Raw genomic sequence first — 47,500 nt, forward strand, 5'->3', positions numbered from 1 at the left:
GCGAACGGGGATTAGCCCTTAAGCATCTTGGAAGTTAGTGGAACGGTCCTGGAAAGGCCGGCGATACAGGGTGATAGCCCCGTACACGAAAACAACCTTGATGTGAAATCGAGTAGGGCGGGACACGTGACATCCTGTCTGAATATGGGGGGACCATCCTCCAAGGCTAAATACTCCTGACTGACCGATAGTGAACCAGTACCGTGAGGGAAAGGCGAAAAGAACCCCTGTGAGGGGAGTGAAATAGAACCTGAAACCGTGTACGTACAAGCAGTGGGAGCCCTTCGGGGTGACTGCGTACCTTTTGTATAATGGGTCAGCGACTTACATTTTGTAGCGAGGTTAACCGTATAGGGGAGCCGTAGGGAAACCGAGTCTTAACTGGGCGTCTAGTTGCAAGGTGTAGACCCGAAACCGGGTGATCTAGCCATGGGCAGGTTGAAGGTTGAGTAACATCAACTGGAGGACCGAACCCACTAACGTTGCAAAGTTAGGGGATGACCTGTGGCTGGGGGTGAAAGGCCAATCAAACTCGGAGATAGCTGGTTCTCCCCGAAAGCTATTTAGGTAGCGCCTCGGACGAATACTACTGGGGGTAGAGCACTGTTTGGGCTAGGGGGTCATCCCGACTTACCAACCCCATGCAAACTCCGAATACCAGTAAGTAATATCCGGGAGACACACGGCGGGTGCTAACGTCCGTCGTGAAGAGGGAAACAACCCAGACCGCCGGCTAAGGTCCCAAAGTTCTGGTTAAGTGGGAAACGATGTGGGAAGGCTCAGACAGCTAGGATGTTGGCTTAGAAGCAGCCATCATTTAAAGAAAGCGTAATAGCTCACTAGTCGAGTCGGCCTGCGCGGAAGATGTAACGGGGCTCAAACCAGGCACCGAAGCCGCGGATTCACGCTAAGCGTGAGTGGTAGGGGAGCGTTCTGTAAGTCTGCGAAGGTGTGTCGAGAGGCATGCTGGAGATATCAGAAGTGCGAATGCTGACGTAAGTAACGATAAAGGGGGTGAAAAGCCTCCTCGCCGGAAGACCAAGGGTTCCTGTCCAACGTTAATCGGGGCAGGGTGAGTCGACCCCTAAGGCGAGGCCGAAAGGCGTAGTCGATGGGAAGCAGGTTAATATTCCTGCACGACTTGTAATTGCGATGGGGGGACGGAGAAGGCTAGGTGGGCCAGGCGACGGTTGTCCTGGTGAAAGTGCGTAGGTGGTGTTTCTAGGCAAATCCGGAGACACAACACTGAGACACGAGACGAACGCACTACGGTGCGGAAGCCATTGATGCCCTGCTTCCAGGAAAAGCCTCTAAGCTTCAGATTACAAGTCATCGTACCCCAAACCGACACAGGTGGTCGGGTAGAGAATACCAAGGCGCTTGAGAGAACTCGGGTGAAGGAACTAGGCAAAATAGAACCGTAACTTCGGGAGAAGGTTCGCTCTTGACAGTGAAGTCCCTTGCGGATGGAGCAGTTGGGAGTCGCAGTGACCAGATGGCTGGGACTGTTTATCAAAAACACAGCACTCTGCAAACACGAAAGTGGACGTATAGGGTGTGACACCTGCCCGGTGCCGGAAGGTTAATTGATGGGGTTAGCGCAAGCGAAGCTCTTGATCGAAGCCCCGGTAAACGGCGGCCGTAACTATAACGGTCCTAAGGTAGCGAAATTCCTTGTCGGGTAAGTTCCGACCTGCACGAATGGTGTAACCATGGCCATGCTGTCTCCACCCGAGACTCAGTGAAATCGAATTCGCCGTGAAGATGCGGTGTACCCGCGGCTAGACGGAAAGACCCCGTGAACCTTTACTACAGCTTGGCACTGAACATTGAACCTACATGTGTAGGATAGGTGGGAGGCTTTGAAGGCGTGACGCCAGTTGCGCTGGAGCCGTCCTTGAAATACCACCCTTGTATGTTTGATGTTCTAACGCAGGCCCGTGAATCCGGGTCGCGGACAGTGCCTGGTGGGTAGTTTGACTGGGGCGGTCTCCTCCCAAAGAGTAACGGAGGAGCACGAAGGTTGGCTAATCCTGGTCGGACATCAGGAGGTTAGTGCAATGGCATAAGCCAGCTTAACTGCGAGACGGACAGGTCGAGCAGGTACGAAAGTAGGTCATAGTGATCCGGTGGTTCTGAATGGAAGGGCCATCGCTCAACGGATAAAAGGTACTCCGGGGATAACAGGCTGATACCGCCCAAGAGTTCATATCGACGGCGGTGTTTGGCACCTCGATGTCGGCTCATCACATCCTGGGGCTGAAGTCGGTCCCAAGGGTATGGCTGTTCGCCATTTAAAGTGGTACGCGAGCTGGGTTCAGAACGTCGTGAGACAGTTCGGTCCCTATCTGCCGTGGGCGTTGGATGATTGAAGGGAGTTGCTCCTAGTACGAGAGGACCGGAGTGAACGAACCTCTGGTGTTCGGGTTGTCACGCCAGTGGCACTGCCCGGTAGCTAAGTTCGGAATCGATAACCGCTGAAAGCATCTAAGCGGGAAGCGAGCCCTGAGATGAGTCATCCCTGACCCCTTGAGGGTCCTAAAGGGCCGTTGGAGACCACAACGTTGATAGGTGGGGTGTGTAAGCGCGGCGACGTGTTGAGCTAACCCATACTAATTACCCGTGAGGCTTAACCATACAACACCCAAGAAGTGTTCTAAGGCTTGTAGCAAATACCAAGCGAACTACTAATTCAGTGATAATGACTAAGTCGTTATTCACATCAGCTTTCTAGATTAAGAATTTGCCTGGCGGCCATAGCGCCGTGGAACCACCTGAACCCATGCCGAACTCAGAAGTGAAACGCGGTAGCGCCGATGGTAGTGTGGCATTCGCCATGCGAGAGTAGGACACTGCCAGGCACCCAACACGAGAAACCCCGCTCATCTGAGCGGGGTTTTTTATTATCTAAAATCCGCGACTTATGGTCATAAACTGCGGATTTCTCTGCTTTATGCCTGTCCTTGACTGGCGCAGGGCAGCTCCATGTTGACTACCCCATCTTCCAGCTGGATATCAATCTTGAAACCAAGCCGTTTGGCTAGGTTGATCATGCCGCGGTTGCTAGGCATGGTCATGCCAGACAGCTGGCCAATGCCGCGCTCTCTGGCATAGCGCACTATCTTCTCCATCATCAGCTTGCCAAGCCCCAGCCCTTTCAGGTCGGAGCGCACCAGGATGGCAAACTCTGCATCAGACAGGTCCGGGTTGGAAATGGCTCGTACTACCCCCAGGATCTGCTGGTCGAACGGACCATCCTGCCCCACGGCGACAAACGCCATCTCCCGGTCGTAATCGATCTGGGTCATGCGGGCCAGCTCTTCATGTCCCAGCTCCCCCACGTCGGCGAAGAAGCGCTTGTACCTGTCTTCGTCCGATACCTTGAGTACAAACTGCTTGTGAGCCGGTTCATCCTCTGGCCGAATCGGGCGCAACAGCACATGGTTCTGATCCTTGAGCCAGGCCCCCTCTTCCAGTTCGGTGGGATAGGGGCGGATAGCCAGTCTGCAACGGCCTTCTTCAGCAGGTTGCAGAGTCAGGCTGGCATCCAGTACCACCATTTCGGCGCCGCAGGCCTGCAGTGGGTGCAGATCCAGCTGCTGGATCTCGGGGAAAGCGAGCAGGAGCTCCGACAATTGGCACAGCACCTGGCCGAGGGCATCGATATCGAGTCGCTCCGGACTGGCCTGCTCGCGGATCTTGCGGCTCTTGAGCGCCCCAATGATCTGGTAGCGTGCCAGCGCCTGGTTCAGCGGCGGCAAGGCTGCCATCATCTCCTGCGGCTCAGCCCCTGACTCGCCGAGCAGGATGACAGGGCCGAATACGGGATCTTGTTGCAGCCGGATCCGCAGCTCCAATCCGCCGCTGCGCCGCGCCATGCGCTGCACCAGCAGGCCTTCGATGCGGGCACCGGGATCGTGCTGCCTGACTCGATCCAGAATGGCATCCGCAGCCTGGGCGACTTCGGCCGAGGTACGCAGGTTGAGCATGACACCGTGTACCGCCGACTTGTGGAGGATGTCCGGCGAGCGCAGCTTGACTGCCACCGGATAGCCGATCTGCTCTGCGGTGAGGGTGGCTTCGATGGCATCGGAGACGATCCAGGTCGGCAGGGTGGAGAGCCCAGCGGCCTGCAGAATGGGGTGTGCCAGATGGGTGTCGAGGGTGAGTTGTTTGCGTTCCAGCGCTTGTCTGATCAACTGCTGGCACAGCTCGAGGTTGAGCTTGTCACCCTGCAGGGAGGCGGGGGTCTCCATCAGCTGCTTCTGGTTGCGCCGGTATTCCACCATGTGCATGAAGGCGGCGACCGCGCTCTCAGGGGTGCGGTAGGTGGGGAAGCCTGCCTCGCTGAACAGACGACGCCCCTCCTGGGCCGAATATTCCCCCGCCCAGTTGGTCAGGATATTGAAGCGTCTGGCCCTGGGGTGCTGCTTGACGTAGTCGATCAGATTGCGCGCCAGGGCGGCGCCACGGGCGGTGAGTGAAGGGGCATGGATGAGCAGGATGGCGTCAGCCTCATCCCCTTGCAGCAGGTTGTCGAGAGCCTGTTGATAGTCATTGATGTCGGCATCGCTGCCGATATCGCGGGGCGGCATCGCCAGCTTGCCGCCCCGCTCCAGCAACTTGTCGATCGCCATGTTGGCCAAGCCACGGCCATTGGAGATGATGGCTAGCCGCTCCCCCTTGAGGGTCAAGGAGTGGCTCAGGGTCTCGACGGCGGCAAACAGTTCGTGGGTATCCCGCACCCGCAGCATACCGGCGCGGCGGATGGCGGCGTCATAGACGTTGTCGAGCCCGCTGTCCGGTTCATGGCGCCCACTCTTTAGCACCAGAATGGGTTTGTTGCGGGCAGCTGCGCGGGCGGCCGAGAGAAAATGGCGGGCGTCCTGCAGCTTGTCCATGTAGAGCAGAATGGCGCGGGTCACGCTGTCGCGGGAGAGCTGATCCAGCAACTGGCCGAAGTTGATGTCGCAGTGATCGCCAAGGGAGATGAAGGCCGAGAAGCCGAGTTCATGCTGTTTGGCCCAATCCAGGATGGTGGTGCTGACGGCGGCAGACTGGGAGAGAAAGGCAACCTGACCGGGTTTGGCGGCTATCGGTGAGAAGCTGGCATTGATGCCTTGACCCGGCAGCAGCATCCCCATGCTGTTGGGGCCGAGCAGGCGGATGCCGTATTGCTGGCTGAGCTGTTGCAGCTGTTCCCGCTCCGGCGCAGTGAAGTCTGCCGCCAGTATGATGGCAGCGCCCGTTCCCCGTTTGCCAAGCGCTTCGATGAGGGTCAATACCCGTTCCCGCCGGGTACAGACGATGGCGAGATCGGGGGCCAGTGGCAGGCTGTCGATATCGGCATAGGCCAGCACACCGGCGATGGCTTTGTTGTGCGGGCTGACCGGCAGGATGGGGCCTTTGAACTGGCCGGCGAGCAGGTGTCTTATCACCACGTGACCCGCTTTCTGCGGGTCGGTCGAGGCACCGATGACGGCGATTGACTGGGGTTTGAAGAGCCGATCCAGGCCGCTTGGTTTCATGGGCACTCCCGTGGGTGGCGGATGGTGCCAGTGTAATACGCTTTCAGCGCCGGTTCTGTGACCGGTTGCGGATCACTGCCTGGTCAGGGCGCTGGCTCGCAGGTAAAACTTCAGCTCACCCTGAATCTGGCGTACCGCTGCCAGGTGGCGCTCCTGCAGATAGATATCCTGCTCCTGATCAAGCTGTGTTTGTGCTACTCCCAGGCTCTGCAGATACTCATCGAACAGCAGCGAGCTGGTGATTTCGATCAGATGAGGCATCATGGCGCGGCTCCTTGTTCCATTCAGATTGAGCATCCAGTCTAGTCTGTGCGCTGCTTTTCAGGCTGACCATTGTCAGATTTGACACGAAGTGGCTCACACATCTGTGGCGCAATGAGTCAAGAGGGCCCGGCCTGAGGTTATAGTGAATGGATGGTGGGGGAGGTGCGCGATGAGCAGGATCTGGTTGTGTTGCGTCATGCTGTTTGCCGGCAGCGTGCCGGCGGCAGAGGTATCCATCAGGGCCTGGAACCTGCTGCTGGACCATCCCAATCCTGCTGTGGCCGGTCTGCTGCGACTCTCGCTCGATCTGACCGTGCCCGAATACGGCCCCTATCGGCTGATTACCAGCCCGCCGATGGAGCAGGGACGGGCGGTCAAGGAGCTGCAAAGCGGCGAGTTGGTGCAGGTCGGGGTGTTTGCTCCCGATGAGGAGCGCGAGCGTACCCTGCTGGCCATCCACGTTCCGCTGGCAAAAGGGTTGCTGGGCTGGCGGGTGTGCCTCATTCGGCAGGGGGACGAGGGGCGGTTCGCCAACATACGATCGCTGGCTGACTGGCAGCAGGCCGGGTTTCGCATCGGGCAGCACAGATCCTGGCCTGATACCCGTCTGCTCAAGGAGAACGGTCTCAACGTGGTGGTGGGCAGCCTCTACGATGCCCTCTTCAACATGTTGCGCAAGCAGCGCTTCGACTGCTTCCTGCGCTCGGTCATCGAGATTGAGGAGGAGCTCAAGCAGCACCCGGATCTGGCCATCGAGCCGCATCTGGTGTTTCGCTATCCGCTGGCGCTGCTGTTCTTCGTCTCCCCCAAATACCCGGACCTGGCCAAGCGCATCGAGCTCGGCCTGCAGCGAGCCCGTCAGTCCGGTGACTATGAACGGGTATTCGAGGCGGGCTTTGGCAGCACCATCCGGCGGCTGCAACTCGATCGGCGGGTGATGCTGGAGCTGAGCAATCCCGATCTGCCGGCCGGCAGCCGGGCCATGATGCAGGATCCTTCGCTCATTTATGCTCCGGCGCAGCCCGCCGTGTCAGCGCAGTGAACCCTGGCCCCGAGCCGTATCCCAGAAGGCGCGGATCAGCGGCTCTTCCAACCGCTTCTTGAGCACGGCGATGCCGACATCGAACGGCTTGAGCGCCGGTTTGGGCTCGACAATACGTACCTTTTCGCCCATGGGGCTGTGGTCGATCACCGCCGCCGGCACCAGCCCCACTCCGAAGCCGAGCGCCACCATGGCGACAATCCCCTCGTTGCCGGCCACCTCCGCATAGATGTTGGGGGCGATCCCCTTGTTGCGCAGCCACTGATCGCAGCGTTTGCGGGCCAGCCCCTGCTCGGAGAGGATCAGTGGCAGCCGCTCCCAGTCTGGCTCTCCCTGAGAAAACCACTGGCTCTGTTGCGGTGCGGTGCGGGGGGCGATGAACACCAGCGGCACCTGCTGCAGGCTGGCAAACTCCAGCTTGGAGGAGAGGGCATCCGGGCGGGCGGCGATGGCCAGATCGGCCTCGTCGGCCAGGATTTTGTCCACCGCCAGCGCCGGGTCGCCGGTCTCCAGCTTGATCTCCAGCTGGGGATAACGGCGGCGAAAGCGCTCCAGTACCTCGGGCAGCAGAAAGTAGCTGGCTGTGACCGAACAGAAGACCCGCAGCCGTCCCTGCAGCGGCTCGTCGCTGCGTTTGAGCTCCTGCTTGAGCTGGCGCCACTCCTGCAGCAGGGCGCCGCCGAATTCGCGCAGCTTCTCGCCCGCCGGGGTGAGCCGCACCGAGCGGTTGTCCCGCTCGAACAGCACACAGCCGGTCTCCTGCTCCAGCCGCTGGATGGCGCGGCTGAGGGTGGAGGGGCTGACCGCCATGGCATCGGCGCTCTTGCCGAAGTGGAGGGAGTCGGCGAGGTGGAGAAACAGCTCGAGATTGCGAAGGTCCATCTTTCAACTCCTGGTGCGGCATCTCTACTCGAGAGCCTGGGCATCTGCCATCTGGCGCTAGATCCTGCCAGCGATGATGAAGGGTTAACGTTTCAATTATTGCAACGTACTGTTTCGAATATATCAGTTCAGGCAATAAGTGTCCCGCGCTATAGTGGTTTCGACAACGCCGCCATCCGGCATGGAATCAATCGAACGGAGCAATCACCATGGCTAACTATTTCAACACCTTGAACCTGCGTCAGCAGTTGGCCCAGCTGGGCAAGTGTCGTTTCATGCAGCGCGAAGAGTTCGCGGACGGCTGCAACGTGCTGAAGGGCAAGAAGGTGGTGATTGTGGGCTGTGGTGCCCAGGGTCTGAACCAGGGCCTGAACATGCGCGACTCCGGGCTGGATATTTCCTACGCCCTGCGCAAGGCCGCCATCACCGAGAAGCGCGCCTCCTGGCAGAAGGCCACCGACAACCGCTTCGCGGTCGGCACCTATGAAGAGCTGATCCCGACCGCCGATCTGGTGCTGAACCTGACCCCGGACAAGCAGCACTCCGACGTCGTCAAAACCGTGATGCCGCTGATGAAGCAGGGCGCCGCGCTGGGCTACTCCCACGGCTTCAACGTGGTGGAAGAGGGTCAGCAGATCCGTTCCGACATCACCGTCGTGATGGTGGCGCCCAAGTGCCCGGGTACCGAAGTGCGTGAAGAGTACAAGCGTGGCTTTGGTGTGCCGACCCTGATTGCCGTTCACCCGGAGAACGATCCCAAGGGTGAAGGCATGGCCATCGCCAAGGCGTGGGCCTCTGCCACCGGCGGCGACCGTGCCGGGGTGCTGGAGTCCTCCTTCGTGGCGGAAGTGAAATCCGACCTGATGGGCGAGCAGACCATCCTCTGCGGCATGCTGCAGGCCGGTTCCCTGCTCTGCTACGACAAGCTGGTTGCCGAAGGGACCGACAAGGCCTATGCCGGCAAGCTGATCCAGTTCGGTTGGGAGACCATCACCGAAGCCCTGAAGCAGGGTGGCATCAGCCTGATGATGGATCGCCTCTCCAACCCGGCCAAGCTGCGCGCCTTCGAGCTCTCCGAGCAGCTCAAGACCCTGATGCGCCCGCTGTTCGAGAAGCACATGGACGACATCATCGCCGGTGAGTTCTCCCGCGGCATGATGGCCGACTGGGCCGAAGACGATGCCAAGCTGTTCGGCTGGCGCGAAGAGACTGGCAAGTCCGCCTTCGAAAACGCCCCGGCGTTCGCTGGCAAGATTGCCGAGCAGGAGTACTTCGACAATGGCGTGGTGATGGTGGCCATGGTCAAGGCGGGTGTCGAGCTGGCGTTCGAAACCATGGTGGCCTCCGGTATCTATGAAGAGTCTGCCTACTACGAATCCCTGCACGAGCTGCCGCTGATCGCCAACACCGTTGCCCGTAAGCGTCTGTACGAGATGAACGTGGTCATCTCCGATACCGCCGAGTACGGCAACTACCTGTTCGCCAACGCCGCCGTGCCCTTGCTGCGTGAGCATTTCATGCCGACCCTGAAAGCGGGCGATCTGGGTGCCAGCAAGGCGGAAGGGCAGAGCGTCGATAACCTGGCGCTGCTGGCAGCCAATGAGGCGACCCGCAACCACCCCATCGAAGCGATCGGTCAGGTACTGCGCGGTTACATGAAAGACATGAAACGCATCGCCGTTGGCGGTTAAGCCAGCATCGGGCTGGATGATGAAGGGGCGGGGGTGACGATCCCCGTCGCCGGTCGGGCTGGACACCCGACCGGCCCACCAGAAAACCCGGCCATAAAAAAGCCCCGCTCATCGAGCGGGGCTTTTGCATTCAGAAAGGCTGGATAAATCAGGCTTTCCACGCTTTCCAGGTGTTGATCAGACCGTTGGTGGAGCAGTCGTGGCTGGTGACAGCTTCGTTGTTGCCCAGCTCCGGCAGGATCTTGTTGGCCAGCTGTTTGCCCAGCTCCACGCCCCACTGGTCGAAGGAGAAGATGTTCCAGATTGCGCCCTGTACGAAGATCTTGTGCTCGTACATGGTGATCAGGGCACCCAGGGTTTTCGGGGTCAGGCTCTTGAACAGGATGGAGTTGGTTGGGCGGTTGCCTTCGAACACCTTGAACGGCACCAGATCCTTGACCTGCTCCAGGGTTTTGCCAGCAGCCAGGAACTCGGCTTCGACCTCTTCCTTGCTCTTGCCGAAGGCCAGTGCCTCGGTCTGGGCGAAGAAGTTGGCCAGCAGTTTCGGGTGGTGGTCACCGATCGGGTTGTGGCTGATGGCTGGCGCCAGGAAGTCACAGGGGATCAGCTTGGTGCCCTGGTGGATCAGCTGGTAGAAGGCGTGCTGGCCGTTGGTGCCCGGCTCACCCCAGATGATGGGGCCAGTCTGGTAGTCAACCGGCTTGCCGTTGCGATCCACGTACTTGCCGTTGGACTCCATGTTGCCTTGCTGGAAGTAGGCAGGGAAGCGGTGCATGTACTGATCGTACGGCAGGATGGCTTCGGACTCGGCACCGTAGAAGTTGTTGTACCACAGGCCGATCAGCGCCAGCAGCACAGGTACGTTCTGCTCATAGGAGGCAGTGGCGAAGTGCATGTCCATCTCGAAGGCGCCTTGCAGCAGGGCTTCGAAGTTTTCGAAACCGACTGACAGGGCGATGGGCATGCCGATGGCAGACCAGGAGGAGTAGCGACCGCCAACCCAGTCCCAGAACTCGAACATGTTGTTGGTGTCGATACCGAACTCGGCCACGGCCTTGCCATTGGTGGAGAGCGCAGCGAAGTGCTTGGCAACGTGGGCCTTGTCACCGGCGATCTTGATGAACCAGTCGCGGGCGGTCAGGGCGTTGGTCATGGTCTCCTGAGTGGTGAAGGTCTTGGAGGCTACCAGGAACAGGGTGGTTTCCGGATCGATCTTCTTCAGGGTCTCGGCGATGTGGGTGCCATCGACGTTGGAGACGAAGTGCATCTGCAGGTGGTTTTTGTAGGGACGCAGTGCCTCGGTGATCATCACCGGGCCGAGATCGGAGCCACCGATACCGATGTTGACCACGTGCTGGATCGCCTTGCCGGTGTAGCCTTTCCACTCGCCTGAGATGATCTTCTCGCAGAAGCCTTTCATCTTGGCCAGCACGGCGTTCACTTCCGGCATCACATCCTTGCCGTCGCTCTCGATGGGGCGGTCGGAGCGGTTGCGCAGGGCCACGTGCAGCACCGAGCGGCCTTCGGTCATGTTGATCTTGTCGCCGTTGAACATAGCGTCGATCGCACTGCGAAGATCGGTCTCTTTGGCCAGATCAACCAGCAACTTGAGGGTTTCTTCGGTGATCAGGTTCTTCGAGTAATCGACCAGAATGTCGCCGCCGAAGGTGAGTGAGAATTTGTCGAAACGCTGGGGATCCTGGGCAAACAGATCCTTGAGCCGGGTCTCTTTGTTCGCTGCAAAGTGGGCTTCCAGTGCCTGCCAGGCCTGGGTCTGGGTTGGATTGATGTTTTTCATAGGATTATCAGTCTTCCAAGTTGTGTATGAACCTTGCAGGCAAGGCTCCCGCCAAACCTTATTATTCGAGCATTATACCGGGCCAGTTGCGCCGCCCGTGTAACAGAGCTTTACCAATTGTCTGCCATCGACCGAGTTTACAACCAAAACGCTGCGATTATGAGTCACTGATGGCAGCCGGATCTTGCGTTTGCGCATACTTGGTCGGGCTTGCCGCCGCTGAAAGGGCTTTCAGGGCGAGGGCAGGCTGCGAGTGGGGTGGCAGTTTGGCCTGGCAGCCAAAAGAGTATTCGACAGACGCCTTTTTGCTCATTTCATGCGCAGGCGCAAGTTGTTGGTCCCGGAGGCTGGCTAGCATATGAGCGAATGGACGAGATCTCCCAGGGATGGCCACTGTCTGGAATGAGGAGATCGCTATGAAAGCTGTGTTGTCCCTGTTTGCTCTGAGCCTGATCGCCACCGGCCTCATCGGCCTGCTGACCATGGTACTGACCAGTGCGGCGCCTACCTTGCCGTTACGCGTGCTGGCAGTGATCGGTGCCGTGCTGGGAGGCTATGTGCTGGTGCAACCGCTGCTCAACCGGGTGGCTCGTCGGCTGGTGTGAGTCGACGCCCCCGGCATGCTGAAAACAAAGTCCGGCCCCGGGTGGCCGGATTTTTTATGCCCGTCAGGGGGCCGGAAACGACAATGCCAGCCCGGAAGCTGGCATTGTGACATTCAGGAGGGGACTCAGGCCTGCGGCTTTTGCATGTGCATGACCATCTGCGGGAAGGGGATCTCGATGCCTTCGGCATCAAAGGTGAGCTTCACCTTCTCGTGGAAGTCGAACCAGACACCCCAGTAGTCGCCGGTCTTGACCCAGGGGCGTACCACGATATTGACCGAGGAGTCGGCCAGCGCGGCGACGGCGATAGTGGCTGCCGGCTCCTTGAGGATGCGTGGCTCTTCATTCACCAGACGCTCGAGGATCTGCTTGGCCTTGCGCAGATCCGAGCCGTAGCCGATGCCGAAGGTCATGTCAACGCGGCGGGTATCCATGCGCGAGTAGTTGACGATGGTGCCGTTGAGGATGGCGGAGTTGGGCACTACCACCATCTTGTTGTCACCGGAGGTGAGGGTGGTGGTAAAGAGCTGAACGGATTGCACCACGCCATTGGTGCCTGCCACCTCGATGAATTCCCCTGCCTTGATGGGGCGGAAGATGATGAGCAGAAAGCCGGCGGCAAAGTTGGAGAGCGAACCTTGCAGCGCCAGACCGATGGCCAGACCGGCGGCACCGATAATGGCGACGAAGGAAGCGGTCTGCACCCCGACCCGGCCCAGCGCGGCGATCACCACGAACACCAGGATGGCGTACTTGAGGATACTGCCGACGAAGTGGGTGACAGTGGTGTCCAGCTTGCGGGACTGCATCACCTTGACCACGGCGCTGCTGATGAGGTTGGCGGCGATATAGCCGACCAGCAGGGTGATCAGGGCGGCCGCGATGTTGACGGCATACTCGATCAGCAGGCCCTGGTTGTTGACCAGCCAGGTCTGCGCTTCGGTGATGATTTCGGGTTCCATAGGGTGTCCTGTCAGGCGATAAAAGGTTTATGACGCATGAATCTAACACTGGAATGCGACAATCCGGGTCGCATCTGGTGCTCATCGCCTCTTTTGTGCCACAAAAAACAAGGGAGGCCAAGGCCTCCCTCTTTACTGCAACCCGTCTGGAGCGGCGTTGCCGCTACTGATTGCAAATTGAGCTTGTCAGCTCTGCAGCAGCTGGCTGCGGATAAACTGCCACTGATCTTCAAAGCCGGCAGTGGGCTTGATTTTGAACTCGGAGCGGACGAACTGACTGATGCGTCCCTCGGTATAGGCCAGCAGCAGGTTGGCCAGCATGGTCTCATCGAGCTGGAAGCCCTGGCCTTCACGCAGCCGCTTTTCCCGCAGCACCTGCTTGATCTGGGTCTCCAGCTTGTCGAACAGGACGCTGATACGATCTCGCAGCCGGTCGTGCTCGCCCAAGAGGGCATCGCCATTGAGGATGCGGGTGATGCCGGGATTGCGCTCGGCGAACACCAGCAGCAGCTGCAGTATGTGGTGGCAGCGGGCCATGGTGTCCTTCTCTTCGGCCATGATCAGGTTGACCCGTGACAGCAGGGAATCCTCGATAAAGTCGATCAGCCCCTCGAACATCCTCGCCTTGCTGGGAAAATGCCGGTAGAGAGCCGCCTCGGATACCCCCACCTCGGCCGCCAGACGGGCCGTAGTGATGCGCTGGCCAGGGCTGGTCTCCAGCATGTGGGCGAGCGCCTGCAGGATCTGATCGCGCCGACTCTGTTTCTGATTACTGCTTGCCATGGATTCCCCTAAAAAAACAATGGCCTGATTCTGTTATTAGGCACCGCCGCACGGGCTGGTGTGGTCTGTTATTGGCGACCAGAAGAACCAAAACCGCCTTCACCCCGTTCGCTCTGATTGAACTCATCGACCAGTTGGAAGCTGGCCTGAACTACCGGCATGATCACCAGCTGGGCGATGCGCTCGCCGGGCTGCATGGTGAAGCTGTCATTGCCACGGTTCCACACCGAGACCATCAGCTGGCCCTGGTAGTCGGAATCGATGAGGCCAACCAGGTTGCCCAGCACGATGCCGTGCTTATGGCCGAGACCGGAGCGGGGCAGGATGGTGGCGCACAGGCCCGGATCCTGAATGTGGATGGCCAGCCCGGTCGGCACTAGCGTGGTATCACCCGGGGCCAGGGTCAGCGGGGCATCCAGCAGGGCGCGCAGATCCATGCCGGCGGAACCCGGTGTGGCATAGGCGGGCAGCGGGTACTCGGTGCCGATGCGGGCATCCAGAATCTTCAGTTCAATTTGTGTTGTCATAAATCGTTTTTAATGGAGTGGAGGTGGTCGATTGACTGGCTCAGTGCCGGTAGTGGTCTGCAATCAGGGCGACGAGATGACGAGCCAGCGTCAGCTTATCGGCCAGGGGCAGGGGTGCTTGACCCCCTTGCCAGAACACGGTCAGGGCGTTGTCATCGGCGTTGAAGCCCTGGCCCGCACGAGATACGTCGTTGGCGGCGATCATGTCCAGCCGCTTACGCTGCAGTTTGTCGAGGGCGTATTGTTCCACATCCACGGTTTCTGCGGCAAATCCGACGGTGAAGGGCTTGTCTGACAAAGCCCCCACGGCGGCGATGATGTCGGGGTTCTTGACCAGGGTCAGCTGCATCTGGTCGTTGTCACCGGTCTTCTTGATCTTCTGGTTGGCCACCTGCGCGGGGCGGTAGTCGGCGACGGCGGCGCAGCCGATGAAGAGGTCGCACTCGCCGACCCGGCTCATCACCGCCTGATGCATCTGCTCGGCGCTCTCCACGTCGACACGGGTGACGCCCGCCGGGGTGACCAGTGCCACCGGGCCGCTCACCAGCGTCACCTCGGCGCCCGCTTCACGAGCTGCGCGGGCGATGGCGTAGCCCATCTTGCCGGAGCTGTGGTTGCTGATGTAGCGCACCGGATCCAGCGCCTCGCGGGTCGGCCCGGCGGTGAGCAGCAGCCTGACCCCGGCCAGCAGTGGCTCGGCGGCGAGTTGCTGGCAGCAGCGCTCAACCAGCTCGAGGGGATCCAGCATCCGGCCTGGGCCCACGTCACCGCACGCCTGGCTGCCGGAGTCCGGCCCCCACAGCAGGATGCCGCGGCTGGCCAAAGTCTTGAGGTTGGCCTGGGTGGCGGCGTTGAGGTACATCTGCTGGTTCATGGCGGGTGCCAGCGCCACCGGTGCCGGAGTGGCCAGGCAGAGGGTGGTCAGCAGCTCGTCGGCCATGCCGGCGGCCATGCGGGCCATCAGGTTGGCGCTGGCCGGGGCGATCAGTACCAGATCGGCCCATTTGGCCAGCTCGATGTGACCCATGCCCGCCTCGGCGGCCGGATCCAGCAGACTGTCGGCCACCGGGTGGCCGGAGACGGCCTGCAGCGTCAGCGGGGTGATGAACTCCTTGGCGGAACGGGTCATCACCACCCGTACCTCGGCCCCCTGATCTTTCAGGCGGCGTACCAGTTCGGCACTCTTGTAGGCGGCGATCCCGCCACTGACACCCAACAGGATGCGTTTATCGGCCAATCTCATCTGCTGCTTCTCTTCCGGCTCACTCTGACTGGTCGGCTAAGATACCACAGGCAGCGGACGACGACAGAGGCTGACATGGGGGACTTGTGGTCGGGCTCCCGCGATTTTTTGCTATGTTTTCTCTCAATAGGCATGAGGGAGAGACAAATGAGCATCAAGGAGTGGCCGGAAGATGAACGCCCGCGCGAGAAGCTGCTGCGTCACGGGCCTGGCGGCCTGTCCGACGCCGAGCTGCTGGCGATCTTCCTGCGTACTGGAGTCAGCGGCCTGAGTGCGGTCGATCTCTCCCGCCATCTGTTGCAGCAATTTGGTTCGTTGCGGGCGCTGCTTGCCGCCGAACAGCAGGCCTTTTGTGCGGCGCACGGCCTTGGGCCGGCCAAATATGCCCAGCTGAAGGCCGTGCTGGAGATGGGCAAACGCCATCTGGCCGAACAGTTGCAAAGAGGCGATCCGCTCACTTCGCCCCAGTTGACCCGGGACTATCTGCAGGCCCAGCTACGGGATCGACCCCGGGAGGTGTTTGCCCTGCTGCTGCTCGACAACCAGCATCGAGTGATTCAATTCGTTGAACTTTTTTACGGCACCCTCGACTCGGCGAGCGTCTGGCCCAGAGAAATCGTGCAGATCGCACTCAAACATAATGCAGCCGCCGTGATTCTGGCGCATAATCACCCGTCCGGCGTCGCCGAGCCCAGTCGGGCCGACCGCCAGATCACGGATCGGATCACGGCCGCCTTGGCCCTGATCGATATCAGAGTGCTGGATCACTTGGTGATCGGTGACGGCATCACGGTTTCTTTCGCCGAGCGCGGTTGGTTATGACTGTGCTCTGGCGCCGTATTAGTTGATCTTTGATCACGGATGCTGTATAAAATGCCGCCTTCTGTTTGCCCCGCAATCGAAGGCCAGCGGGGCAGATATTTGCTCGAGCAATGAAGTAAGATTTGGAGAGACTGACATGTCTAGAGTATGCCAAGTAACCGGCAAGCGCCCGGCAGTTGGTAACAACCGTTCGCACGCTAACAACGCTACCAAGCGTCGTTTCCTGCCGAACCTGCACACTCACCGTTTTTGGGTTGAGAGTGAAAAACGCTTCGTAAGCCTGCGCGTATCCGCAAAAGGCATGCGTATCATCGACAAGCGTGGCGTTGAAGTGGTTCTGGCTGAACTGCGCGCCAGCGGTGTTAAGGTATAAGGAATTAGATCATGGCTAAAGGTATTCGCGAGAAAATTCGCCTGAACTCCAGCGCCGGTACTGGTCACTTCTATACCACTACCAAGAACAAGCGCACCATGCCCGAAAAAATGGAGATCAAAAAGTTTGATCCCGTTGTTCGTCAGCATGTGATCTACAAGGAAGGCAAAATCAAGTAATTACTTGATGCTGCATTCCCAAAAACCCGGCCTAGTGCCGGGTTTTTTTATGGCCGAAATTCAGTACACTGCCGGTTCTAAGGGAGGCTTGCCATGTTCAAACTGAGCCGCAAAGGCTGGAACAACGTGATCATCGTGGTGGTGCTGATCGTGATCACCCTGTTGCACCGGCTGGAGCTGGCCCAGCAGGAGAACAGCGCCAAGCGGGCGCGTCCGCTGCTGCCGGAGAGTGCCGTGGTGCTCACCTGGCAGGGGCCGAGCTGGCAGATCGAACGGATCGGGCAGGGCTGGCGCAGCGGGCCGGATCTGGGGCTCAGCAGTACCCAGCTGGCGGCGCACATCGAAGCCTGGCAGGGCTGGTTGCTGCCGCCCGGCGAATCCGTGCGCGGCAACCCGGTTACCCTCAAGATCTGGGTCGCCGGCCAGAGCGATCCCATCGAGGTGGGCCTTTATCAGGACAGCGGCAAGTTTGCCGCCCTGCTGCCGCCCTCGACTTGGCTCAGCCTGAGCCAGGAGCAGTACCGCAGCCTGCTGCGTCCCGCTCCCTAACCCCTTTTCAGCGTCAGCACGAGGATCCCATGCCTGAATTACCGGAAGTCGAAGTCAGCCGCCAGGGCATTTCACCCTGGCTTACCGGCATCAAGGTCACCCGAGTGGTGGTGCGGGACGGCCGTCTGCGCTGGCCGGTGCCGGGGGAAATCCAGGAGCTGGTGGATCTCACCATCCACCGCGTCAGCCGCCGCGCCAAGTACCTGCTGCTGGAGACCGACTTCGGCACCGCCATCCTCCATCTGGGCATGTCGGGCAGCCTGCGGGTGCTGGACATCGGCACCCCGGCCGAGAAGCACGATCACGTGGATATCGAGCTGGCCAACGGCAAGCTGCTGCGGCTCAACGATCCGCGCCGCTTCGGCGCCCTGCTGTGGACCCGCGAGCCGGCCGAGGCGCACGCGTTGCTGGCCAAGCTGGGGCCGGAGCCGCTCACCGATGCGTTCAACGCCGATTATCTGCGTGAGCGTGCCAAGGGGCGCAGCACCGCCATCAAGACCTTCCTGATGGACAACCATGTGGTGGTCGGGGTGGGCAACATCTACGCCAACGAGGCGCTCTACGCGGCCGGCATTCACCCCAAGCGGGCGGCGGGCAACATTAGTGCCGAGCGACTGGGCACCCTGGTGGCCGAGATCAAGCGGGTGCTGGCCGAAGCGATCAGGCAGGGCGGCACCACCCTCAAGGATTTCACCAGTGCAGACGGCAAACCGGGCTATTTCGTGCAGCAGCTGCAGGTCTACGGGCGGGGCGGCCAGCCCTGTTTTCACTGCCATACCCTGCTCAGTGAAATCCGGCTGGGGCAGCGTACCACCGTGTTCTGCTCACACTGCCAGCGCTGAATCGCGGTTTTTTTGGCCTGAAATGGCCAAGTTGTAAGAGAGTATTTCCAGTCTGTTGAAGATTTGCTCGCCTGTCACTACTATCTCGACCGTTCAGGCGGTTTGAGAAAATAAAATGACAGCTAAATCAATAGACTGGGACCATTTGTCCCGGCAGGGGCACTATTGTGCCCAAAAAATGGCGCGCTTCCTCTATCCCGATGACAGCGCCCGCAAAACTTTCAATCGCGCCAAGTTCGTGCTGCGCAGCCTGCTCTATCGGCAGCAGCTGAGCCGGGTGTTCGAGCTGTTTCAGGCCGAACCGCTCAAGGCCCTGCCTGCCCACTATCCCGAGCTGCTCGACAAGCCGATGCGGCCCTATCGCTTTGCCGGCTCCACCGCGACCGAGCGGGCCGAGATGCTGGAAAATCACTACCGGCTGATGCTGGCCCGCTACCTGGATCTGATCGACCCGCTCTATCTGGGGGATGGCATCGAACTCGGCCATTATCCCGAGAGCGGTTGCCGCATCGTGCTGCGCCATGACGGTACCTTCCGCCGCGAGGCGGAGCTCGCCCTCTCCATCGTCGACCCGCAGGGTAAGCGGCTCTATAGCTGCGCCTTCTCGCTGGCCGGCACCCCCAACCGGCTGGCAGTGGTGATCGGTTCGGTACAGGGCCCGGAGCCCTGCATCGAGCAGGCGCAGGAGAAGGTGCGTGCGCTGACCAAGGAGGGCCACGGTCTGCGGCCCAAGTCGCTGGTGGTGATGCTGGTGATGCAGCTGGCCGAGGCGATGCAGGCCGAGCACATCTCGGCGGTGCGGATGAAGGCCCACATCTATCAGGCCCGGCGTTACAGCAAGAAGAAGAAAGCCTGTCTGCAGGCGGACTATGACGAGCTGTGGCAGGAGTTTGGCGCCATCGATCTGGATGACAATTTTGTACGGCTGCAGCCCGCTCAGCGCAAGCCGCTGGAGGAGATCGCCTCCAAGAAGCGGGCCATGTACCGGCGCCGTTACGAGTGGCTCGATCAGCTGACCCTGGCGAGTCAGCAACTGCTGGGCCCGCGTCTGGCGGGCTGAGCCGCACAGACCCCCAGCAGCAAACAGGCTACCCTCGGGTAGCCTGTTTCGTTGTTACTTGGTCTGTTTGGCCTTGATGGCGGCGGCCACGGCGGGGTCGACGAACTGGCGGATGTCACCGCCGTGCAGGGCGACCTCCTTCACCAGGGTGGAAGAGATGAAAGAGTTCTCCTCGGCCGGGGTAAGGAATACGCTCTCCAGCTCCGGCATCAGGCGGCGGTTCATGTTGGCCAGCTGGAATTCGTACTCGAAGTCGGAGACGGCGCGCAGACCGCGGATCAGCACGTTGGCCTGCTGCTCCCTGGCGAAATCCACCAAGAGGCCTGAGAAGCCGACCACCTTGACGTTGGGCAGGTGGGCGGTCACCTGGCGGGCCAGTTGCACCCGTTCGTCCAGATCGAACAGCGGCCGCTTGCTCGGGCTGTTGGCCACCCCGACCACCACTTCATCAAACAGTTTGGCGGCCCGGCCGATGAGGTCGGTGTGGCCATTGGTGACGGGATCGAAGGTGCCGGGATAGATTACCTTGTTGGTCATGCTGCTGATTCCTGCAACCGGGAAATTTGGTCGCATTATAGGGTCTGTTGGGGGATTGGTGCGACCGCCTTGGGGCGAGTTTTGGCGCCCCGATGCCGGCTTTGCCGATCCAAATCGGGGTCACCGGGTCTCTTCGCTTGAGAATAGCGATACATCAGGCAAGAATACCCGCACCGCGCATCAAGCCTCCTTGCATTGGTGACAGGGAGCAAAGGGATTTTTTATGAAACGTATTCTGGTAGTCCGCAATGACAAGATTGGTGACTTCATGCTGGCCTGGCCGAGCTTTGCCATGCTCAAGCGCTCCATGGAGTGTCATGTGACTGCCCTGGTTCCTGCCTACACGGCGCCGTTGGCCCGCCTCTGCCCCTGGATTGACGAAATCATCCTGGATCCGGGCTCCCGGGCCGACAAGGAACAGCAACGAGCCTTGCAGGCACGCATCAAGGCTGCCGCCTTCGATGCCTCCATCTGCCTCTTCTCCAACTCCCGCAATGCCATGCTGGTGTGGAAGGCGCACATTCCCTACCGGTTGGCGCCGGCCACCAAGCTGGCCCAGGTGCTCTACAACCAGCGCCTGATCCAGCGCCGCTCCCGCTCTCAGAAACCGGAGTACGAATACAACCTGGATCTGGTGCGCCGTTTCCTCGCCGACCAGCAGGTGAGCGCAGTGGAGCCGCAGGGCCCCTACCTCAGCTTCGATACCGAGAGCCTGCAACAGGTGCGCGAGCAGGTTGCCGCCCGCCTGCGGCTCGATGCCGGCCGCCCCTGGCTGATGGTGCATGCCGGCAGCGGCGGCTCGGCCAACAACCTCTCCATCGAGCAGTACGCCCGCCTCATCATCAAGCTCAACCAGGCCTGTCCCGAGTTGCAGTGCATCCTGACTGCAGGGCCGGGGGAGGAGAAGATCGCCGAACAGCTGGCGGCCGAGCTGCTGGCCCACGGCGGCAACGGCTGGATCTACCGCTCCGACGAAGGGCTGCCCAAGTTCTGCCAGGTGATGGCCAACGCCGCCCTGTTCGTGGCGGGCAGCACCGGGCCGCTGCACATCGCTGCGGCGCTGGATGTGCCCACCATCGGTTTCTTCCCGGCGCACCGCTCGGCGACGCCGCTGCGCTGGCGTCCGCTCAACAGCGAGGGACGCCACCTGGCGTTCAGCCCGCCGGAAGACAGCGATCACCCGGAAGACATGAGCCAGCTCGATCCCAAGACCATGGCGGCGGCGATCGCCCGCTGGGCGCCGCCGTTCTGGCGCGCTGAACACTGATACCAGATGATGTAAATGCAGACAGGGCCCTTGAAGGGCCCTGTCTCGTATGGGGGGAAGTGCTGGCGGCTTACTTGTCCGCCTGATCCGGTGCCTGCTGCTGCTGGCGGATCCAGAGGTCGGCGTACTTCACGAAAGTGGAGTGGGCCGACAGGATGGCCAGCAAGAGCCCCTGCTTGCCATCGAGGAAGCCAGCTTTGAGCAGGTACATCTTGAGGAAGCAGCCCAGCGCGTGCACCAGTCCCTGGCTGAGGGAGCCCTTCTTGCCGCGGGCGGTGCGCTGATCGGCCCAGGCGCGGGCATAGCCGGCGGATTTGACCAGGTAGTGCTCCAGATCCCGATAGGTGAAGTGGAGCAGGTCGCCGTGCAGGTTGACGATCTTCATGTTGGCGCGCACCTCCACCTTCTCGTGCACCAGCACCTCGTTGTAGCTGGTGAGCGCCTTGGGATAGAGGCGCAGCACCCGGTCCGGATACCAGCCGCTGTGGCGGATGAAGCGGCCGAATACCCAGGAGAGGCGCGGGATCGAGTAGATGGTGTCGCTGGCCGGGTTGGCCATGACGGCGGCGATGGCGGCTTTCAGCTCGGGGGTGAGCCGCTCGTCCGCATCCAGCCACAGTACCCAGTCGGATTGCACGTGGGACTGGGCGAGGCGGCGCTGGCGGCCGAAGCCCGGCCACACCGGATTGACGAAGAAGCGGGCGCCGAATTCGGCGGCGATGGCCGGGGTCTCGTCCTGGCTGCCGGAGTCCATGATGACGATCTCGTCGACCAGCCCGTCGAGGGAGGCGAGGCAGGGGCGCAGGTTTTCGGCTTCATTCTTGACGATAAGGACAGCCGCCAGAGTCGGTTTGTTCACGGATTAAAGGCTCTTGTTGGCGCCCGGCTGGCGGGCCATGCTCAAATTGGCGCCCATTCTAGCCTAAAACGGCAGGCGGAGCATGGTTCCGGCTGTCGGGGCTGCGTCAGTTTCAAACGGATGCTTTTTTGGTATGAGAGCGGGTGGTACGGGGATCTTCTGTTATTTCTCGGGCCATTCTTGGGGCATAATCTCGGCCAGCAACGATTAACCGCAGGGCTTGGCCCAAGAGACGCGCGAGATGAAGATATTGGTGATCGGCCCCTCCTGGGTCGGCGACATGGTGATGTCCCAGAGCCTCTACAAGGCGATCAAGGCCAATCACCCTGACAGCGAGCTGCACGTGATGGCGCCCGCCTGGTGTGGTGCCCTGCTGGAGCGGATGCCGGAGGTGGACAAAGCCATCCCGATGCCGCTCGGTCACGGCGACTTCAAGCTGGGGGCCCGCCGCCGGCTCGGCAAGCAGTTGGCGGCCGAGAAGTACGATCAGGCCATCATCCAGCCCAACTCCATGAAGTCGGCGTTGATCCCCTGGTTTGCCCGCATCCCGGTGCGCACCGGCTGGAAGGGGGAGCACCGCTTCGGTCTGCTCAACGACATGCGCAGCAACAAGTCCGCCTTTCCGCTGATGGTGGAGGCCTACCTGGCGCTGGCCTATCCCAAGGCGCAGATGAAGAGCCGGGCCGACATCCCGACCATTCCCCAGCCGGCCCTCAACGTCGACCTCATCAACCAGGAGAAGGCGCTGGAGCGGCTCGGACTGGATCGCGCCCGCCCGGTGCTGGTGCTCTGTCCGGGGGCCGAGTTCGGCCCGGCAAAGCGCTGGCCGGAGGGCCACTACGCCGTGGTGGCGCAAAAGCACCTCGACGAGGGCTGGCAGGTGTGGATCTTCGGCTCCGCCAAGGACGCGGCGGTGGCCAACACCATCCGCGACCGGATCAACCCGCTGTCGCGCCCCAACTGCCACGTGCTGGCGGGCAAGACCAATCTGTACGAGGCGATCGACCTGATGGCGCTGGCCGGGCGGGTGATCGCCAACGACTCCGGCCTGATGCACGTCGCGGCCGCCCTCAACCGGCCGCTGATCGGGGTCTATGGCTCCACTTCGCCGCTCTATACCCCGCCGCTGGCGGACCGGGTCGAGATCGTCCACACCGACATCGAGTGCCGACCCTGTTTCAAGCGCACCTGCAAGTTCGGTCACCTCAAGTGCCTGATCGAACTGATGCCGGAGCAGGTCATCGAGGCTGGCCGCCGGCTGGAGTGCAGTGAAACGCCGGCACCGCCGCTGGCGCTGCCGCCCGGCGAACCGCCCCGTTTCGTCGCCGAGCCTGGCAAGCGCGGGGAGCCGCACTAGCATGGGTTATCGGCTGCTCTACAACCTGCTGATCCACCTGGGGTTGCCGCTGGCGCTGCTGGCGCTCTACAAGCCGAAGAAGGGCAAGCCCGGCTTTGGCAAGCGCTGGGCCGAGCACCTGGGGCTGACGCCCGCCACCGGGCAGGAGGCGCCGCTCTGGATCCATGCGGTGAGTGTGGGGGAGACGCTGGCCATCAGCCCTTTCATCCGCGCCCTCAAGGCCGAGCGGCCCGATCTGCCGATCCTGCTCACCACCACCACCCGCACCGGTGCCGAGCAGGCCGCCAGGCTGGGGGATCTGGTGGCGCACCGCTACGCACCGCTCGACTACCCCTGGGCGGTGGCGGCGTTTCTCAATGCCGTCAAACCGCGCGCGCTCTGGGTAATGGAAACCGAGTTGTGGCCGAACTGGCTGGCCGCGTGCGAGGCGCGTCACCTGCCGGTAACCATCATCAATGCCCGCCTCTCGGAGCGATCCTGCCGACGCTATGGCCGTTTTCAGGGGGCGTTTGATGCCCTCAGCCGGCCGCTGACCCACCTGCTCTGCCAGCATCAGGACGATGCGGATCGCTTCCATCGGCTGGGGCTGGGGCGCGAGCGGCTGGCGGTGACCGGCTCCATCAAGTTCGACATCCAGCTTGATGAGCAGGTGCAGGCCAGGGGCCGTGCCCTGCGCCAGTTGCTGGGGACGGATCGGGCCGGTCTGGATCGCCGCCAGCACCCATCAGGGGGAAGACGAGCAGGTGCTGGCCGCCTTCGACCGGGTGCTCGCGGCGCAGCCGTCGGCCCTGTTGATCCTGGTGCCTCGCCACCCCGAGCGGTTCGAGCGGGTGGCGGCGCTGTGTGCCCCCTACGGCTGCGTGCGGCGTACGGCGGGCGGTGCGGTCGGCGAGCGCGACAAGATCTACCTGGGCGATACCATGGGCGAGCTGCCGCTGATGCTGGCAGCGGCCGACGTGGCCTTCGTCGGCGGCAGCCTGGTCAAGGTGGGCGGCCACAACCTGCTGGAGCCGGCTGCGCTGGGCAAACCCTGCCTGAGCGGCCCCGCCTACTTCAACTTCAGCGACATCACCCGCCAGCTGGTGGCCCAGGGTGGTGCCGCCGTGGTGGCCGATGCCGCCGAGCTGGGGGAACAGGTGAGCGCACTGCTGGCCGACGAGAGCCGGTGCCGGGAGATGGGCGAGCAGGCCCGCGCCGTGGTGCTGCGCAATCAGGGGGCGCTGGCGCGCACCTTGTCTCACTGCCTCGCCAGCCTGGAGAACGACTGAAGCCGGGCAGACGGACATAAAAAACGGAGCGCATGGCGCTCCGTTTCTGTTTTGGCGGCGGGCTGGCTCAGCGCACGATAAGACCGAGCAGGATCCCCACCACGCCGAAGTCGGCATCGCTGAAGGTGGTGTTGGCAAAGCCGAGATCCCCCAGCACCGGCAGCAGGAACACCGGCAGGAAGGTGATCAGCAGGCCGTTGGCGAAGGCCCCCAGCAGGGCGCCGCGACGACCGCCGGTGGCATTGCCGAACACCCCGGCCGCCGCGCCGACGAAGAAGTGCGGTACGACGCCCGGAATGATGACGGTGAGTCCCAGCAGGTAGAGCAGCACCATGCCCACCAGACCAGCGGCAAAGCTCGACAGGAAGCCGATCAGCACCGCATTGGGGGCGTAGGGGAAGACGATGGGGCAGTCCAGCGCCGGCTTGGCGTTGGGTACCAGCTTGTCGGAGATCCCCTTGAAGGCCGGCACGATTTCGGCGATGACCATCCGCACCCCCTGCAGGATCACGTAGACCCCGGCGGCGAAGGTGATGGACTGCATCAGGGAGAACATGAACCAGTGCTTGCCCTTGGCGACGCTGGCGACGAACTCGGGGCCGGCGAAGGCGGAGGTGATGAGGAAGATGATGCCCATGGTGAAGGAGATGGCCACCGGGGTATCGCGCAGGAACAGCAGACTCTTGGGCACCTGCACCTCTTCGCTGCTGTGGGCCTTGTTGCCGAACTTGGCGCCGATCCAGCCGGCCAGCACGTAGGAGCAGGTGGAGAAGTGGCCGAGTGCCACGTCATCGGAGCCGGTGATCTGCTTCATGTAGGGGTGGGCGAGGGCCGGGAACAGCACCATAGTCACGCCGACCACCAGGCTGCCCACCGCGATGAGCGGAATGCCGCTCATGCCGCCGGCGGAGAGGATGGCCGCTACCATCATCGACATGAACAGGGTGTGGTGACCGGTCAGGAAGATGAATTTCCACGGGGTGAGGCGGGCGATCAGGATGTTCACCAGCATGGCGAAGAACATGATCATCGCCATCTCCTTGCCGAACGACTGCTGGGCGATGGAGACGATGGCCTCGTTGTTGGGCACCACCCCCTTGATGCCGAAGGCGTGCTGGAAGATGGTGGCGAAGTCGCCCAGCGAGTTCACCACCAGGGTGGCGCCAGCCCCCAGGATGACGAAGCCCATGATGGTCTTGACCGTGCCCTTGATGCACTCGGTCACCGGTTTCTTCTGGGCGATCAGGCCGATGAGGGCGATCAGGCCGACCAGTACGGCCGGCTCCGACAGCACGTCAAACATCAGAAAATTGAAAAATTCCATGGTCAGCTCCAAGCAGATGGAAGCGGCGGCTCACCGGCCGCCCAGACAGTCGCAAAGGGGTTAGAGTGCGCCCAGCTCGCGCAGGGCGATGGCGAGTTTTTCTTTCATGGCGGCCTTGTCGACCATGTTGTCCAGCGATACCAGCCGGCCGTTGACGCCCATGCTGACCAGCTGTTCGGCGATGTCGCGGGTGGCGACAAAGATCTCGGCGCGCTCGCTGCCGGCGGAGGCGAGATCCCGGTGATCCACCTCGGCCGTCACGGCCAGCTCCTTGAGAATGCTCTTGATGCTCATCTCCATCATCAGGCTGGTGCCCAGGCCGTGTCCGCATACAACCAGAATCTTCATGTTCTCTTCCTCTGTCGGGCGCAGGGCGCCACTCAATAACGCGCCAGGATGCGCAAGATGTCGTCTTTGCTGGTGGCCGCCATGATGGCCGCCACGTCTTCTTCATTCATGAACAGCTCGGCCAGCTGGGCGATGGTCTCCACGTGGGAGTTGCTGTCGCTGGCGGCCAGGGTGACCAGCAGCCGGACCGGGTCGTTACCCTCTGAGCCGAAGTTGACTCCCTCCTCCAGCACGGTCAGCGCCAGTCCCAGCCGGTTGACGCCGTCTTCCGGGCGGGCGTGGGGCATGGCCAGGCCCGGGCCCAGCACGTAGTAGGGGCCGAGCTCTTCGTGGGAGCGATAGAGCGCCGCCACATAGGAGGGCTCTATGGTGCCGTTGGCCAGCAGGGGGGCGGTGGCCAGCTCGATGGCGTGACGCCAGTCGCGGGCGCCCGCTTCGATGGAAATGACCTCCTCGGTCAGCAATTGGGTCAGCATGGCAATGTCCGGGCTGGATAAGATGGCGCCAATCTAGCGATCTTGCCGGCTGATAACTGTGAGCCCGATCGCGAAAGTTAGCGCTACCAGATAGCGCTAACATCGATCTGTGATAGCGCTATCATTTCTCTCATGGAAGGGATTCATCTTGCCCCTTATCTGGCTCAAAGGAGGTAAAATCCGGTTTGAGCAAATAGTCAGTGCCCCGCTTTTGCCTTAAAGTGAGCACCCGTATGCCGAGGAAGGGAAAGGATGTCAGAAGCGAAGAAACGCCGTAGCACGGGTCGGGTGACCCTCAACGATGTGGCCCAGCTGGCCGGCGTGGGGGCCATGACGGTGTCGCGCGCCCTGCGCACCCCCGAGCTGGTGTCCGACAAGATGCGCGAGCGCATCGAGGCGGCGGTGGACGAACTCGGCTATATCCCCAATCGGGCGGCGGGGGCGCTGGCGTCCGCTACTTCCCAGACCATAGTGGTGATCGTGCCCAGCCTGACCGAGTGCGGCTGCGGCGAGGTGATCGCCGGGCTGCAGCAGACGCTGCGGGGCGAGGGCTACCAGATCATGCTGGGGGATGCCCAGCACCTCAAACAGCAGGAAGAGAGCCTGCTGACCAGCTTTCTGCAGCACAATCCGGCGGCCGTGGTGCTGTTTGGCAGCGATCCCGGCGAGACCATCCGCCAGCGGCTGCAGGCGGCCCGCTTGCCGGTGGTGGAGGTGGGGGCCATGGCCCGCAGCCCTATCGACATGAACGTCGGGGTCTCCAACTTCGATGCCGGCTACCAGCTGACCCGCCACCTGATCGAGCGCGGCTACCGCAATATCGGTTTTCTCTGCGCCCGCCAGGAGCAGTGGATGCTGCAGCAACGCATGCAGGGCTGGCAGAAGGCGCTGCTGGACAACTACCTCTCCCCCGACGCCATCATCAACACCTCGGAGCGGCCCAGCTTCAGCACGGGGGCGGCCATGCTGGGGGAGTTCCTCGCTGCGCTGGCCCGAACTGGATGCGTTGGTCTGCGTCAACGACGAGCTGGCAGCCGGGGTGCTGTTCGAATGCCAGCGCCGCCACCTGAACGTGCCGGGCAAGCTCGCCATCGCCGGTTTCGACGATCTGGACGTGGCGCGTGCCTGCTATCCTGCCCTCACCTCGGTCCGCATCCCCTATCAGCGGATGGGGCAGGAGGCGGCCGATCTCATCTTGCGTCAGCTGGCCGGTGAACCCGTCATGGGCTCGGCGCTGACCCTCGACTTCCAGCTGCAGAAGCGGCAAAGCAGCTGACCCCTTTCACACTCATCAAAGAGGCAACCATGTTCAAGGCTCTGTTACTGGAAAACCAAGACGGCAAGACGGTGCCGACCCTGACCCGGCTGGACGAGAGCCAGCTGCCGGCCGGCGAGGTGCGGGTGGCGGTGAGCTACAGCTCCCTCAACTACAAGGACGGGCTGGCCATCACCGGCAAGGGCAAGATAGTACGCCAGTGGCCGCTGGTGCCCGGCATCGACTTCGCCGGTATCGTGCTCGAGTCTGCCGACGAGCGTTATCAGCCGGGCGACAAGGTAGTGTTGACCGGCTGGGGCGTGGGGGAAGGACACTGGGGTGGCATGGCCGAACAGGCGCGGGTCAAGGCCGACTGGCTGGTACCGCTGCCGGCCGGGCTGGATGAGCGGCAGGCCATGTGCATCGGTACTGCCGGTCTGACCGCCATGCTCTGCGTGCTGGCGCTGGAAGAGGCGGGGGTAACCCCGCAGAGCGGCGAGATTCTGGTGACCGGCGCCGCCGGCGGGGTGGGTTCCACCGCCGTCGCCTTGCTGGCTGCACTGGGTTATCAGGTGGCAGCCCTGACCGGCCGTCCCGCGGAGCAGGGCGAGCTGCTGACCGCGCTCGGCGCCAGCCGCATCGTGCCGCGCAGCGAGTTGCTGGAGCCCGCCAAGCCGCTGGAGAAGCAGCTGTGGGCCGGGGCGGTCGATACCGTCGGCAGTCAGGTGCTGGCCAAGTTGCTGGCCCAGATGAACTACGGCGGCGCCGTGGCGGCCTGTGGGCTGGCGGGTGGCTTCGATCTGCCCACCAGCGTGATGCCCTTCATCCTGCGCAACGTGCGGTTGCAGGGGGTCGATTCGGTGATGTGCCCGCTGGCGCGCCGCCAACTGGCGTGGCAGCGACTGGCGCGGGATCTGCCCGCCAGCTTCTTCGCGCAGGCGGTCACCGAGATCGGGCTGGAGCAGGTGGCGGAGGCCGCCGAAGCCATCACCCAAGGGCAAATCGCGGGGCGCACCCTGGTCAAACTTTGATCCAGCCCTGACTGGCGAGCCCCATTTTTCTGGATAGACTTTGAGTGCGGGTGCACTATCCAAGGAGAATGAGCATGGGTGGACACAAGCCGGATTACGATCTCGATGACGATTGGGAGCCGGAATCCTGGGAAGAAGAGCTGGATGAATGGGAAGACGAGAGCTGGCAGGATGATGACCCTCTCGACGACCAGTAATCCGCGCATTGAATACACAGGCGGGCTTCGGGCCCGCCTGTTTTTTTGGGCGGCTCACAGGAATGGGGAGAGGTGCTTGGAGGGGGCTGCGGCTCTGGCTAGAATGAACTGCCCAAACGACACTCAAGGATGATTATGCGACTCTCGGTGATAGTGTTTGCCGTTCTGCTCGGGGGCTGCGCCTCCCATTCGGACGATCCGTGCGAGAAGGTGTGGAGCGAGGTGGGGGAGGCCGATGGCAAGCTGGGCTTTACCGCAGAGCGGGTCGAGTTTCATCAGGCCCAGTGCGGCGAGAAGGTAGATGCCGAACTGTGGAAACAGGGGCATCAGAAGGGACTGGCCTGGTATTGCCGGCCGGAGCACCTCTATCTGGCGGGCCGTTCCGGTGGCGAGTATCGCGGGGTCTGCCCCAATGACGTCCAGGCGCGCCGGCTGTTCGAGCAGGGCCGCCAGGGCTGGACCGATCAGTAGCCGGGCTGGCGGCTCAGGCTTCTTTCTCTTTCAACCGCAGCGGCTGACATAGATAGCTCTTGTCGTTGGCGCTGCGGGCACACTTGCCGCAGACGAACTTGGGTTTGCGCACGATTTTGCGCAGGGTCTTGAGATCGGGCCGGGATCTCGCTGCGACGCCATTCACACAGGGTCTTGTTGCCCATCTCGACTACCTCGACAACTCGGTGGGCCCTAGTGTAATCAATTTTCATTTCTAAAACAGCGAGCGGGCCAGGATGCTCTCGCGGCCCGCTCGTGGTGACGGGAGATTACTGATAGAGGAACTTGGTAAAGATCAGCTCGCGCACCGCCTTCTTGCCGGTCTCCTTCACCAGCAGCTCGTTGGCCCGGGTCTGGCACTCCTTGCGCAGGTCTTCGCGACTGACCAGCGACTTGATCTGGTCGGCACTCTTGCTGCCCATCAGCCGGATGATGGCGTCACGGATGAGGGGGTCATGCTGCTCCAGCAGCTTGAGGTCGGCCTCGTTCTCGGCCATCAGCTCCACCGTGACCCGGACGTAGCCGAGGGTTTTGCCATCGCTCAGGTAGTTGGTGATGATGTCGGGATCCAGCAGGTGATAGAAGAAACCCGGCTTGGCGGCGGCAGCAGCAGCAGCTTCCCCTTCTGCGGGGGCTTCCCCTCCTTCGGAGGCATAGGCCTGAAGTGCACCGCAGCTTAGCAACAACACCAGCAGAAATTTGAATAGCTTCATAGGGATGGCTCATCAGCAAGAGATACCCCATTTTTGATGTTGCCATCGGGGCCGTCAAGCACGGATGTTCTTACAATTCTCGATTGATTTACGGATAATAAACCGGATTTTAACCTGATAACGGAAATCTCCGGATGGTGAAGCTGTGAAGTCCGAGTTGACTGTTCCCCTTGCCCGGCTCGTACCCTGGCTGGCGCCCGCGCAGTGCGAGCCACCCGAGGCCTTGCTGCCCTGGTTGCTGGAGGCCGATTCCATGACCCGACGCCTGCGCCGCCACAATCGCCACTTCTCGGTACAACTGTTTGGCAATCGCAGCGTCGCCCTCGACGCCGACGAGCAGCAGCTGGTGGTCGCCGAGCAGCCCATGGGGCTGTGTCGCGAGGTGATCCTGCACGGCGATCATGGACCGGCCGTGCTGGGCTGGACCCTGTTTGCCGAAGCCGCCCTGCAAGAGAGCGGTCTGCGCGGGCTGGGTGAGCAACCCCTGGGCGAACGTATCTTCGGTGACGAGCCTGCCCGGCGCGATCACCTGCAACTGGCCTGTTTCGAGATTGCGAGCAATCCCTGGTGTCCGGCCGGCACCGTCTGGGGACGTCGTTCCCGTCTGTTTCTGGGGCAATGGCCACTGCTGGTCCATGAACTCTTCTTGCCCTCTCTGTCATGCAACAAGGAGCTGGAGTGAATCTGTTAACCAAGGAGCGGGGACTGGCCTACGTACAGTTGGCCCGCATCGACAAGCCCATCGGTACCCTGCTGCTGCTGTGGCCGACCCTGTGGGCGCTGTGGCTGGCGGCCGACGGGCTGCCGGATCTTTGGACCCTGCTGGTGTTCGTGGTGGGAGTGTTTCTGATGCGCTCCGCCGGTTGCGTCATCAACGACTATGCGGATCGCAACTTCGACGGTCACGTGAAGCGCACCGCTGGCCGGCCGCTGCCCATGGGCAAGGTCAAGCCGCGGGAGGTGCTGGCGCTGTTTGCAGTGCTGGCGCTCATCTCGTTCGCCTTGGTGCTGACCATGAACCCGCTCACCATCGGCCTGTCGTTCGCGGCCCTGCTGCTGGCGGTCTGCTACCCCTTCATGAAGCGCTACATCCCGATCCCCCAGCTGGTGCTCGGCATGGCCTTCTCCTGGTCGATTCCCATGGCCTATGCGGCCCAGGCCAACGCCTTGCCGGCGGTGGCCTGGCTGGTGTTTCTCGCCAACCTGCTGTGGACCATCGCCTATGACACCCAGTACGCCATGGTGGACCGGGACGACGACCTCAAGCTCGGCCTCAAGTCGAGCGCCATCCTGTTCGGCCGCCACGACAAGCGGATCATCGGCGCGCTGCAGCTGCTGACCCTGCTGATCCTGCTGCTGGTGGGGCAGCTGAGCGAGTTAGGCTCCAGCTACTACTGGTCGCTCTTGGCGGCGGCGGCGCTGTTCGTCTATCAGCAGCGGCTGATCCGTGAGCGGCAGCGGGAGGCCTGCTTCCAGGCGTTTCTCAACAACAACTACGTGGGGGCGCTGATCTTTGCCGGGGTAGTGATCAACTACCTGTAAGCCCGCTCCTGTCATGAAAAAAGGCCGCATGTTGCGGCCTTTTTTATGGTGTCGTGCGAGCGGGGTCAGAGCCGGTTGCCAGCCTGGATGGTGCGGCGGATCTTGGTGCTCAGCAGCGGCACTATGTTGTCAGCGAGCGCCTGGAAGCGCCCCAGATCCGGCTTGCAGCCTGGGTCGAGGTAGCCTTCGCTGCGCAGGGTGTGGATCAGGGTGCTGAACAGCTTCTGGTCGAAGAACTCGGGGGCGTTGATGCCGTGCAGGGTGCCGAGGCGTTCTGCCATCATCAGGCCGTCCGCCTCCAGCTGCTCGGCCTCGATGCGGGGCTGGGCCAGCACCCGGGTCAGCACGATGGCGTAGCGCTGCAGAGTCTCCTGAATGCTCTCGGCCAAGAGCAGCAGGCGGGTCTGGTTGACCGGATTGACCCAGAAGCCACCGTCGCGGGCCTCGATCAGCTGCTGGCGCTGCAGTTCGGCCAGCAGGGCATCGACCAGCTCCGGCAGCTCGTCCTCTTCATAGCGCAGGAACAGCTCGGTCTTGAGCAGCGGGTAGATGTCGATGCAACGGGCAACGATCTCGCTGCGGGAGATCCCCTCGCAGCGCTCGATCAAGGCCGCTACCAGAGAGGGCATGGCGAACAGATGGAGGATGTTGTTGCGGTAGTAGGTCAGCAGGATCGCCTGATAGCGGTCCAGGCTGACGATCTGGCCTAGCTTGTCCTCGCTCACCTCGAACTTGTTGAGCTCCATCGCCTGATCCAGCAGGGTCTTGGCATCCTCGTCCGGGATGGTGCTGTGCGTGCTGTAGGGCACCTGTTTGAGCAGGTCCAGATAGGTGTTGAGCTGGGCTTGCAGTTCGTCGCGGGTCAGGGCATGGCGCTCGGCGGCCAGCAGCGCCAGCGCGCTCAGGGTCAGGCCGTTGACGGCGGCAGCCCCGTTGATGCGGGTCATCAGCAGCTCGGCCAGCTGGTTGACGGTGGGCGCCATCCACTCGGGACGCTCCTCCTCGCCGATGTGCTCCTTCCAGCTGGGCACGTGCTCGTTGAGGTAATTGTTGAGGGTCAGCGGCTCACCGAAGTTGACGAAGCCGCGGCCGTAGTTGCGCAGCTTGCGCAGGATGCCGAGCACCTGCAGGAAGCTCTCCTTCTCCTTGCGGCTGCCCTTGAGCTCGTTGTGGTAGGTGTTCACCTCCATCACGTGCTCATAGCCCAGATAGACGGGCACCAGGGTCACCGGTCTGTCCAGCCCGCGCATCATGGCCTGCAGGGTCATCGCCAGCATGCCGGTCTTGGGCGGCAGCAGGCGGCCGGTACGCGAACGCCCACCCTCGGTGAAGAACTCCACCGAATAACCCTTGGCAAACAGCAGGTTGAGGTATTCCCGGAATACCGTGCTGTAGAGGGGATTGCCCTTGAAGGTGCGGCGGATGAAGAAGGCGCCACCGTGGCGGAAGATCGGGCCCGCCGGCCAGAAGTTGAGGTTGATGCCCGCCGCGATGTGGGGCGGCACCATGCCCTGGTGGTAGATGACGTAGGAGAGCAGCAGGTAGTCCATGTGGCTGCGATGGCAGGGCACATAGACGATCTCGTGCCCTTCCTGGGCCAGCTGGCGCACCTTCTCGGCCCCGTTGACCGAGAGGCCGCGGTAGAGCTTGTTCCACAGCCAGCCGAGGAAGCTCTCGCCGAGCCGGATCAGCCGGTAGGAGAAGTCGGAGGCGATCTCGTCCATGTAGCCGTGGGCCCGTTTCTGGGCTTTCTCCAGGCTGATCCCCTCGCGCTGGGCCTCTTCCTCGATGGCCTGCTGAATGACGTTCGAATCGAGCAGCTGTTTGAACAGCAGGTTGCGGTTGGGCAGCTTGGGGCCGGTGGCCGCCAGCTGCTGGCGGCTGAAGTGGGTGCGGGCGACCCGCGCCAGTTTGTGGGCGATGGCCTCGTCGGTGCCGTGCTTGTCCGCCATGTGACGCAGGGAGAGCGGCGGGGAGAAGCGCACCAGGTTCTCGCGCCCCTTGAGGATCACAATCAACGCCTTCTTGAGGCGGTTTGGCGCCAGGCTGCTGATGATGTTCCAGCCGGAGGCCTCCTCGCCTTCCCGGCCGGGGGCACGGCCCCAGAACAGGGTGACGGGGACCACCTGGATATCCAGCGCCGGATCCTGCTTGTGCAGATCCAGCAGCTGGTGGAACTCCTGCAGGAAGGGCAGCGGCTTGCTGCGCTTGCCAAACAGGGGCGGCGGACGGTCCAGACAGACATAACGGGGCAGCAACTGGCCGTTCAGTTCCAGCGGGGTGAAGGGGCCGGGCAGGCCGAGATCCTCGCAGCATTGTTGCAGGGTCATCAGGTCGGTGATCGAGCTGGTCTTCAGGGCGTAGACGATGGGTCTGGCCGGATCCAGCTTGAGCTCGGTGATGGGATTTTCCGGCAGGCTCTTGTGATTGACCAAGCCGCTGACCGGCCATTGCAAGATTGCTCTGGAAATGTTCTGTCCAAGGGACATGTGCGTCTGCTCTCCAAAAAAATGCGGCGTGAGCATAGCAAATCACCGACTGCTTGTCGCCGAGAGGTACGATGAGTCGGCTGCGCGGGATCAAATCTGCAGCAAATGAGCGCCGGGCCGCGACAAATGTCAGCTGCGCCTTGCCTTGGCCACTGCACTGTATATACTGCCAGTGTGCTGTATAAAAAGACAGGTGCCCATGCTATGAAACCCCTTACTCCCCGCCAGGCCGAAGTGCTGGAGTTGATCAAGGCGAACATGAACGAAACCGGCATGCCGCCGACTCGCGCCGAGATAGCCCAGAAGCTTGGTTTCAAGTCGGCCAATGCGGCCGAGGAACATCTGAAGGCCCTGGCCAAAAAGGGGGTCATCGAGATCATGCCGGGCACGTCCCGCGGCATCCGCCTGTTGCTTGAAGAGGAAGAGCCGCTGGAAGAGAGCGGGCTGCCGCTGATTGGCAAGGTGGCCGCCGGCGAGCCCATCCTGGCGCAGGAACATATCGAGAGCCACTACCAGGTGGATCCGGCCCTGTTCCACCCGCGAGCTGACTTCCTGCTGCGGGTACAGGGCATGAGCATGAAGAATATCGGCATTCTGGATGGCGACCTGCTGGCGGTGCACAAGACCCAGGAGGTACGCAACGGCCAGGTAGTGGTGGCACGGCTCGACGAGGATGTCACCGTCAAGCGCTTCCAGCGCAAGGGCAGCCAGGTGTGGTTGCTGCCGGAGAACGAAGAGCTCTCCCCCATCGAGGTGGATCTCTCCTGCCAGCAGCTCACCATCGAGGGGCTGGCGGTCGGTGTCATTCGCAACGCCGACTGGATGTAATCCCCGCCACGAAACGGCCTCCTGCGGGAGGCCGTTTCGTTTCTGTACTCCTTTCCCCATGATTTCAATCAGATCCTGATACCCGCCATTTTTGTCTGCGGGCGGTGACCGCAGGCGATTCATTTCAGATATATCATTTGGTAAGGCGGACTCGTTGGCTTGAGCCGCCCCGCTGCTCGCCATGACGCGCGTTATCCAGATCGCTGGTAGCAGGAACCCGGAGGGCAGCAGGAAAAAACAACAGCTTCGTGCGGTGTGCAGGTCACACCTAGCAAAGAGGCGCTTGCGGGATAGAAGGGAGAGTGGCCAGGACGCCGGCAGTCGGCACCGCAGCGGCACACTCGCGCAGTCGACACGCGGCAGTCATCGACTCATTCACCCTAGTGGTGATGGGCGGTGCCGGTTGGCGTGACCTGTTGATCGAGGAGGACAGGTATGGCTTCAAGCTCGCCATGGGATCCGGGTCTGGCATCGCCCGTTTCTTCCATCACCCGTTTCATCAAGGGTAACCGGATGACCCGTTTCTATGCCCTCTGGGTACACCACAAGGGCGCCTGCTGGACCATCTGGCTGGGGTGCCCCAAGGACAAGATTGTCCGGCTGGTGCGCCTGTTTCACAGCCATCATGACGGCGGGCTGGCCGACGCCCCCTGGACCGCCCCCGTCATCCCGCTGCGGGCCCAATCCAGACGCCCGCATGAGCGGCGCCGACAACAGCCCTGAGCATCACTGCTTCTTGTGCAGCCCCACCTTATGGTGGGGCTGCTGTTTTGGGCGGGTTCGGGCCGGCATCACCGGCCCTTGCGTCATCTTCTGACGGAAGTTGGCCAGCGAACGGGCATCCGCTACAAGGGGGTGACCGGTCTGGCGCCGGCTGGGTTACAATGGCTCTTCCATTCGGGCCCGGTTGGCGGGTATGTCGAAGTGAAAGGGTCTGCTCTCTTATGGTTAAACCGCGTTACCCCTTGCTGTTTCTGCTGCTGGTTGGGGGCATGATGGCCGGATTTTACTGGAACCAGCCCTCCCTGCCCGAGCATGCCGACTACTACCCGGCGGGGCGGGACATCAATCCGTTCGCCTTCACCGATCAGGATGGCCAACCCTTCGTCCCCGCCAGCCTGACCGGCCACTGGACCTTTCTGTTCGTCGGCTACACCTTCTGCCCAGACATCTGTCCGACCACCCTGGCGGATCTGCGTTCCGTCTATCCCGAGCTGAAAAAGATCGCCCCGAGCAGCCAGGTGGTGTTCATCTCGGCGGATCCGCAGCGGGACGACGTGGCCCGTCTCAAGACCTATACCGCCTTCTTCAACCCGGAGTTCAAGGCGGCGACCGGCCCTCACGACAAGCTGTTCCCGTTCGTGCGCAATCTGGGACTCATCTACTCCATCGCCGACCAGGGTGAGAAGGACTACCTGATCGACCACTCCGCCTCCATCGTGCTGATCAATCCGGCCGGCAAGCTGGAGGCCGTGTTTCGCCCCCGTCTGAGCGAGGGCAGTGTACCCAGGGTCGTCATGGCGAGCATGGTGTCGGATTTTGCCAAGATAGTGCGGCTGGACGACGCATGATGAGCAACGGACTCCCTCCGACATGCTGACCCCCGTCTGGTGGCGGGACGGGCGGCGCCACCGCGCCGTGTTTGCCCTGGCCCTGCCCATGGTGTTTTCCAATGTCACCACTCCGCTGCTGGGGCTGGTGGATACCTGGGTGATCGGTCATCTCGGCCAGGCTTGGTTCCTCGGCGGCGTGTCGGTCGGCGCCACCCTCATCAACCTGCTGTTCTGGCTGCTCGGCTTTTTGCGGATGTCCACCACGGGGCTGACCGCCCAGGCTCACGGCGCCAGCAGCCCGGCTGGCCAGCTCGATACTCTGGCCCGTGCGCTGGGGCTCGCCGTCGGGCTGGGGGTGACGTTGCTGCTGCTGTTGCTGCCGCTGATCCCCACTCTCATCGCCCTCAGCGGTGGCTCCGCCGAGGTGCAGCACTATGCCGCCGAGTATGTTTCGGTGCGGGTCTGGAGCGCCCCGGCGGCGCTCTGCAACCTGGTGATCATGGGTTGGCTGCTGGGCATGCAGGATGCGCGCAGCCCCATGCTGCTGCTGATCTTCACCAATCTGGTCAACATGGGGCTCGATGCCTGGTTCGTGCTGGGGCTGGGCTGGCAGGTGAAAGGGGTCGCCGCTGCCTCGCTGCTGGCGGACTACAGCGCGTTCGGGTTGGGGCTCTGGCTGGTGAGCCGTCACCTGCGCCGGCTGGCCGCGTCGGCGTGGCAAGGGGCCTGGCAGCGCTGGCGGCAGTGGCCCGCGCTGCTGCGACTGCTGGCCCTGAACCGGGATATCTTCATCCGCTCCCTCTGCCTGCAACTCTGTTTCGCCTTCATGACCCTGCAGGGGGCCAGGCTGGGGGATGTGGCGGTGGCGGCCAATGCGGTGCTGCTCAACTTCCTGATGCTGATCTCCTACGGACTGGATGGCTTCGCCTACGCGGTGGAGGCCATGGTGGGCCGCGCCATCGGGCGGCGGGATCGGCAGGGGCTGCGGGAGGCCATCGTCCTCAATCTCGGCTGGGCGCTGCTGATCGCCCTGACGTTCAGCCTGCTGTTCGCGGTGGGCGGCAGCCGGCTGATCGCGCACATCACCGATCTGCCGGCGGTGATCGCCGCCGCCAATGCTCAGCTACCCTGGCTCATCGCCATGCCGCTGCTGGCGGTCTGGTGCTTCCTGCTGGACGGGGTCTTCATCGGGGCGACCCGAGCCCGAGAGATGCGTAACAGCATGCTGGTGGCGGCACTGTGCGGCTTCTTCCCGGTCTGGTGGCTCTGTCAGGGCTGGGGTGTGGCGGCCTTGTGGGCCGCGATGGCGGCCCTGATGGCGGGGCGGGGGCTGACGCTGGGCTGGCTCTGCTGGCAGCTGGAGCGAGATGGCCGGCTGCTGCACTCAGCCCACGGGGTGGGAGCGGCGCAGCAGGCCTCCTCCTGACCTCAGCGCCTGCCTGGAGCTGTCGGGTTCACTCCTGCAGCGAGCCGGCGTAGCCCAGCTGGCGCCAGCTTTCGTAGACAAACACCGCCACCGCATTGGCGAGGTTCATGCTGCGGCTCTGGGGCAGCATGGGGATGCGCAGCCGCTGCTCGAACGGCAAGCTCTCGATGATCTCGATGGGCAGGCCGCGGCTCTCGGGCCCGAACAGCAGGGCATCGCCTGCGGCAAACTGCACCGCCGAATGGGCGGTGCGCCCCTTGGTGGTGCAGGCGAATACCCGCGTCGGTGCCACCGCTTCCAGAAAGGCCTCGAAGCTTGGCCAGCGCTTCACCTCGGCAAACTCGTGGTAGTCGAGCCCTGCCCGCTTCACCCGCTTGTCATCCCACTCAAACCCCAGCGGCTCTATCAGGTGCAGTCGATAGCCGGTGTTGGCGCAGAGGCGGATGATGTTGCCGGTGTTGGGCGGAATTTCCGGTTGGTAGAGCACGATGTCGAGCATGACGGCGTCCTGATGGGGCGAAAAGGGCGCCAGCATACCCAGCGCCCGTGCGGATGAAAAGAGTCTGCTCAGCTGATGGGCAGACGGATGGTGATGGTCAGCCCGGCCGGTTGGTTGCTGCTGGCACGGATGGTGCCGCCGTGGCGCGCAATGGCCTCCGCGGCGATGGCCAGCCCCAGCCCGGTGCCGCCGGTCTTGGCGTTGCGGGCATCGTCCACCCGAAAGAAGGGCAGGAACAGCTGGGCCTGCTGCGCCACCGGCACGCCGGGACCGTCGTCGCGGATGGTCATGACCCACTCTAATCCCTCCCGATACCAGTCCACCTTGATGAACTCGCGGGCGTATTTGAGCGCGTTGCGCAGTGGATTCTCCAGCGCCCGGGCCAGCAGATCGGGCCACATCCGCAGCGATTCAGCCGGCAGCGGTGGCAGCCTGAGCTGCTTGCCGCTCTGGTTGGCCTCGAACATGGCATCGTCCAGGATGGGCTCCAGCAGCTCGGCCAACGGCATCACCACCGGCGCTTCCACATGCTGCTGTACCCGCGACAGGTCGAGCAGGTCACCGATCAGCTTGTCGAGCCGGCCGATCTCCGATTCGATCCGCACCAGCTCGTTGCTGTCCCCCTGTTTGCGGCGGATCAGCGCCTGCGCCAGCTGGATGCGGGTGAGCGGGCTGCGCAGCTCGTGGGAGATGTCGGAGAGCAGCTGTTTCTGCTTCTGGATCATGTTCTTGAGGGTATCGACCATGTGGCTGACGTGATCCGCCAGCTGGCCGATCTCGTCCCGCCGCCCCAGGTTGGGGATCTGCGCCTCCAGATTGCCCTCCGCCAGCTGGGAGACCGACTGCTGCAACTGCAGGATGGGACGGGTCAGCCGCCAGGCCAGCAACAGGCAGAGCGGGGTGCTGACCAGCATGGCGATGCCGAGGATCTGGATCGGGTGATCCAGGATCTGGATGAACAGGAACAGATAGGAGTTCTCGACGTTGAGGCCGAAGTAGATGTGATAGATCTGGCCGTGATGCGTCATCTGGAAGGGGCCGGCGATGGCCCGCTTGTGCTCGCTGCCCAGCATGGGCTTGGCCGGGTTGTCCGAGTCGAGCATGAAACGGATGACGAACTTGCTCAGGCGGGTGCTGGACTGCATCTGCCCCTTGGCATCGCGCAGATAGATGTTGTCGACCGGCAGCAGGCCGGCGGCATCGATGGCCTGGGCCAGATCGAAATCCTGATTGGGGTCGGCCCCCTTTTGCAGTGCCTTCAGGTTGTTGTTGAGGCGGGTGATCTCGTGGGCCGGCAGCGGAATGATGTTGCGGGGATCCAGGGTTGGCAGGATCACCACGGCGGCCACCACCAGCAACAGCATGAACCAGAACCAGAGGAAGATCTGGGTGGAGAGACCGTTGAAGGTGCGGGCGGTTCTCATGCCTGTTCCAGCCACAGATAGCCCCTGCCGCGCACCGTCTTGAAGCGGGGCTGGCCATCGGTACGTTCAGGCAGCTTCTTGCGCAGGTTGCTCAGGTGCATGTCGATGGCGCGATCGAAGGGCTCGAGCTTCTTGCCGAGCACCAGCTCGGAGAGCTGGCTCTTGCTGACGATCTGGCCCGGGTTGCGCAGCAGGCACTCCAGCAGGCCGAATTCGGTGGCGGTCAGCTCCAGCAGTTCGCCGTGGCAGCTGGCCTGCTGCAGGCCGGGTTGCAGCACCAGATCCATGAAGCGCACCTCTTCCGAGCTGCCGCCGCGCTGGGGCGGGGTGCTCTGGGTACGGCGCAGGATGGCGCGCACCCGGGCCAGCAGCTCCCGATCGTCGAACGGCTTGGCGAGGTAGTCGTCAGCCCCGGCCTCGAGCCCGTTGACCCGGTCCTGGCTGTCGCCACGGGCGGTCAGCATCAGCACCGGGGTGTCGTGGGTCTTGCGCAGCCGGGCCAGCATGGCGAAGCCGTTGAGCTTGGGCATCATCACGTCCAGCAGCACCAGGTTGAAGTGCTGTTCGGCCAGCCGTTGCAAGCCCTCTTCGCCATCCTCGGCGACGGTCACCTGGAAGCCTTCCAGGGTCAGAATTTCGGTGAGCAACTGGGTCAGCTCGAGATCGTCGTCGACCAGGAGTATTTTGTGCATCTGAAGTCATTCCGCTGATTTTTCGCGCCAATCCGGCGTCGGGGTCAGGGTATAATAAATTTTTAACCGCAAGAGGAAAGCCGGTTTTGAGCCATCAACAATATTCCCGCTGGGTGACGCTGGCCAGCATGGCCGCCGTCACGACCGCCACCCTGCTGATCACCGGCAAGCTGATCGCCTGGCTGATGACCGACTCCTCGAGCCTGCTGGCCTCCCTCACCGACTCCTTCATGGACGTGAGCGCCTCCATCATCAACCTGCTGGCGATCCGCTATGCCCTGTCACCGGCCGACGACGAACACCGCTTCGGCCACGGCAAGGCGGAGTCGCTGGCCGGGCTGATCCAGGCGGCCTTTATCTCCGGTTCCGCCCTGCTGCTGGTGATGCACGGCATCTCCTCCCTGCTCAAGCAGGCGCCGCTGGAGCGGCTCGAGGCGGGTCTGTGGGTCAGCGGTGGCTCCATCGTGCTGACCCTGCTGCTGGTCAGCTTCCAGAGCCTGGTGATCCGTAAGACCAACAGCGTGGCCATCAAGGCCGACATGCTGCACTACCGCTCCGACCTGCTGCTCAACGGCGGCGTGCTGCTTGCACTGGTGCTGGCGGGGCAGGGCTGGTACTGGGCCGACGGCCTGTTTGCCATCCTGATCGGGCTGTTCCTGCTGTGGGGAGCGCTGCACATCGGCTATGAATCGGTGCAGGCGCTGCTCGATCGTCAGTTGCCAGCCGAGGAACAAGCGAGAATAATGGCCCTCTGCTGTGACGTCGAAGGTGTACACGGGGTGCATGATCTGCGCACCCGCCAATCCGGTCCGACCCGTTTCGTGCAGTTGCATCTGGAACTGGACGATCAGCTCCCTCTGGTCAAGGCCCATCAGATTGCCGATGAAGCCGAACTGGCGGTTCGTCAGGCGTTCGAGCGCATGGATGTCATCATTCATATGGACCCCATCTCCGTGGTGCACAAGGAACAGCAAGGCACTCCCTCAGAACAACAGTAGGCTGCAACATGGATGATCTGGTTGCCAGAACCTGGCAAAAAATTCAGCAAGAAGCGGCGAGCATGGCGACCGAAGAGCCCATGCTGGCCAGCTTCTTCCACTCCACCATTCTCAATCACAAGAACCTGCGTTCGGCCCTCAGCTTCCAGCTGGCCAACAAGCTCGACAGCGCCACCATGCCCGCCATCGCCCTGCGCGAGGTGATCGAGCTGGCCCTGCGCAGCGAGCCCGAGCTGCTGGCAGTCGTGGCGGCCGACATCTGTGCGGTGCAGGAGCGCGACCCGGCGGTCGATCTCTTCTCCACCCCGCTGCTCTACCTCAAAGGCTTCCATGCCCTGCAGGGCTACCGGGTCGCCAACTGGCTGTGGCGCCAGGGGCGTCGCTCGCTGGCGCTCTACCTGCAGAACCAGATCTCGGTAGTGTTCGGAGTGGACGTGCACCCGGCCGCCCGCATCGGCAAGGGCATCATGTTTGACCACGCCACCGGCATAGTGGTCGGCGAGACGGCGGTGATCGAGGACGATGTCTCCATCCTGCAGAGCGTTACCCTGGGCGGTACCGGCAAGGAGAGCGGCGATCGCCACCCCAAGATCCGGGAAGGGGTGATGATAGGGGCGGGCGCCAAGGTGCTCGGCAACATCGAGGTGGGCATGGGAGCCAAGATCGGCGCCGGCAGCGTGGTGATCAACCCGGTGCCACCACACACCACGGTGGCGGGCGTACCCGCCAAGATCGTGGGTCGTCCGGAGTGCGACAAGCCTTCGCTGGACATGGATCAGTGTCTCTGATCCCCTGACCGAGGTGCATCGATGGCCAAGCGCTGGTCGGGTTATCTGATCCTGGGGATGTGGCTGCTCAATCTGCTGCACCTCTATCTGGGATTCTCCCCCTGGCCGGCGGCCATCGCGGCCTGGGGGGCCTCGCTGCTCACCTGGCCCTGGCTGGTGGGCGCGGCGCGGCGCCAGGCGCTGGCCCTGTACGGGGCGGCGCTGGCACTGCTGATCTTCTCCTGCTGGCGGGGGGCAAGCCTCACCGCCGGTGACTGGCTGCTGCCCAACATCAACATGCTCACCATGTTTGCGGCGGTGAGCACCCTCAATCTCGCCACCTCGGGCCTCTTGACCGGCACCACCTCATGGCAAGGACGCAAGGGGCTGTGGAGCACCATGGCCAGCCTCAACCTGCTGGGGGCCGTCATCAACCTCTCGGTGCTGTTCATCATCGGCGATCGGCTGGAACGGGGCGGCACGCTGGAGCGGCGTCAGGTGCTGGTGCTGAGCCGGATCTTCTGCGCGGCGGCCTTTTGGTCCCCCTTCTTCGTGGCCATGGCGGTGGCGCTCACGTATGCGCCCGGCCTGCAGCTGTCGCGCATCCTGCCGTTCGGGTTGGTGGCGACCCTGCTGTCGATGGGGCTGACCGCCTGGCAGGTGGAACGGCTGGGGGTGGCGGACTTTGCCGGCTATCCACTGCGGCTGCAGACTCTGGGATTGCCGGTGGCACTGGCCCTGCTGGTGCTGCTGATCAAGCAGATCTGGCCGGATCTCGGCATCCTGGCGGTGATCGCCCTGGTGGCACCGCTGCTGGCCTTTGCCTTCATGCCGAGCGCGGGGCGAGGCCCGGCCCTCAAGCGGCAGGTGGTGGAACGCTTCCCCGCCATCGGTGGCCAACTGGTGCTGTTTCTGGGGGCGGGCCTGCTGGCCGCTGGCATCAACAGTGCGCTGTCGGTGCTCGAGCTGGGTGGCGGCCACGGCTTGCCCTTCTTTCATCATTTCGGCTGGCTGGAGTCTTCGCTCACTTTGTTGCTGATCCTGCTGGTGGCCATCGTCGGGGTGCACCCGCTCATCAGCATCTCAGGATTGGCGCCGCTGTTGTGGCCGCTTTCGCCGGACCCCAGCCTGCTCGGTATGTGCTTCCTGCTGGGTTGGGGGCTGGCTACCGGTACCAGTCCGCTCTCCGGCTCCAACCTGGCGCTGGCCTCCCGCTACAACCTGAGTGCCGGGGCGATTTTGCGCGGCAACCTGCTCTACGGCTTGCTGATGTACGGGGTTGCCTGTCTGCTGCTGGGGGCCTATATCGCCCTGCACGCCTGATGATGCGGGCTTGCGGCAAGGGCGTGCAGGGCGGTTGCGCAGGGGCGGGGTGGCGATTTGTGCGGGGCCGGCCGTGGCCCGGGCGCAGGATGCGAGAAAAATAGACGCATATTTAGGCAATACATCCATGGAAGGCGCATTTTACAGCGCACCGGCTTGTTTGTGCCGATAGGCTCGGGGTATGCTGGCTTCACGCGCTTGAATCGCCCTCTGTGGGGCATCGCAATTGAACATACAGGTATGCATATGTCACTAGAAGTCCTTGAGCAACTCGAATCCAAAGTACAATCCGCCGTCGACAACATCTCCCTGCTGAAGATGGAGCTGGACGAGCTGAAAGAGCAGAACAACAAGCTGCAAGACGAGAACCATCAGCTGCGCAACGAGCACGTCGCCTGGCAAGAGCGTCTGCGTGCCCTGCTGGGCAAGATGGACCAGATGGGCGAAAGCATCTGAGTCGTCGCCATCCGCGAGAATTGAAAACGGGCCGCTCCATGAGCGGCCCGTTTGTTTGGGTCAGTCTGGCAATCAGAGTGCCAGCAGCTGTTTGACGGTCTTCTCGATGCCGTCCGCCGCTTCCACTATGTTGTTGGCCAGCATGTAGGCGGGAGTGGAGATCACCTTGCGCTCCTGATCCACCACGAACTCGTTGACCGGGCAGTTGAGATGGCTGCCTCCCATCGCCTCGATGGCGTTGGCGGTGCCCTCGTCATGGCCTATGGTGGCCAGGGTGCCGGCGCCATAGATGAGCGGGATCATGGCCGGTGCGATGCAGATGTAGGCGGCCGGCTTGCCGGCCCTGGCGAAGCTCTGGCACGCCTTCAATACATCCGGCTGGATTTGGCACTCGGCCCCCTTGATGGCGAAGTCGCACAGGTTCTTGGCGGCGCCAAAGCCACCCGGCACCAGCAGGGCATCGTAGTCGGCCGCATCCAGTTCGGCCACGTCCCTTATCTGGCCGCGGCAGAGGCGGGCTGCTTCAACCAGCACGTTGCGGCGCTCGCCTTCACTCACGTCCCCGGTCAGGTGGTTGATCACATGGAGCTGTGGAACATTGGGAGCGAAGCACTGGACTGCTGCGCCCTGCCTGGCCAGCGCCAGCAGACTGATGACGGCCTCGTGGATTTCGGCCCCGTCAAAGACGCCACAGCCACTCAAGATCACGGCCACTTTTTTCATGACAGACTCCTCGTTGTTGAAAATGTGAGCCAGAATGGATTGTTGTACTTTTGTATGGTTATCGTTCGTCCTCAGCTGGTCAAGTCATCTTGCTGTGCTAGGATTGTTTCGTTTTGGATCCTGCCGTACTTACTCCCTTAAATTTTTTTCCACATTGATCGAGATCATTCAAGTCGTCTCGCGATCGGTTTTTACATACACAACCAATTGTTATTTATTGGTTTTTATATTTTTGTGCACAGTTTTATCACTGTGGTTGATACTGCCCCCCATTTTTGAGCACAGAGTTATCCACAGATTGATGGCCTGTAAGGATCCGCCGACAGGGTCTTGGCCCCTCTTGGTGTGAGGGGTGCCCTGTGGCATCCTAGCGGCTGTTTATCTCTGGCAGGACGATTTCATGGCCCCTAGCAATCCCCTTATTCTGGTCGACGGCTCTTCATATCTTTACCGCGCCTTCTTTGCCTCCCAGCAGGCCGATCTGCGCACCTCGACCGGTTTGCCGAGCGGCGCCGTCCGTGTCATGGCCAACATGATGCGTAGTCTGCGCAAGCAGTACCCCGACTGCCACGTGGCCGTGGTGTTCGATGCCAAGGGCAAGACCTTCCGCGACGACATCTATCCCGAATACAAGGCCAACCGGGCCAGCATGCCGGACGATCTGCGCAGCCAGGTTGCCCCCATCCACCAGATGATCAAGGCGATGGGTTTCCCCTTCCTGATGGTGGAGGGAGTGGAGGCCGACGACGTGATCGGTACTCTGGCCCGTCAGGCGACCGAGAAGCAGCTGCCGGTGCTGATCAGCACCGGCGACAAGGACATGGCGCAGCTGGTCTCCGACCATGTCACCCTGATCGACACCATGAAAGACGTGAAGACCGATCGGGAAGGGGTGATCGAGAAGTTCGGCGTACCGCCCGAGCTCATCATCGACTACCTGGCCCTGATGGGGGACAAGGTGGACAACATCCCCGGCATGACCGGCGTTGGCGAGAAGACCGCACTGGCCCTGCTGCAGGGGATTGGCAGTATCGACGAGATCGCCGCCAACCTCGACAAGGTGGCTGCGCTCGGTTTCCGTGGCTCCAAGGCGTTCGCCGACAAGTTCCGCGAGCAGGAAGAGCAGGTGCGCCTCTCCTACGTGCTGGCCACCATCAAGACCGATGTCGCGCTGGAACAGAGTCTGGAAGAACTGCAGCTCGGCCCCATCGACAAGGAGGCTCTGCTGGCGGTCTATCGTGAGTACGAGCTGCGCAACCTGATCAAAGAGTTGGAGTCCGGCGGCGCGGAGGAGAGTGGCGCCGAGGGGGATGATGAAGGCGCCGCCCCGGTCGCCGCAATCGAGACCGACTATCGCTGCATCCTGGACGAGGCCGAATTCGACGAGTGGCTGGCCCGTTTGCAGGCGGCGCCGCTATTTGCCTTCGATACCGAGACCACCAGTCTTGACTATATGGAGGCGCGCGTCGTTGGCGTCTCCTTTGCCATCGAGCCGGGCAAGGCGGCCTACGTGCCCTTCGGCCACGACTATCTGGGGGCGCCGGTACAGCTGACCGAGTCCGTGGTGCTCGGCAAGCTCAAACCGCTGCTGGAAGATCCGACCCGTCTCAAGGTGGGGCAGAACCTCAAGTACGATCGCAACGTGCTGCTCAATCACGGTATCGAGCTGCAGGGCATCGCCTATGACACCATGCTCGAGTCCTATGTACTCAACTCCACCGCCAGCCGCCACGACATGGATTCGCTGGCCCGCAGATATCTGAATGCCGAAACCATCTCGTTCGAAGAGATCGCCGGCAAGGGTGTCAAGCAGCTTACCTTCAACCAGATTGAACTGGAGCAGGCGGCTCCTTATGCGGCGGAAGATGCCGACATCACCCTGCGTCTGCATCAGACGCTGTGGGGCAAGCTCTCTGCCGAGCCGGGTCTCGCCAAGGTGTTCAGCGAGATCGAACTGCCCTTGCTGCCGGTGCTGGCGCGGATGGAGCGGCTCGGTACTACCATCGAGCCCAAGCTGCTGCATCAGCAGAATCAGGAGATCGAAGTGCGTCTGGCAGAGTTGGAGAAACAGGCTCACGAGCTGGCCGGGCAGGAGTTCAACCTCTCCTCGCCCAAGCAGCTGGGGGAGATCCTCTTCACCAAGCTGGGGCTGCCGATCATCAAAAAGACTCCCAAGGGAGCGCCATCCACTGCGGAAGAGGTACTGGCCGAGCTGGCGGAGACCTATGAGCTGCCGCAACTGCTGATGGAGCATCGTGGGCTGGCCAAGCTCAAGTCCACCTACACCGACAAGCTGCCGCTGATGATCAAGCCGCAGACCGGGCGGGTGCACACCTCCTATCATCAGGCGGTGGCGGCGACCGGTCGGCTCTCGTCCACCGATCCCAACCTGCAGAACATCCCAGTACGCAACGAACAGGGGCGCCGCATCCGGCAGGCCTTCATCCCGTGCGCCGGTTACAAGCTGGTGGCGGCGGACTACTCCCAGATCGAGCTGCGCATCATG

Annotated in this window: 45 protein-coding genes, 2 rRNA genes and 2 pseudogenes (2 of these 49 cut by a window edge); 29 read left to right on the top strand and 20 right to left on the bottom strand. The window is 62.3% G+C overall.

All coding sequences use genetic code 11. From position 1 onward, the window contains the following. Both ACPDZI_RS00015 and rrf read left to right on the top strand, forming a co-directional pair. Positions 1-2,637, top strand: a 23S ribosomal RNA gene (locus ACPDZI_RS00015); it begins 252 nt to the left of the window's first position. Positions 2,638-2,746: 109 nt separating this feature from the next. Further along, positions 2,747-2,861, top strand: a 5S ribosomal RNA gene (gene rrf, locus ACPDZI_RS00020). A 90-nt stretch (positions 2,862-2,951) separates the two neighbouring features. Here rrf and ACPDZI_RS00025 read toward each other — a convergent pair. Together ACPDZI_RS00025 and ACPDZI_RS00030 are read right to left on the bottom strand one after the other, a co-directional pair. Continuing rightward, on the bottom strand, positions 2,952-5,528 hold the full coding sequence (locus ACPDZI_RS00025; protein WP_438833814.1) for a GNAT family N-acetyltransferase: 2,577 nt from the start codon (positions 5,526-5,528) through the stop codon (positions 2,952-2,954). A 72-nt stretch (positions 5,529-5,600) separates the two neighbouring features. Further along, entirely contained in the window at positions 5,601-5,792 is a 192-nt protein-coding gene (locus tag ACPDZI_RS00030) for a hypothetical protein (RefSeq protein WP_076362872.1), read from the bottom strand. Between the two features lie 169 nt (positions 5,793-5,961). Between ACPDZI_RS00030 and ACPDZI_RS00035 the strand changes: the two genes are divergently transcribed. Next, a complete protein-coding gene (locus ACPDZI_RS00035; RefSeq protein ID WP_438378323.1) occupies positions 5,962-6,834 on the top strand; it encodes a substrate-binding periplasmic protein in 873 nt (290 codons plus the stop codon). Here ACPDZI_RS00035 and ilvY read toward each other — a convergent pair. Beyond that, positions 6,823-7,716, bottom strand: coding sequence for an HTH-type transcriptional activator IlvY (ilvY, locus tag ACPDZI_RS00040; RefSeq protein ID WP_016349000.1), 894 nt, complete (start codon positions 7,714-7,716; stop codon positions 6,823-6,825). The two genes, ACPDZI_RS00035 and ilvY, sit on opposite strands and share 12 nt — an antisense overlap. A 209-nt stretch (positions 7,717-7,925) precedes the next feature. Here ilvY and ilvC point away from each other — a divergent pair, with 209 nt between their 5' ends. Then, the gene (gene ilvC / locus ACPDZI_RS00045) at positions 7,926-9,407 is read left to right on the top strand and encodes a ketol-acid reductoisomerase (protein WP_438833815.1); all 1,482 of its coding nucleotides are present in this window, start codon (positions 7,926-7,928) and stop codon (positions 9,405-9,407) included. Positions 9,408-9,555: 148 nt separating this feature from the next. On the opposite strand, the gene pgi is transcribed toward ilvC, so the two are convergent. Further along, positions 9,556-11,205 carry a glucose-6-phosphate isomerase gene (gene pgi, locus ACPDZI_RS00050; protein WP_438833816.1) on the bottom strand — a complete coding sequence of 550 codons (1,650 nt, stop codon included), beginning with the start codon at positions 11,203-11,205 and terminating at the stop codon, positions 9,556-9,558. Between the two features lie 416 nt (positions 11,206-11,621). On the opposite strand from pgi, the gene ACPDZI_RS00055 reads away from it, so the two are divergent. Continuing rightward, positions 11,622-11,810: a holin gene (locus tag ACPDZI_RS00055; protein WP_005323764.1), complete on the top strand. Its 189-nt coding sequence runs from the start codon at positions 11,622-11,624 to the stop codon at positions 11,808-11,810. 125 nt (positions 11,811-11,935) lie between these two features. Here the strand turns inward: ACPDZI_RS00055 and ACPDZI_RS00060 are convergent, their stop codons facing one another. The 4 genes from ACPDZI_RS00060 to coaBC all read right to left on the bottom strand — a co-directional run bounded on the left by ACPDZI_RS00060 (position 11,936) and on the right by coaBC (position 15,325). Continuing rightward, positions 11,936-12,772, bottom strand: a complete 837-nt coding sequence (locus ACPDZI_RS00060) for a mechanosensitive ion channel domain-containing protein (protein WP_438833817.1) — start codon at positions 12,770-12,772, stop codon at positions 11,936-11,938. 186 nt (positions 12,773-12,958) lie between these two features. Then, a complete protein-coding gene (gene slmA / locus ACPDZI_RS00065) occupies positions 12,959-13,555 on the bottom strand; it encodes a nucleoid occlusion factor SlmA (RefSeq protein WP_011704178.1) in 597 nt (198 codons plus the stop codon). A gap of 68 nt (positions 13,556-13,623) precedes the next feature. Beyond that, positions 13,624-14,082: a dUTP diphosphatase gene (gene dut, locus ACPDZI_RS00070; RefSeq protein WP_016349004.1), complete on the bottom strand. Its 459-nt coding sequence runs from the start codon at positions 14,080-14,082 to the stop codon at positions 13,624-13,626. Between the two features lie 40 nt (positions 14,083-14,122). Continuing rightward, positions 14,123-15,325 (bottom strand): bifunctional phosphopantothenoylcysteine decarboxylase/phosphopantothenate--cysteine ligase CoaBC, encoded by a 1,203-nt coding sequence (gene coaBC, locus ACPDZI_RS00075; protein WP_323939404.1) that lies wholly within the window; start codon positions 15,323-15,325, stop codon positions 14,123-14,125. A 147-nt stretch (positions 15,326-15,472) separates the two neighbouring features. On the opposite strand from coaBC, the gene radC reads away from it, so the two are divergent. The 6 genes from radC (at position 15,473) to ACPDZI_RS00105 (ending at position 19,150) form a co-directional block, all read left to right on the top strand. Beyond that, entirely contained in the window at positions 15,473-16,147 is a 675-nt protein-coding gene (gene radC, locus ACPDZI_RS00080; RefSeq protein ID WP_336989361.1) for a RadC family protein, read from the top strand. A 136-nt stretch (positions 16,148-16,283) separates the two neighbouring features. Beyond that, on the top strand, positions 16,284-16,520 hold the full coding sequence (rpmB, locus tag ACPDZI_RS00085; RefSeq protein ID WP_005307492.1) for a 50S ribosomal protein L28: 237 nt from the start codon (positions 16,284-16,286) through the stop codon (positions 16,518-16,520). Between the two features lie 11 nt (positions 16,521-16,531). Further along, positions 16,532-16,699 carry a 50S ribosomal protein L33 gene (gene rpmG / locus ACPDZI_RS00090; RefSeq protein WP_005307500.1) on the top strand — a complete coding sequence of 56 codons (168 nt, stop codon included), beginning with the start codon at positions 16,532-16,534 and terminating at the stop codon, positions 16,697-16,699. 93 nt (positions 16,700-16,792) lie between these two features. Continuing rightward, positions 16,793-17,248 carry a hypothetical protein gene (locus tag ACPDZI_RS00095; RefSeq protein ID WP_146060968.1) on the top strand — a complete coding sequence of 152 codons (456 nt, stop codon included), beginning with the start codon at positions 16,793-16,795 and terminating at the stop codon, positions 17,246-17,248. A 29-nt stretch (positions 17,249-17,277) separates the two neighbouring features. Then, on the top strand, positions 17,278-18,090 hold the full coding sequence (gene mutM, locus ACPDZI_RS00100; protein ID WP_017411132.1) for a bifunctional DNA-formamidopyrimidine glycosylase/DNA-(apurinic or apyrimidinic site) lyase: 813 nt from the start codon (positions 17,278-17,280) through the stop codon (positions 18,088-18,090). Positions 18,091-18,268: 178 nt separating this feature from the next. Next, entirely contained in the window at positions 18,269-19,150 is an 882-nt protein-coding gene (locus ACPDZI_RS00105; protein WP_438833818.1) for a VirK/YbjX family protein, read from the top strand. A gap of 54 nt (positions 19,151-19,204) precedes the next feature. On the opposite strand, the gene coaD is transcribed toward ACPDZI_RS00105, so the two are convergent. Then, positions 19,205-19,687, bottom strand: coding sequence for a pantetheine-phosphate adenylyltransferase (gene coaD, locus ACPDZI_RS00110; protein ID WP_011704185.1), 483 nt, complete (start codon positions 19,685-19,687; stop codon positions 19,205-19,207). A gap of 223 nt (positions 19,688-19,910) precedes the next feature. Between coaD and ACPDZI_RS00115 the strand changes: the two genes are divergently transcribed. Beyond that, entirely contained in the window at positions 19,911-20,954 is a 1,044-nt protein-coding gene (locus ACPDZI_RS00115) for a glycosyltransferase family 9 protein (protein ID WP_043160324.1), read from the top strand. 70 nt (positions 20,955-21,024) lie between these two features. Here the strand turns inward: ACPDZI_RS00115 and ACPDZI_RS00120 are convergent, their stop codons facing one another. Further along, positions 21,025-21,813: a glycosyltransferase family 2 protein gene (locus ACPDZI_RS00120; protein WP_076362866.1), complete on the bottom strand. Its 789-nt coding sequence runs from the start codon at positions 21,811-21,813 to the stop codon at positions 21,025-21,027. A 241-nt stretch (positions 21,814-22,054) separates the two neighbouring features. On the opposite strand from ACPDZI_RS00120, the gene waaF reads away from it, so the two are divergent. Then, the gene (gene waaF, locus ACPDZI_RS00125; RefSeq protein WP_016349010.1) at positions 22,055-23,170 is read left to right on the top strand and encodes a lipopolysaccharide heptosyltransferase II; all 1,116 of its coding nucleotides are present in this window, start codon (positions 22,055-22,057) and stop codon (positions 23,168-23,170) included. A 1-nt stretch (position 23,171) separates the two neighbouring features. After that, positions 23,172-24,438: pseudogene (waaA, locus tag ACPDZI_RS00130) on the top strand (lipid IV(A) 3-deoxy-D-manno-octulosonic acid transferase). Between the two features lie 67 nt (positions 24,439-24,505). Here the strand turns inward: waaA and ACPDZI_RS00135 are convergent. Genes ACPDZI_RS00135 through ACPDZI_RS00145 form a run of 3 tightly spaced genes read right to left on the bottom strand, consistent with a single transcriptional unit; the run spans position 24,506 to position 26,586 of the window. Continuing rightward, positions 24,506-25,762: a PTS ascorbate transporter subunit IIC gene (locus ACPDZI_RS00135; protein WP_011704190.1), complete on the bottom strand. Its 1,257-nt coding sequence runs from the start codon at positions 25,760-25,762 to the stop codon at positions 24,506-24,508. A gap of 60 nt (positions 25,763-25,822) precedes the next feature. After that, positions 25,823-26,110 carry a PTS sugar transporter subunit IIB gene (locus tag ACPDZI_RS00140; RefSeq protein ID WP_187267976.1) on the bottom strand — a complete coding sequence of 96 codons (288 nt, stop codon included), beginning with the start codon at positions 26,108-26,110 and terminating at the stop codon, positions 25,823-25,825. A gap of 32 nt (positions 26,111-26,142) precedes the next feature. After that, the gene (locus ACPDZI_RS00145; protein WP_438833819.1) at positions 26,143-26,586 is read right to left on the bottom strand and encodes a PTS sugar transporter subunit IIA; all 444 of its coding nucleotides are present in this window, start codon (positions 26,584-26,586) and stop codon (positions 26,143-26,145) included. Positions 26,587-26,838: 252 nt separating this feature from the next. Between ACPDZI_RS00145 and ACPDZI_RS00150 the strand changes: the two are divergent. From ACPDZI_RS00150 to ACPDZI_RS00165, 4 genes and pseudogenes are all read left to right on the top strand, one after another. After that, a pseudogene (locus ACPDZI_RS00150) lies at positions 26,839-27,862 on the top strand (LacI family DNA-binding transcriptional regulator). A 29-nt stretch (positions 27,863-27,891) separates the two neighbouring features. Beyond that, positions 27,892-28,872, top strand: coding sequence for an acrylyl-CoA reductase (NADPH) (locus tag ACPDZI_RS00155; RefSeq protein ID WP_187267978.1), 981 nt, complete (start codon positions 27,892-27,894; stop codon positions 28,870-28,872). Positions 28,873-28,946: 74 nt separating this feature from the next. After that, complete coding sequence (locus ACPDZI_RS00160) at positions 28,947-29,069, top strand: hypothetical protein (RefSeq protein WP_016349017.1); 123 nt, start codon at positions 28,947-28,949, stop codon at positions 29,067-29,069. 129 nt (positions 29,070-29,198) lie between these two features. After that, positions 29,199-29,540, top strand: a complete 342-nt coding sequence (locus ACPDZI_RS00165) for a DUF2799 domain-containing protein (protein WP_011704195.1) — start codon at positions 29,199-29,201, stop codon at positions 29,538-29,540. Positions 29,541-29,553: 13 nt separating this feature from the next. Here the strand turns inward: ACPDZI_RS00165 and ACPDZI_RS00170 are convergent, their stop codons facing one another. Together ACPDZI_RS00170 and ACPDZI_RS00175 are read right to left on the bottom strand one after the other, a co-directional pair. Continuing rightward, positions 29,554-29,706: a hypothetical protein gene (locus ACPDZI_RS00170; RefSeq protein WP_438834609.1), complete on the bottom strand. Its 153-nt coding sequence runs from the start codon at positions 29,704-29,706 to the stop codon at positions 29,554-29,556. A gap of 124 nt (positions 29,707-29,830) precedes the next feature. Continuing rightward, a complete protein-coding gene (locus ACPDZI_RS00175; protein ID WP_438833820.1) occupies positions 29,831-30,274 on the bottom strand; it encodes a flagellar basal body-associated FliL family protein in 444 nt (147 codons plus the stop codon). Positions 30,275-30,419: 145 nt separating this feature from the next. On the opposite strand from ACPDZI_RS00175, the gene ACPDZI_RS00180 reads away from it, so the two are divergent. Beyond that, a complete protein-coding gene (locus ACPDZI_RS00180; RefSeq protein ID WP_438833821.1) occupies positions 30,420-30,956 on the top strand; it encodes a chorismate--pyruvate lyase family protein in 537 nt (178 codons plus the stop codon). After that, complete coding sequence (ubiA, locus tag ACPDZI_RS00185; protein WP_011704199.1) at positions 30,953-31,816, top strand: 4-hydroxybenzoate octaprenyltransferase; 864 nt, start codon at positions 30,953-30,955, stop codon at positions 31,814-31,816. The genes ACPDZI_RS00180 and ubiA overlap by 4 nt, the downstream gene beginning before the upstream one ends. 65 nt (positions 31,817-31,881) lie before the next feature. Here the strand turns inward: ubiA and plsB are convergent, their stop codons facing one another. Then, the gene (plsB, locus tag ACPDZI_RS00190; protein ID WP_146060974.1) at positions 31,882-34,305 is read right to left on the bottom strand and encodes a glycerol-3-phosphate 1-O-acyltransferase PlsB; all 2,424 of its coding nucleotides are present in this window, start codon (positions 34,303-34,305) and stop codon (positions 31,882-31,884) included. A 204-nt stretch (positions 34,306-34,509) separates the two neighbouring features. Here plsB and lexA point away from each other — a divergent pair, with 204 nt between their 5' ends. From lexA to dinF, 4 genes are all read left to right on the top strand, one after another. Beyond that, positions 34,510-35,133: a transcriptional repressor LexA gene (gene lexA, locus ACPDZI_RS00195; RefSeq protein WP_011704201.1), complete on the top strand. Its 624-nt coding sequence runs from the start codon at positions 34,510-34,512 to the stop codon at positions 35,131-35,133. A gap of 435 nt (positions 35,134-35,568) precedes the next feature. Then, on the top strand, positions 35,569-35,856 hold the full coding sequence (locus ACPDZI_RS00200) for a hypothetical protein (RefSeq protein WP_011704202.1): 288 nt from the start codon (positions 35,569-35,571) through the stop codon (positions 35,854-35,856). Between the two features lie 221 nt (positions 35,857-36,077). After that, positions 36,078-36,704, top strand: a complete 627-nt coding sequence (locus tag ACPDZI_RS00205) for an SCO family protein (RefSeq protein ID WP_024946134.1) — start codon at positions 36,078-36,080, stop codon at positions 36,702-36,704. Positions 36,705-36,726: 22 nt separating this feature from the next. After that, positions 36,727-38,112, top strand: coding sequence for an MATE family efflux transporter DinF (gene dinF, locus ACPDZI_RS00210; protein ID WP_408800596.1), 1,386 nt, complete (start codon positions 36,727-36,729; stop codon positions 38,110-38,112). A gap of 28 nt (positions 38,113-38,140) precedes the next feature. On the opposite strand, the gene trmL is transcribed toward dinF, so the two are convergent. The 3 genes from trmL to ACPDZI_RS00225 all read right to left on the bottom strand — a co-directional run bounded on the left by trmL (position 38,141) and on the right by ACPDZI_RS00225 (position 40,727). Further along, positions 38,141-38,611 (bottom strand): tRNA (uridine(34)/cytosine(34)/5-carboxymethylaminomethyluridine(34)-2'-O)-methyltransferase TrmL, encoded by a 471-nt coding sequence (gene trmL, locus ACPDZI_RS00215; RefSeq protein ID WP_041216376.1) that lies wholly within the window; start codon positions 38,609-38,611, stop codon positions 38,141-38,143. A 68-nt stretch (positions 38,612-38,679) separates the two neighbouring features. Continuing rightward, on the bottom strand, positions 38,680-40,035 hold the full coding sequence (locus ACPDZI_RS00220; RefSeq protein WP_270828565.1) for an ATP-binding protein: 1,356 nt from the start codon (positions 40,033-40,035) through the stop codon (positions 38,680-38,682). Next, positions 40,032-40,727 (bottom strand): response regulator, encoded by a 696-nt coding sequence (locus ACPDZI_RS00225; protein WP_045790907.1) that lies wholly within the window; start codon positions 40,725-40,727, stop codon positions 40,032-40,034. The genes ACPDZI_RS00220 and ACPDZI_RS00225 overlap by 4 nt, the downstream gene beginning before the upstream one ends. 86 nt (positions 40,728-40,813) lie before the next feature. Between ACPDZI_RS00225 and fieF the strand changes: the two genes are divergently transcribed. From fieF to ACPDZI_RS00245, 4 genes are all read left to right on the top strand, one after another. Continuing rightward, positions 40,814-41,725, top strand: a complete 912-nt coding sequence (fieF, locus tag ACPDZI_RS00230; protein ID WP_016349026.1) for a cation efflux pump FieF — start codon at positions 40,814-40,816, stop codon at positions 41,723-41,725. An 8-nt stretch (positions 41,726-41,733) separates the two neighbouring features. Continuing rightward, entirely contained in the window at positions 41,734-42,513 is a 780-nt protein-coding gene (gene cysE / locus ACPDZI_RS00235; protein WP_011704210.1) for a serine O-acetyltransferase, read from the top strand. A 21-nt stretch (positions 42,514-42,534) separates the two neighbouring features. Then, positions 42,535-43,815 carry a hypothetical protein gene (locus tag ACPDZI_RS00240; RefSeq protein WP_187267984.1) on the top strand — a complete coding sequence of 427 codons (1,281 nt, stop codon included), beginning with the start codon at positions 42,535-42,537 and terminating at the stop codon, positions 43,813-43,815. A gap of 246 nt (positions 43,816-44,061) precedes the next feature. Next, positions 44,062-44,271 carry a cell division protein ZapB gene (locus ACPDZI_RS00245; RefSeq protein WP_016349028.1) on the top strand — a complete coding sequence of 70 codons (210 nt, stop codon included), beginning with the start codon at positions 44,062-44,064 and terminating at the stop codon, positions 44,269-44,271. Positions 44,272-44,343: 72 nt separating this feature from the next. On the opposite strand, the gene elbB is transcribed toward ACPDZI_RS00245, so the two are convergent. Beyond that, positions 44,344-44,994, bottom strand: a complete 651-nt coding sequence (gene elbB, locus ACPDZI_RS00250; RefSeq protein WP_374897677.1) for an isoprenoid biosynthesis glyoxalase ElbB — start codon at positions 44,992-44,994, stop codon at positions 44,344-44,346. A 400-nt stretch (positions 44,995-45,394) separates the two neighbouring features. Here elbB and polA point away from each other — a divergent pair, with 400 nt between their 5' ends. After that, positions 45,395-47,500, top strand: partial view of a DNA polymerase I gene (gene polA / locus ACPDZI_RS00255; RefSeq protein WP_438833822.1) — the 5' portion only. It continues 648 nt past the right edge of the window; only the first 2,106 of its 2,754 coding nucleotides appear in the window; its start codon is at positions 45,395-45,397; the stop codon falls past the right edge of the window.

The sequence above is a fragment of the Aeromonas oralensis genome, assembly GCF_049665575.1.
Taxonomy (GTDB): Bacteria; Pseudomonadota; Gammaproteobacteria; order Enterobacterales; family Aeromonadaceae; genus Aeromonas; species Aeromonas hydrophila.

Bases quoted from the DNA above. Each gene is read 5' to 3' on its own strand.
- ACPDZI_RS00025 (WP_438833814.1), bottom strand. From the start codon at position 5,528: ATGAAACCAAGCGGCCTGGATCGGCTCTTCAAACCCCAGTCAATCGCC.
- ACPDZI_RS00030 (WP_076362872.1), bottom strand. From the start codon at position 5,792: ATGATGCCTCATCTGATCGAAATCACCAGCTCGCTGCTGTTCGATGAG.
- ACPDZI_RS00035 (WP_438378323.1), top strand. From the start codon at position 5,962: ATGAGCAGGATCTGGTTGTGTTGCGTCATGCTGTTTGCCGGCAGCGTG.
- ilvY (WP_016349000.1), bottom strand. From the start codon at position 7,716: ATGGACCTTCGCAATCTCGAGCTGTTTCTCCACCTCGCCGACTCCCTC.
- ilvC (WP_438833815.1), top strand. From the start codon at position 7,926: ATGGCTAACTATTTCAACACCTTGAACCTGCGTCAGCAGTTGGCCCAG.
- pgi (WP_438833816.1), bottom strand. From the start codon at position 11,205: ATGAAAAACATCAATCCAACCCAGACCCAGGCCTGGCAGGCACTGGAA.
- ACPDZI_RS00055 (WP_005323764.1), top strand. From the start codon at position 11,622: ATGAAAGCTGTGTTGTCCCTGTTTGCTCTGAGCCTGATCGCCACCGGC.
- ACPDZI_RS00060 (WP_438833817.1), bottom strand. From the start codon at position 12,772: ATGGAACCCGAAATCATCACCGAAGCGCAGACCTGGCTGGTCAACAAC.
- slmA (WP_011704178.1), bottom strand. From the start codon at position 13,555: ATGGCAAGCAGTAATCAGAAACAGAGTCGGCGCGATCAGATCCTGCAG.
- dut (WP_016349004.1), bottom strand. From the start codon at position 14,082: ATGACAACACAAATTGAACTGAAGATTCTGGATGCCCGCATCGGCACC.
- coaBC (WP_323939404.1), bottom strand. From the start codon at position 15,325: ATGAGATTGGCCGATAAACGCATCCTGTTGGGTGTCAGTGGCGGGATC.
- radC (WP_336989361.1), top strand. From the start codon at position 15,473: ATGAGCATCAAGGAGTGGCCGGAAGATGAACGCCCGCGCGAGAAGCTG.
- rpmB (WP_005307492.1), top strand. From the start codon at position 16,284: ATGTCTAGAGTATGCCAAGTAACCGGCAAGCGCCCGGCAGTTGGTAAC.
- rpmG (WP_005307500.1), top strand. From the start codon at position 16,532: ATGGCTAAAGGTATTCGCGAGAAAATTCGCCTGAACTCCAGCGCCGGT.
- ACPDZI_RS00095 (WP_146060968.1), top strand. From the start codon at position 16,793: ATGTTCAAACTGAGCCGCAAAGGCTGGAACAACGTGATCATCGTGGTG.
- mutM (WP_017411132.1), top strand. From the start codon at position 17,278: ATGCCTGAATTACCGGAAGTCGAAGTCAGCCGCCAGGGCATTTCACCC.
- ACPDZI_RS00105 (WP_438833818.1), top strand. From the start codon at position 18,269: ATGGCGCGCTTCCTCTATCCCGATGACAGCGCCCGCAAAACTTTCAAT.
- coaD (WP_011704185.1), bottom strand. From the start codon at position 19,687: ATGACCAACAAGGTAATCTATCCCGGCACCTTCGATCCCGTCACCAAT.
- ACPDZI_RS00115 (WP_043160324.1), top strand. From the start codon at position 19,911: ATGAAACGTATTCTGGTAGTCCGCAATGACAAGATTGGTGACTTCATG.
- waaF (WP_016349010.1), top strand. From the start codon at position 22,055: ATGAAGATATTGGTGATCGGCCCCTCCTGGGTCGGCGACATGGTGATG.
- ACPDZI_RS00135 (WP_011704190.1), bottom strand. From the start codon at position 25,762: ATGGAATTTTTCAATTTTCTGATGTTTGACGTGCTGTCGGAGCCGGCC.
- ACPDZI_RS00140 (WP_187267976.1), bottom strand. From the start codon at position 26,110: ATGAAGATTCTGGTTGTATGCGGACACGGCCTGGGCACCAGCCTGATG.
- ACPDZI_RS00145 (WP_438833819.1), bottom strand. From the start codon at position 26,586: ATGCTGACCCAATTGCTGACCGAGGAGGTCATTTCCATCGAAGCGGGC.
- ACPDZI_RS00155 (WP_187267978.1), top strand. From the start codon at position 27,892: ATGTTCAAGGCTCTGTTACTGGAAAACCAAGACGGCAAGACGGTGCCG.
- ACPDZI_RS00160 (WP_016349017.1), top strand. From the start codon at position 28,947: ATGGGTGGACACAAGCCGGATTACGATCTCGATGACGATTGGGAGCCG.
- ACPDZI_RS00165 (WP_011704195.1), top strand. From the start codon at position 29,199: ATGATTATGCGACTCTCGGTGATAGTGTTTGCCGTTCTGCTCGGGGGC.
- ACPDZI_RS00175 (WP_438833820.1), bottom strand. From the start codon at position 30,274: ATGAAGCTATTCAAATTTCTGCTGGTGTTGTTGCTAAGCTGCGGTGCA.
- plsB (WP_146060974.1), bottom strand. From the start codon at position 34,305: ATGTCCCTTGGACAGAACATTTCCAGAGCAATCTTGCAATGGCCGGTC.
- lexA (WP_011704201.1), top strand. From the start codon at position 34,510: ATGAAACCCCTTACTCCCCGCCAGGCCGAAGTGCTGGAGTTGATCAAG.
- ACPDZI_RS00200 (WP_011704202.1), top strand. From the start codon at position 35,569: ATGGCTTCAAGCTCGCCATGGGATCCGGGTCTGGCATCGCCCGTTTCT.
- ACPDZI_RS00205 (WP_024946134.1), top strand. From the start codon at position 36,078: ATGGTTAAACCGCGTTACCCCTTGCTGTTTCTGCTGCTGGTTGGGGGC.
- dinF (WP_408800596.1), top strand. From the start codon at position 36,727: ATGCTGACCCCCGTCTGGTGGCGGGACGGGCGGCGCCACCGCGCCGTG.
- trmL (WP_041216376.1), bottom strand. From the start codon at position 38,611: ATGCTCGACATCGTGCTCTACCAACCGGAAATTCCGCCCAACACCGGC.
- ACPDZI_RS00220 (WP_270828565.1), bottom strand. From the start codon at position 40,035: ATGAGAACCGCCCGCACCTTCAACGGTCTCTCCACCCAGATCTTCCTC.
- ACPDZI_RS00225 (WP_045790907.1), bottom strand. From the start codon at position 40,727: ATGCACAAAATACTCCTGGTCGACGACGATCTCGAGCTGACCCAGTTG.
- cysE (WP_011704210.1), top strand. From the start codon at position 41,734: ATGGATGATCTGGTTGCCAGAACCTGGCAAAAAATTCAGCAAGAAGCG.
- ACPDZI_RS00240 (WP_187267984.1), top strand. From the start codon at position 42,535: ATGGCCAAGCGCTGGTCGGGTTATCTGATCCTGGGGATGTGGCTGCTC.
- ACPDZI_RS00245 (WP_016349028.1), top strand. From the start codon at position 44,062: ATGTCACTAGAAGTCCTTGAGCAACTCGAATCCAAAGTACAATCCGCC.
- elbB (WP_374897677.1), bottom strand. From the start codon at position 44,994: ATGAAAAAAGTGGCCGTGATCTTGAGTGGCTGTGGCGTCTTTGACGGG.